The sequence below is a fragment of the Micromonospora sp. NBRC 110037 genome (assembly GCF_001652995.1).
Classification (GTDB): Bacteria; Actinomycetota; Actinomycetes; order Mycobacteriales; family Micromonosporaceae; genus Micromonospora; species Micromonospora chalcea.
This window is the reverse complement of sequence record NZ_BBVA01000016.1, coordinates 1-57,671: the sequence shown is the minus strand read 5'-3', so window position 1 is coordinate 57,671 and position 57,671 is coordinate 1. Positions and strand designations below refer to the sequence as shown.

43 protein-coding genes, 4 pseudogenes and 3 riboswitches (1 of these 50 running past the window's edge) are annotated in these 57,671 nt (G+C 71.3%); of the genes and pseudogenes, 23 read left to right on the top strand and 24 right to left on the bottom strand.

Annotated features, from left to right (window positions below):
• The 3 genes in view from A4R25_RS29400 to A4R25_RS29390 are tightly spaced (each overlapping or abutting the next) and all read left to right on the top strand, a layout consistent with a single transcriptional unit that may run on beyond the window.
• Window positions 1-244, top strand: the 3' portion of a protein-coding gene (locus A4R25_RS29400) for a sulfite reductase subunit beta (protein WP_043325467.1). It extends 635 nt beyond the left edge of the window; only the last 244 of its 879 coding nucleotides appear in the window; its start codon lies beyond the left edge, outside the window; it ends in the stop codon at window positions 242-244.
• Window positions 241-906, top strand: coding sequence for a precorrin-8X methylmutase (locus A4R25_RS29395; RefSeq protein WP_013476141.1), 666 nt, complete (start codon window positions 241-243; stop codon window positions 904-906). Before A4R25_RS29400 ends, A4R25_RS29395 begins: the two co-directional genes overlap by 4 nt.
• Complete coding sequence (locus tag A4R25_RS29390; RefSeq protein ID WP_013476140.1) at window positions 903-2,405, top strand: precorrin-2 C(20)-methyltransferase; 1,503 nt, start codon at window positions 903-905, stop codon at window positions 2,403-2,405. The genes A4R25_RS29395 and A4R25_RS29390 overlap by 4 nt, the downstream gene beginning before the upstream one ends.
• On the opposite strand, the gene A4R25_RS29385 is transcribed toward A4R25_RS29390, so the two are convergent.
• Window positions 2,406-3,161 (bottom strand): cobalt-precorrin-4/precorrin-4 C(11)-methyltransferase, encoded by a 756-nt coding sequence (locus tag A4R25_RS29385; protein WP_013476139.1) that lies wholly within the window; start codon window positions 3,159-3,161, stop codon window positions 2,406-2,408.
• Window positions 3,158-4,366, bottom strand: coding sequence for a bifunctional cobalt-precorrin-7 (C(5))-methyltransferase/cobalt-precorrin-6B (C(15))-methyltransferase (locus A4R25_RS29380; RefSeq protein WP_064448784.1), 1,209 nt, complete (start codon window positions 4,364-4,366; stop codon window positions 3,158-3,160). Before A4R25_RS29380 ends, A4R25_RS29385 begins: the two co-directional genes overlap by 4 nt.
• Before the next feature lie 54 nt (window positions 4,367-4,420).
• Window positions 4,421-4,565, top strand: a riboswitch (cobalamin riboswitch).
• A 46-nt stretch (window positions 4,566-4,611) separates the two neighbouring features.
• Here A4R25_RS29380 and A4R25_RS29375 point away from each other — a divergent pair.
• The 6 genes from A4R25_RS29375 (at window position 4,612) to A4R25_RS29350 (ending at window position 10,841) form a co-directional block, all read left to right on the top strand.
• Entirely contained in the window at window positions 4,612-6,594 is a 1,983-nt protein-coding gene (locus A4R25_RS29375; protein WP_013476137.1) for a magnesium chelatase subunit D family protein, read from the top strand.
• Window positions 6,594-7,208: a cob(I)yrinic acid a,c-diamide adenosyltransferase gene (gene cobO, locus A4R25_RS29370; RefSeq protein WP_013476136.1), complete on the top strand. Its 615-nt coding sequence runs from the start codon at window positions 6,594-6,596 to the stop codon at window positions 7,206-7,208. The genes A4R25_RS29375 and cobO overlap by 1 nt, the downstream gene beginning before the upstream one ends.
• A complete protein-coding gene (locus A4R25_RS29365) occupies window positions 7,202-8,563 on the top strand; it encodes a cobyrinate a,c-diamide synthase (protein WP_013476135.1) in 1,362 nt (453 codons plus the stop codon). Before cobO ends, A4R25_RS29365 begins: the two co-directional genes overlap by 7 nt.
• Before the next feature lie 13 nt (window positions 8,564-8,576).
• Window positions 8,577-9,599 (top strand): uroporphyrinogen-III C-methyltransferase, encoded by a 1,023-nt coding sequence (gene cobA, locus A4R25_RS29360; protein WP_013476134.1) that lies wholly within the window; start codon window positions 8,577-8,579, stop codon window positions 9,597-9,599.
• Window positions 9,599-9,739: riboswitch (adenosylcobalamin (AdoCbl) riboswitch) on the top strand. (Overlaps the previous gene by 1 nt.)
• The gene (locus A4R25_RS29355; protein ID WP_013476133.1) at window positions 9,738-9,947 is read left to right on the top strand and encodes a CbtB-domain containing protein; all 210 of its coding nucleotides are present in this window, start codon (window positions 9,738-9,740) and stop codon (window positions 9,945-9,947) included. (Overlaps the previous riboswitch by 2 nt.)
• Before the next feature lie 111 nt (window positions 9,948-10,058).
• Window positions 10,059-10,841 (top strand): CbtA family protein, encoded by a 783-nt coding sequence (locus A4R25_RS29350; RefSeq protein ID WP_030275084.1) that lies wholly within the window; start codon window positions 10,059-10,061, stop codon window positions 10,839-10,841.
• A 22-nt stretch (window positions 10,842-10,863) separates the two neighbouring features.
• On the opposite strand, the gene A4R25_RS29345 is transcribed toward A4R25_RS29350, so the two are convergent.
• The 5 genes and pseudogenes from A4R25_RS29345 to A4R25_RS29325 form a co-directional block, all read right to left on the bottom strand.
• Window positions 10,864-11,604, bottom strand: a complete 741-nt coding sequence (locus A4R25_RS29345; protein ID WP_064448783.1) for a cobalt-precorrin-6A reductase — start codon at window positions 11,602-11,604, stop codon at window positions 10,864-10,866.
• Between the two features lie 53 nt (window positions 11,605-11,657).
• Window positions 11,658-11,918, bottom strand: a pseudogene (locus A4R25_RS32060) (cobyric acid synthase CobQ); the annotation flags it as partial.
• Window positions 11,919-12,515: 597 nt separating this feature from the next.
• Window positions 12,516-13,274, bottom strand: coding sequence for an ABC transporter ATP-binding protein (locus A4R25_RS29335; RefSeq protein ID WP_064448782.1), 759 nt, complete (start codon window positions 13,272-13,274; stop codon window positions 12,516-12,518).
• The gene (locus A4R25_RS29330) at window positions 13,274-14,293 is read right to left on the bottom strand and encodes an iron ABC transporter permease (protein ID WP_030502030.1); all 1,020 of its coding nucleotides are present in this window, start codon (window positions 14,291-14,293) and stop codon (window positions 13,274-13,276) included. Before A4R25_RS29330 ends, A4R25_RS29335 begins: the two co-directional genes overlap by 1 nt.
• 44 nt (window positions 14,294-14,337) lie before the next feature.
• Window positions 14,338-15,321 (bottom strand): ABC transporter substrate-binding protein, encoded by a 984-nt coding sequence (locus tag A4R25_RS29325; protein ID WP_064448781.1) that lies wholly within the window; start codon window positions 15,319-15,321, stop codon window positions 14,338-14,340.
• Between the two features lie 41 nt (window positions 15,322-15,362).
• A riboswitch (cobalamin riboswitch) is annotated at window positions 15,363-15,547 on the bottom strand.
• A 588-nt stretch (window positions 15,548-16,135) separates the two neighbouring features.
• Between A4R25_RS29325 and A4R25_RS30935 the strand changes: the two are divergent.
• Window positions 16,136-16,374 (top strand): annotated as a pseudogene (locus tag A4R25_RS30935) (MFS transporter); the annotation flags it as partial.
• A 224-nt stretch (window positions 16,375-16,598) separates the two neighbouring features.
• Here the strand turns inward: A4R25_RS30935 and A4R25_RS29320 are convergent.
• The gene (locus A4R25_RS29320) at window positions 16,599-18,668 is read right to left on the bottom strand and encodes an N-acetylmuramoyl-L-alanine amidase (protein ID WP_064448780.1); all 2,070 of its coding nucleotides are present in this window, start codon (window positions 18,666-18,668) and stop codon (window positions 16,599-16,601) included.
• 20 nt (window positions 18,669-18,688) lie between these two features.
• Complete coding sequence (locus A4R25_RS29315; RefSeq protein WP_064448779.1) at window positions 18,689-20,137, bottom strand: VCBS repeat-containing protein; 1,449 nt, start codon at window positions 20,135-20,137, stop codon at window positions 18,689-18,691.
• 241 nt (window positions 20,138-20,378) lie between these two features.
• Here A4R25_RS29315 and A4R25_RS29310 point away from each other — a divergent pair, with 241 nt between their 5' ends.
• Complete coding sequence (locus A4R25_RS29310) at window positions 20,379-21,443, top strand: LacI family DNA-binding transcriptional regulator (RefSeq protein WP_064448778.1); 1,065 nt, start codon at window positions 20,379-20,381, stop codon at window positions 21,441-21,443.
• Here the strand turns inward: A4R25_RS29310 and A4R25_RS29305 are convergent.
• The 7 genes from A4R25_RS29305 to A4R25_RS31320 are packed head-to-tail and all read right to left on the bottom strand — an operon-like array spanning window position 21,433 to window position 33,758.
• Entirely contained in the window at window positions 21,433-23,067 is a 1,635-nt protein-coding gene (locus A4R25_RS29305) for a fucose isomerase (RefSeq protein ID WP_043325476.1), read from the bottom strand. The genes A4R25_RS29310 and A4R25_RS29305 overlap by 11 nt on opposite strands.
• On the bottom strand, window positions 23,064-24,617 hold the full coding sequence (locus A4R25_RS29300) for an FGGY-family carbohydrate kinase (protein ID WP_051611156.1): 1,554 nt from the start codon (window positions 24,615-24,617) through the stop codon (window positions 23,064-23,066). Before A4R25_RS29300 ends, A4R25_RS29305 begins: the two co-directional genes overlap by 4 nt.
• Before the next feature lie 14 nt (window positions 24,618-24,631).
• Window positions 24,632-25,624, bottom strand: coding sequence for a substrate-binding domain-containing protein (locus A4R25_RS29295; protein ID WP_064448777.1), 993 nt, complete (start codon window positions 25,622-25,624; stop codon window positions 24,632-24,634).
• A 25-nt stretch (window positions 25,625-25,649) separates the two neighbouring features.
• The gene (locus A4R25_RS29290; RefSeq protein ID WP_043325477.1) at window positions 25,650-26,744 is read right to left on the bottom strand and encodes an ABC transporter permease; all 1,095 of its coding nucleotides are present in this window, start codon (window positions 26,742-26,744) and stop codon (window positions 25,650-25,652) included.
• The gene (locus A4R25_RS29285) at window positions 26,741-28,345 is read right to left on the bottom strand and encodes a sugar ABC transporter ATP-binding protein (RefSeq protein WP_231915664.1); all 1,605 of its coding nucleotides are present in this window, start codon (window positions 28,343-28,345) and stop codon (window positions 26,741-26,743) included. The genes A4R25_RS29290 and A4R25_RS29285 overlap by 4 nt, the downstream gene beginning before the upstream one ends.
• Before the next feature lie 5 nt (window positions 28,346-28,350).
• A complete protein-coding gene (locus tag A4R25_RS29280) occupies window positions 28,351-30,474 on the bottom strand; it encodes a family 43 glycosylhydrolase (protein WP_043325478.1) in 2,124 nt (707 codons plus the stop codon).
• On the bottom strand, window positions 30,474-33,758 hold the full coding sequence (locus tag A4R25_RS31320; RefSeq protein WP_084789495.1) for a DUF2961 domain-containing protein: 3,285 nt from the start codon (window positions 33,756-33,758) through the stop codon (window positions 30,474-30,476). Before A4R25_RS31320 ends, A4R25_RS29280 begins: the two co-directional genes overlap by 1 nt.
• Window positions 33,759-34,153: 395 nt before the next feature.
• Between A4R25_RS31320 and A4R25_RS30925 the strand changes: the two genes are divergently transcribed.
• The 3 genes and pseudogenes from A4R25_RS30925 to A4R25_RS32185 all read left to right on the top strand — a co-directional run.
• Window positions 34,154-35,680: a VCBS repeat domain-containing M23 family metallopeptidase gene (locus tag A4R25_RS30925; RefSeq protein ID WP_197494995.1), complete on the top strand. Its 1,527-nt coding sequence runs from the start codon at window positions 34,154-34,156 to the stop codon at window positions 35,678-35,680.
• Between the two features lie 15 nt (window positions 35,681-35,695).
• Window positions 35,696-36,691: an alpha/beta hydrolase family protein gene (locus A4R25_RS29265; protein WP_043325481.1), complete on the top strand. Its 996-nt coding sequence runs from the start codon at window positions 35,696-35,698 to the stop codon at window positions 36,689-36,691.
• A 153-nt stretch (window positions 36,692-36,844) separates the two neighbouring features.
• Window positions 36,845-36,922: pseudogene (locus A4R25_RS32185) on the top strand (50S ribosomal protein L31); the annotation flags it as partial.
• A 155-nt stretch (window positions 36,923-37,077) separates the two neighbouring features.
• On the opposite strand, the gene A4R25_RS29260 reads toward A4R25_RS32185, so the two are convergent.
• Window positions 37,078-37,725, bottom strand: a complete 648-nt coding sequence (locus A4R25_RS29260; protein ID WP_064448774.1) for a response regulator — start codon at window positions 37,723-37,725, stop codon at window positions 37,078-37,080.
• A 9-nt stretch (window positions 37,726-37,734) separates the two neighbouring features.
• Complete coding sequence (locus A4R25_RS29255; protein ID WP_041784246.1) at window positions 37,735-39,006, bottom strand: sensor histidine kinase; 1,272 nt, start codon at window positions 39,004-39,006, stop codon at window positions 37,735-37,737.
• Window positions 39,007-39,147: 141 nt separating this feature from the next.
• Here A4R25_RS29255 and A4R25_RS29250 point away from each other — a divergent pair, with 141 nt between their 5' ends.
• The 6 genes from A4R25_RS29250 to A4R25_RS29225 all read left to right on the top strand — a co-directional run bounded on the left by A4R25_RS29250 (window position 39,148) and on the right by A4R25_RS29225 (window position 46,990).
• A complete protein-coding gene (locus A4R25_RS29250) occupies window positions 39,148-39,942 on the top strand; it encodes a hypothetical protein (protein ID WP_013476112.1) in 795 nt (264 codons plus the stop codon).
• Between the two features lie 733 nt (window positions 39,943-40,675).
• Window positions 40,676-42,100 carry a PepSY domain-containing protein gene (locus A4R25_RS29245; protein ID WP_082931186.1) on the top strand — a complete coding sequence of 475 codons (1,425 nt, stop codon included), beginning with the start codon at window positions 40,676-40,678 and terminating at the stop codon, window positions 42,098-42,100.
• A 648-nt stretch (window positions 42,101-42,748) separates the two neighbouring features.
• Complete coding sequence (locus A4R25_RS29240) at window positions 42,749-43,453, top strand: tryptophan 2,3-dioxygenase family protein (RefSeq protein ID WP_030274719.1); 705 nt, start codon at window positions 42,749-42,751, stop codon at window positions 43,451-43,453.
• 58 nt (window positions 43,454-43,511) lie between these two features.
• The gene (locus tag A4R25_RS29235; protein WP_049800115.1) at window positions 43,512-44,783 is read left to right on the top strand and encodes a tryptophan 2,3-dioxygenase family protein; all 1,272 of its coding nucleotides are present in this window, start codon (window positions 43,512-43,514) and stop codon (window positions 44,781-44,783) included.
• The gene (locus A4R25_RS29230) at window positions 44,784-45,962 is read left to right on the top strand and encodes an aminotransferase class V-fold PLP-dependent enzyme (protein ID WP_043325486.1); all 1,179 of its coding nucleotides are present in this window, start codon (window positions 44,784-44,786) and stop codon (window positions 45,960-45,962) included.
• Complete coding sequence (locus tag A4R25_RS29225) at window positions 45,959-46,990, top strand: methyltransferase (protein ID WP_030274725.1); 1,032 nt, start codon at window positions 45,959-45,961, stop codon at window positions 46,988-46,990. Before A4R25_RS29230 ends, A4R25_RS29225 begins: the two co-directional genes overlap by 4 nt.
• A gap of 214 nt (window positions 46,991-47,204) precedes the next feature.
• Here the strand turns inward: A4R25_RS29225 and A4R25_RS29220 are convergent, their stop codons facing one another.
• Window positions 47,205-47,735 carry a hypothetical protein gene (locus A4R25_RS29220; protein ID WP_047890634.1) on the bottom strand — a complete coding sequence of 177 codons (531 nt, stop codon included), beginning with the start codon at window positions 47,733-47,735 and terminating at the stop codon, window positions 47,205-47,207.
• Between the two features lie 108 nt (window positions 47,736-47,843).
• Between A4R25_RS29220 and A4R25_RS29215 the strand changes: the two genes are divergently transcribed.
• A complete protein-coding gene (locus tag A4R25_RS29215; protein ID WP_082931185.1) occupies window positions 47,844-48,359 on the top strand; it encodes a helix-turn-helix domain-containing protein in 516 nt (171 codons plus the stop codon).
• Window positions 48,360-48,862: 503 nt separating this feature from the next.
• A complete protein-coding gene (locus A4R25_RS31310) occupies window positions 48,863-49,957 on the top strand; it encodes a hypothetical protein (protein ID WP_157539195.1) in 1,095 nt (364 codons plus the stop codon).
• A 238-nt stretch (window positions 49,958-50,195) separates the two neighbouring features.
• Here the strand turns inward: A4R25_RS31310 and A4R25_RS29210 are convergent, their stop codons facing one another.
• Window positions 50,196-51,575 (bottom strand): helix-turn-helix domain-containing protein, encoded by a 1,380-nt coding sequence (locus A4R25_RS29210; protein WP_064448773.1) that lies wholly within the window; start codon window positions 51,573-51,575, stop codon window positions 50,196-50,198.
• Window positions 51,576-53,310: 1,735 nt separating this feature from the next.
• Window positions 53,311-53,880, bottom strand: coding sequence for a hypothetical protein (locus tag A4R25_RS29205; RefSeq protein WP_231915663.1), 570 nt, complete (start codon window positions 53,878-53,880; stop codon window positions 53,311-53,313).
• A gap of 425 nt (window positions 53,881-54,305) precedes the next feature.
• Between A4R25_RS29205 and A4R25_RS29200 the strand changes: the two genes are divergently transcribed.
• Window positions 54,306-54,674 (top strand): cyclic-phosphate processing receiver domain-containing protein, encoded by a 369-nt coding sequence (locus A4R25_RS29200; protein WP_064448787.1) that lies wholly within the window; start codon window positions 54,306-54,308, stop codon window positions 54,672-54,674.
• Window positions 54,675-54,753: 79 nt separating this feature from the next.
• On the opposite strand, the gene A4R25_RS31300 is transcribed toward A4R25_RS29200, so the two are convergent.
• From A4R25_RS31300 to A4R25_RS29190, 3 genes and pseudogenes are all read right to left on the bottom strand, one after another.
• On the bottom strand, window positions 54,754-54,957 hold the full coding sequence (locus tag A4R25_RS31300; protein WP_157539193.1) for a hypothetical protein: 204 nt from the start codon (window positions 54,955-54,957) through the stop codon (window positions 54,754-54,756).
• Between the two features lie 434 nt (window positions 54,958-55,391).
• A pseudogene (locus tag A4R25_RS29195) lies at window positions 55,392-56,632 on the bottom strand (IS701 family transposase).
• A gap of 316 nt (window positions 56,633-56,948) precedes the next feature.
• A partial coding sequence (locus tag A4R25_RS29190) for a transposase (RefSeq protein WP_197494994.1) occupies window positions 56,949-57,671 on the bottom strand: 723 nt, incomplete at its 5' end.

The window sequence follows — 57,671 nt, the reverse complement described above, 5'->3', positions numbered from 1 at the left end:
GCCCGGCGCCGGCGCCGCGCTGCTGGGCACCGTACTCGACCGTGCCGAGCGGACCCGGGTGAGCACACCTCCACCCGCGCTGGGCAGGATCGTTCAGGATGACGGCCGCGTCACCGCGCACCTCGCGGCTTCCGGCGGCCGAGTGGACGCTCCCCTGCTGGAGGAGATCCGCGCGCTCGGCGCCGGCGAGATCGTCGTCACCCCGTACCGCACCCTGCTCGTCCCCGATCTGGAGAACGCATGAGTCTCACCACACCGGCACGCCGCTACGACTACGTCACCGACGGCGCGGCGATCTACGACGCCTCGTTCGCCACCATCCGTGCCGAGGCCGATCTTTCGGGTGTGCCGGCCGACGCCGAGAAGGTCGCGGTGCGGATGATCCACGCATGCGGCCAGACCGACCTCACCCGCAACCTGGTGATCCACCCCGGCCTGGTGGCCGCCGCCCGCGGGGCGCTGGAGGCGGGGGCGCCGATCCTGACCGACGCGCACATGGTCGCCGCCGGCGTTACCCGCGCCCGCCTGCCCCGTGACAACGAGGTCCGCTGCTTTCTGCACGAACCCGAGGTCCCGGCGCTTGCCCACCGGTGGGCAACGACCCGGTCGGCGGCGGCGGTGTCGCTGTGGACCGACCACCTCGCCGGCGCGGTCGTCGCCTTCGGCAACGCCCCCACGGCCCTGTTCCACCTGCTGGAGATGCTGCGCGACGGCGCGCCACGACCAGCTGCGATCATCGGTACGCCGGTGGGATTCATCGGCGCCGCCGAGTCCAAGCAGGCGCTCATCGACCTCGCCACCGACGCCCCCGGCCTCGACGTGCCCTATCTCGTGGTGACCGGGCGCCGGGGCGGCTCGGCGATGGCCGCCTCCGCGCTCAACGCCCTCGCCCGGGAGGCGGAGTGACCGGGCGGCTGTCCGGCGTCGGGGTCGGCCCGGGTGATCCCGAACTGATCACGCTCAAAGCCGCCCGGCTGATCGGCGCGGCCCAGGTCATCGCCTACCACCAGGGTGTCGGCAAACAGTCCAACGCGCGCCGCATCGCTGCCGGGCTGTTCCCGGACGACGTGATCGAGGAGGCGCTGGTCTATCCGGTGACGACCCAGAGCACCGAGCACCCGGGCGGGTACGCCGGGGCGATGGCCGACTTCTACGCCGAAGCCGCCGAGCGGCTGCGGGCCCACCTTCGTGCGGGCCGCGACGTGGTCGTGCTGGCCGAGGGCGACCCGATGCTCTACGGCTCGTTCATGTACCTGCACGACCGGCTCGCCGGCGAGTTCGACACGCAGGTCGTCGCCGGTGTGCCCGCCTTCGCCGCCGCCACCGCCACCACCGCCCTGCCGCTGGTCCGGCAGACCGACGTGCTGACCGTGCTGCCGGGAACGTTGCCCGAGCCCGAGCTGGCCCGGCGTCTCGCCGACACCGACGGGGCGGTGATCATGAAGCTGGGCCGGACGTTCACCAAGGTCCGCTCGGCGCTCGAGCAGGCCGGGCGCGTCGAGGGCTCCTGGTACGTCGAACGGGCGTCGATGACCGCCGAGCGGGTACTGCCTGTCGCCGACGTGGACCCCGCCACGGTGCCGTACTTCTCGATCGTGCTGGTCCCCGGCGACACCCGGCCCGGAGTGGCCCGTTACGACCTCCCGGCCACCAGGGTCACCGAACCTTATCCCGGTGCCGAGGTCGTCGTCGTGGGCCTCGGCCCCGGTCCCGATCGGTGGCTCTCCCCCGAGGCGTCGCAGGTGCTCGCCGAGGCCGGCCACGTCGTCGGCTACGGCCCGTACGTCCAGCGCGTCGCGCAGCGCCCCGGACTCGTCCGCCACGCCTCCGGCAACACGGTCGAGCTCGAGCGGGCCCGGCAGGCGCTCGAACTGGCGCTCGCCGGTGAGCGCGTCGCGGTCGTCTCCGGCGGTGACGCGGGCGTCTTCGGCATGGCGTCGGCGGTGTTCGAGGCCGCGGAGGACCCCCGCTACGCCGGCGTCGCCATCCGTGTCGTACCCGGGATCTCCGCCGTCCAGGCGGTCGCGGCGCGCGCGGGCGCGCCGATCGGGGCCGATTTCGCGGTGATGAGCCTGTCGGACCGGCTCAAGCCGTGGGAGGTCGTGGTCAAGCGGCTGCGCGCTGTCGCCGAGGCGGATTTGGTGCTGGCCCTCTACAACCCGCGCTCACGCTCACGCACCGAACAGGTCGCGCAGGCCCGGGCCGTGCTGCTGGAGCACAAGTCCCCCCGGACGGTCGTGGTCGTGGGCCGCGACATCGGCCGGGCCGGGGAGAGTCTCACCGTCACCTCGCTCGGCGAACTGGACCCCGGCAGCATCGACATGAAATGCCTGTTGATCATCGGCGCCTCGGCGACGCGAGTCACCGCGGCCGGACGTGTCTGGAGCCCGCGCTTCGTGCCCTGATCAGCCGCGCACGCGGCGCTCGCGACCGGCCGAGTAGAGGAACGACTCGCCGCCACGGACGTCCCCGGCCAGCGCCGGGCCGACCAGGATGACCGCTGCCTGTCGCAGACCGGCCTGCTCGACCCGGCCGCCGATGTCGGCCAGCGTGCCGCGCAGGATGAGCTCCTGCGGCTGCGACACCCGGTGCACCACGACTATGGGGCAGTCGTGGCCGTAGTAGCCGGCCAGTTCGGCGGCCAGCTCGCGGGTACGCGTGACCGCCAGGTGCAGGGCGAGCGTCGCGCCGGTCGCGGCGAACGCGGCGAGCTTCTCTCCCGACGGCATGACCGTGGACCGGGCCTGCGCGCGGGTGAGCACGACCGACTGGGCCAGCTCCGGGACGGTCAGCTCGGCGCCGACGGCGGCGGCAGCAGCCGCATAGGCCGGCACGCCGGGCGTGACGTCCCACGGGACCCGGGCGGCGTCGAGCCGGCGTGCCTGCTCGTGCACCGCCGAGTACAGCGACGGGTCACCGGAGCACAGCCGTACGACCTCGGACCCGTCGGCGTGTGCCTGGACCAGGTGCGTGGTGATCTGGTCCAGGTCGAGGTGCTGGGTGTCGATCAGCCGGGCGTCGTCACGGCAGTGCTCCAGCACCTCGGCGTCGAGGTACGTGCCCGGGTACAGGCACACGTCGGCGGACTCGAGCAGGCGTACCGCGCGGAGGGTGAGCAGGTCGGCGGCGCCGGGCCCGGCCCCGACGAAATGGACGGTCATGAATCTCCCTTGACGATGGACCACTGGCTGACTGCCCGTGCGGGCGTCCAGCCGGTGAAGCCGCCGAGCGGTTCGGCGCGTTCGACGTGCAGGCGGACGAGTTCACCGCCGCGCCGGCTGTGCTGCTTCAGCAGCACCGCCTCGGTCTCGGCGGTGACACCGTGCACGACGAGCCGTCCACCGGCGCCGAGCGCATCCCAGCAGGTGTCCAGCACGCCGGGGACGGTGGCCCCGCCGCCGACGAACACCGCGTCGGGACGGTCCAGGCCGGACAGGGCCCCGGGCGCCGAACCCTCGACCAGACACAGACCCGGCACGCCGAGGGCAGCGGCGTTGCGGTGCACCAGCGCGGCCCGGTCGGAGCGGGGCTCCACCGCGATCGTCCGTGCCGTCGGCCAGGCCCGCATCCACTCCACACCGATCGAGCCGCTGCCGGCGCCGACGTCCCACAGCAGCTGACCGGGCGCGGGCGCGAGCCGGGCCAGGGCACTGGCCCGCAGGTCACGTTTGGTGATCTGCCCGCCGTGCTCGAACGCGTCGTCGGGCAACACGCCGCCCGAGGCCCAGCCCGGACCGGCACCGCGAGCTTCGACAGCGAGAACGTTCAACCGCGGCACGTCGTTCAGGTCCCACCCGGCCGCGGTGGTCGCGGTACACGACTCACCGGCGGCACCGAGGTCACCGAGCACGACCAGCCTGGACTGCCCCCAACCGAGCCCGGTCAGCACCGCGGCCACGGCCGCGGGTGTCGTCTCGTCGCTGGACAGCACGAGCAGCCGGCGCCCGGCCGAGAGCGCAGGCACGATCAGCCGTAGGTCCCGGCCGACCAGGCTGACCGTGGTGACGGACTCGGCCGGCCATCCGAGACGTGCTCGGGCGAGGGCTACCGAGGAGACCCCGGGCACGATCGTCACGCGCTCCGGGCCCAGGACGTCCAGCAGCGTCGTGCCGATACCCGACACGAGCGGGTCGCCGGAGGCCAGCACGACAACCGGCCCTCGCGCGGAGGCGAGCACACCTGGCAGATTGTCCCGCAGCGGCGACGGCCACGCCACGCGCTGCTGGCCGTCGACGGGCGGCACCGCCTCGAGGTGCCGCCGCCCGCCGAGCAGCGTCGCGGCCGCCCGCACCAGCGCCCGGGACGGCTCCGGCAGACCCACCCACCCGTCAGCCCCGATCCCCACCACGGTCACCCGCTCCTCCATGGAGATGCACCCTAGCCGCCCACCGGCCCTTGCCCCGGCCACCGGGGCGTCTATGGTGATGCACAGGTTCGAGGTGCCCCACGACCGTGGTCGCGGGGAGAATCTGGGAAGCCGGTGAGAATCCGGCACAGGGCCCGCTGCGGTGATCCAGGCATTGACCTGGGAAGTCCGAAGACCGGCCTCGATCCGATCCACGGCGCATGCCGCGTCGTGGACCGCCATGGCAGATCGAGCGGGAGCCCTACATGCCAGCGCAGTACCCCTTTTGTGCCGTCGTCGGCGCCGACGACATGACTCTCGCCCTCACCCTGGTCGCGATCGATCCGCTCATCGGCGGTGTCCTGATCCGCGGGGAGAAGGGCACTGCCAAGACCACTACCGTGCGCGGCCTCGCCGAGGTGCTCCCGGCGGTACGGGTCTATGCGGGCGACCGGTTCTCCATCGACCCGGACGATCCCTCGGCGGTCTGCCCCGACGGGCCGTTCGACGTGCCCACGCCCGTCGTCGAACGGCCGGTACGCCTCGTCGAACTACCCGTCGGAGCCGGCGACGACCGGGTGACCGGATCGCTGAAGCTCGATGCCGCGCTGCGAGACGGCGTCGTCGCGTTCGAGCCTGGCCTGCTGGCCCGGGCCCATCGTGGCCTGCTGTACGTCGACGAGGTCAACCTGCTGCCGGACCACCTGGTCGACCTGCTGCTCGACGCCGCGGCGACCGGCCGGGTCAGCGTCGAACGCGACGGTGTCTCGGTCGAGCATGCCTCCCGGTTCGTGTTGATCGGCACGATGAACCCGGAGGAGGGCGAACTGCGCCCGCAGCTGCTCGACCGGTTCGGCCTGACGGTCGAGGTCGCCGCCCCGCGTGACCCCGTCCTGCGGGTGCAGGCGGTCCGCCGCCGGCTCGCATTCGACGCCGACCCGGAGGGCTTCGCCACACGCTGGGCCGGCGAGCAGGAAGCCCTGCGCACCCGGCTGGCCGCCGCCCGGCGCTCGCTGGCCGGTGTCGTGCTCGACGACGAGACGCTGACCAGGATCGCCGAGCTGTGCGCCGCGTTCGACGTGGACGGCCTGCGTGCGGACCTCGTCACCGCTCGCGCCGCCGCGGCGCACGCGGCCTGGCGGGGACGTACGCGAGTGACACTCGAGGACATCCGCATCGCCGCCCGTCTCGCGCTGCCGCACCGCCGCCGCCGCAACCCCTTCGACGAGCCCGGCCTGGACCAGGACCGCCTGGACGACCTACTCGGCCACAACGACCCCGACCCCGGACCCGACGGTCCCGGCGGCGGTCTGCCCGACGACACCGGGCACGACGGATCGGCCGGGGACGTGCCCGGCTCTCCCGGCGAGAGCCCGCCCGTACCGGAGCCCGAACGGCAGGCCGCCACATCGATGGCATCCGCGGGCGAGCCCGCACGTGCCCGCTTGCTGGTCGTGAAAGGAACCGGCGACGGTCAGGCCGGCCGGCGGTCCCGGGCACGAACACCGCAGGGCCGTGTCGCCGGGCAGCGGCGGCGCACGTCCGGCGACGGCCGGCTGCACCTGCCGGGCACCATCACCGCGGCGGCGCCGCATCAGCATTCCCGGGGTGGCTTGACCGGCGGTCGCGGCCTCGCGCTCGTGCCCGGCGACCTGCGCCGGGCCGAGACCGTCGGGCGCGAGTCGAACCTCGTGCTGCTGTGCGTGGACGCGTCCGGTTCGATGGCGGCCCGCCGCCGCATGGAGCAGGTCAAGACCGCTGTGCTGTCGCTGCTGCTGGACGCCTACCGCCGCCGGGACAAGGTCGCACTGGTGACGTTCCGCCGGCACACCGCCGAGGTCGTCCTGCCACCGACCGGCTCGGTCGACGTCGCCTCCCGCCGCCTGGCCGACCTACCGGCCGGTGGCCGGACCCCGCTCGCGGAGGGCCTGGAACGCAGTGGGGAGGTGCTGCGCCGGGAGGCGCTGCGCGACCCGTCCCGCCGGCCCCTGCTCGTCGTGGTGACCGACGGCCGCGCCACCTCCGGCCCGGACCCGCTGGGTCGTGCCCACCGCGCCGCCGCCGCGCTCGCCACCAGCGGTGTCCAGGTCGTCGTCGTGGACTGCGAGACCGGACGATTCCGGCTCGGCCTCGCCGCCCGGCTTGCCACTCATCTGAGGGCCGAGCACGTGCCGCTCGGTGAAGTGACCGCCGACGGGCTCACCGGGGTCGTTCGCACGGCGACCGCTCCGCGGGCGGGGGTGGCCTGATGCCGCAGGGTAAGCCGCTCACCGTCCCGGACGACGGCAGCACCACCCGCCAGCGGCGCAACCGGCCGCTGCTGATGGTCCACACCGGAAACGGCAAGGGCAAGTCGACCGCCGCCTTCGGTATGGCGATGCGCGCTTGGAACCAGGGCTGGGACATCGGGGTGTTCCAGTTCGTGAAGTCGGCCAAGTGGCGCATCGGGGAGCAGACCGTCCTGGAGAGGCTCGGGCTGCTGCACGAGCAGACCGGCGAAGGCGGGCCAGTCGAGTGGCACAAAATGGGCTCCGGATGGTCCTGGAGCCGTAAGAGCGGCACCGAGGCGGACCACGCCGCGGACGCCGCCGAGGGCTGGGCGGAGGTGAAGCGCCGTATCCAGGCGGAACGGCACCAGCTCTACATCCTGGACGAGTTCACCTATCCGATGCAGTGGGGCTGGGTCGACGTCGGCGACGTCGTGGAGACACTGGTCCACCGTCCCGGCCGTCAGCACGTGATCGTCACCGGGCGCCGGGCCGACCACCGGCTGATCGAGGCAGCCGATCTGGTGACCGAGATGCAGCACGTCAAGCACCCGATGGACGTCGGCCAGAAGGGCCAACGAGGCATCGAATGGTGAGCCTTCCGCGGCTGATCGTCGCGGCGCCGGCCTCCGGCCACGGCAAGACCACGGTCGCGACCGGGCTCATGGCCGCGCTGGCCGCGCGCGGGCACACCGTGTCGGGGCACAAGGTGGGGCCCGACTACATCGACCCCGGCTACCACGCGCTGGCCACCGGACGCCCCGGCCGCAACCTCGACCCGCACCTGACCGACCCCTCACTCGTGATCCCGCTGCTGCTGCACGGCGCACGCGACGCGGACATCGCCATCGTCGAAGGGGTCATGGGCCTGTTCGACGGCCGCATCGGCGGCGACGGTTTCGCCTCTACCGCGCACCTCGCGGCCCTGACCGCCACCCCGATCCTGCTGGTCGTGGACGTCTCGCACACCTCGCGCAGCGTAGGGGCCGTCGTGCACGGAATGGGCACGTTCGAGGCCGGCGTCACCGTCGCGGGTGTCGTGCTCAACAAAGCCGGGTCCGCCCGCCACGCCGCCGAGGCGGCCCGGGCGGTGGAATCCACCGGCGTACCGGTGCTCGGGATCCTGCACCGCGACCAGGGTGTCAGCGCCCCGTCGCGCCACCTCGGGCTCGTGCCGGCAGCCGAACGTGAGGAGGCCGCCGCCGCCCTGGACGTGCTGGCCGAGCAGATCGCCCGCCACGTGGACCTCGATGCGGTGCTGCAGGTGGCACGCACCGCACCCGATCTGGACGCCCAGCCATGGGATCCCGCCGCGCACGTCCGGCGGCTGGGCGCCGGATCACCGGTGGTTGCGGTCGCGGCCGGGCGTGCCTTCACCTTCCGGTACGCCGAGACGACCGAGCTGCTGCAGGCGGCGGGCTGCACCGTCGTTCCGTTCGACCCGGCCCGCGACCAGCGGCTTCCCGCCGGGACACGCGGGTTGTACCTCGGTGGGGGGTTCCCCGAGGTACACGCGTCCACGCTGAGCGCCAACACGACGCTGCGCCACGAACTGCGCCAGGCCGTCCTCGACGGCGTCCCCACCGTCGCCGAGTGCGCCGGCCTGCTGTATCTGTGCCGCTCCGTCGACGGCCATCCCATGGTCGGGGCGCTCGACGCCGAAGCAGTCATGACGCCGCGCCTCACCCTCGCGTACCACCGTGCCGGACTCGGCTCGGACCAGCTGCTCGGCGAGCGGGGAACCGCTGCCACCGGCCACGAATTCCACCGCACCACCGTCACACCCGGTCACGGCGAGCACCCCGCCTGGCGCATCGAGGGCCGCAATGCCGGATTCGCCTCCCCCAGCCTCAGCGCGTCCTATCTGCACGTGCATTGGGCTGGGCACCCGCATCTGGCCCAGTCGTTCACCGAGGCCGTACACCGGACGGCTGTCTCCTCAGCACGTTAGGAATCACCGTCACATGCAGCTGAACCTTACCGGCCGTAGCGTGCTCGTCCTCGACGGGAGCGCACCCGCCGCCGTCACGGTCAGTGCGCTGCTGCACAAGCGGGCCCTGGTCACCGTCGCCGCGCCGGCCGTGTGCGCCGCGCTGGAGGACCTCGCCCTCCGCGGGCGCCTGACCTGGGTCACCACCCCGGTCGACGAGAGCCGGTTCGACGTCGTGCTGCGTACCGTCGCACCCTCGGAGGCCGGGTCGGCGGCAGCGGTCCGAACGGCCGGACACGTCACGCTGGTCGGCGCCGGCCCGGGCGATCCGGGGCTGGTCACCGTCGCCGGACGCGCGGCCGTCAAGCAGGCCGACGTGATCCTCACCGACCGGCTCGCCCCGTGGGAGGCCCTGAAGTGGGCGCGCCCGGACGCCGAGATCATCGACGTCACCAAGATCCCGTACGGGCGGAGCACGAGCCAGGAACAGATCAACGCGCTGCTCGTCGAGCACGCCCGCGCCGGACGGCACGTTGTGCGGTTCAAGGGCGGCGACTCGTACGTCTTCGGCCGCGGCTTCGAGGAAGTCACCGCGTGCGCCGAAGCCGGCGTCCCCACCACCGTGATACCCGGCGTGACCTCCAGCATCGCGGCCCCGGAGCTGGCCGGCATCCCGGTCACCCACCGCGGACTCGTGCAAGGCTTCACCGTCATCTCCGGCCACGTACCGCCCGGCCATCCCGACTCGTCGATCGACTACGCCGCCCTCGCCCGCACCGGCACCACCCTCGTGGTGCTGATGGGCATGCGCAACCTCGCGGCCATCGCCGACGCGCTCGTCGCCGCCGGTCTCGACCGGAACACACCCTGCGCCGTCGTCGCGGACGCCGCCTCGGCCGGCCAGCGGGTGCTGCGCAGTACCCTCGCCGACGTCGTCGCCGACACCGCCGAGGCCGGCATCGGCGCGCCCGCCGTAACGGTGATCGGCCACGTCGTCGCCCTCGGACCGGCCGCCGTGCAGGCAGTCGCGACAGCGTCGCGTTGCTCCGATACCTGATATGGTCGTGCCACCCTGCTGAAGGAAGCCGGTGTGAATCCGGCGCAGTCGCGCTACTGTGACGCCGCTCGCGGCGAAGCCAGACCCTCCAGCCAGGTCGACCACCCATCGACGGGACGCAGCATCCCAAGGAGTGTCATGCCTCAGGCGACCACGGCCATTCCGGCCGTTCTTCCCACCATCCCCGTTCGCGCGCTCGCCCCCTGGGCGCTGTTCTTCGCGCTGGTCACCGCCGTCGTCCTGTATTTCGTGGGCGCCGAGCAGGGAGCTTTCTCCGTCTTCGAGGGCACCTTCATCCACGAGCTGACGCACGACGCACGGCACGTGCTGGGCTTCCCCTGCCACTGACACCACGCCACGCGGCAGTTCGCCCGGCCCGGCCGGAGTTTTCGTCTTTCCTCGTCACCGGCGCTGCGGGCGTTTCGTGCTGCCCGCGGCCGGCTCTCGAACGGACCCTTGATGACCCCTCGCACTTTTCTCGTTCACGGGCTGCTGGCCGGGCTCATCGCCGGTTTCGCGGCCTTCCTCGTCTCCTACGTCGTCGCCGAACCCCAGGTCGATGCAGCCATCGCCCTGGAGGAAGCCGGTGCCGCCGAGCACCCGCACGACAATGCCACCGCCGAGCAGTCTCACAGCCACGATGAGGAGGAGGCCGAGGTCTCGCGTGGCACCCAGTCCACCGGGGGCCTGGCACTGGGCACCATCCTGGTGGGCATCGTCCTCGGTGGAGCGACCGCGCTCGCTGCCGCCTTCGCCGCCGGGCGTCTGGGCTCCCTGTCCGCACGGGCCAGCACCGCGGTGGTCGCCGCCGTCGGTTTCGTCGCCACCGCCCTCGTGCCGTTCCTCAAGTACCCCGCCACACCACCGGCGGTCGGCTCCGGTGACACGATCAACGAGCGGACCGCGCTGTACTTCGGGTTCTGGGCACTGAGCCTGGCCGCCGCGATCGGCGCCGTGGTCCTGGCCCGGCGTCTGCTGCCCCAGCTGGGCGCATACTCGGCGGTGCTGGCCGGTGCCGGCGCCTATCTCGTGGTCGTCGTGGTCGCCGGGGCTCTGCTGCCGACAGTCAACGAGGTCGGCGGTTTCCCGGCCGACACACTCTGGTACTTCCGCATCTCGTCGATCACGACCCTGGCCGCGACTTGGGCGGTCCTGGGTGCAGTGCTGACCGGTCTGGTCGGACGCGACGCGGACCGTGCCGCCGAGCGGCTGCGCCGCCAGGAGCTGGCGGCCACGCTCTGAACCTTCCCGGCTGAACCTCGCGTCAGGGTGCGGGCAACGCCCGCACCCACGCCAGGGCGGCGTCCACGTCACGGACCAGCGGCACTCCGGCCGGCGGCCCGGCGCGGCGCACGATCACGACCGGCATCGCCCGCTCGGCGGCGACCTCCAGCTTCGCGACCGTGTGGTCACCGCCGGAGTCCTTGGTAACTAGAACGTCCGTGCCCGCCATCACCTCCCGCTCGTGCGCGAGGGTGTAGGGACCGCGGCTGCGCAGCAGCTTCCACGACACCGGCAGAACGATGTCGGGCTCGTCCACCACGCGAGCCAGGCACGCGTGCCGGCGCAACGGTTCGACGAAGTGCGCCAGCGACTGCCGTCCGACGGTGAGGAACGGCCGGTCGCCCAGACCGGCCGCCACCCGGGCAGCTTCACTGTGGTCACCGGCCCAGTACCAGGCCGACGCCTCGGGGCGAGCGGCCCAGCCGGGCCGTTCCAAACGGAGCAGGGGCACCCCGGCGGCCGGGCACGCCGCCGCCGCGTTGGCGCTGATCTTCTCCGCGAACGGGTGCGTCGCGTCGACCACGGCACGCACCCGGGTCTCCGCCAGGTACGCGGCCAGTCCTGCGATCCCGCCGAAGCCACCGACGCGGACCTGCCCCACCGGCAGCCGGGGACGCGCGACCCGCCCCGCCAGTGAGGTCACGACCACGGCACCGTCGTCGACGAGCGAGGCCGCCAGCGCGCGGGCCTCGCCCGTCCCACCGAGCACGAGAATCCTCACGCGTAGGGTCCGATCACCGGCGCCGCGGGAGCGCCCCGCTCGGCTAGGTTCAGCAGCGCGTCGACCTCCAGGTGTTTCTCCGCCAGGTCGGCGAGCAGATCCAGCCGGGCCTGCCGGGCCGGCTCTGCGCCCGCCGCCAGCGCCTGCACCCACTGAGCATGGCCGATCTCCGCCCCACCCGCACACGCCATCGAATTGTTCGCCATGTTCCGTGCCTTGAACGGAGCGACCCGAACACCGCGCCGTGCGAACGCCCGGCACAACGCGGTCGTCACCCGGCTCTTGCCCGCGTCCGACGTCGTGCCCGCCACCATGAGCCGCCCGGTTCGGCGAGCCTGTCCTTCCACCGCCCCAGTATCGCCTGCTGTCCATCCGCCGGACCGCCGGGCTCGGCGTGGGCGAGGTCCAGCCCGGGCTGGTGTCCGACGCTGCCCACCACTTCGGCATCAGCAACGTGACCTCATGGACGAGTTCGTCCATGCTCTGCCCTGTCTGTGACTGGACCAGGGCCAAGGGCGAGTTCGGCGAGCAGCATGAAACCCGGGTGCGCACGGTCTCGTCGCCGATGGCGCCCAGCAGTTCCTCGGCGCCGGCGAAGGCACCGCGGTGTCTGGCCGCAATGACTCCCGCCGCCTGCTGCGCCGCGAGGAACGCCGGCCCAGCGCCGGCCTCGGTCATCGTGCCAGGATGATCGGGTTGCCGGCGCGGGGCGCGTCGAACCGCCGGGTCACGTCCGACCAGTGAACCGGTGGCCGCGTCGAGCGCCGCGTGCAGCAAACGGTTTCGCGCCGTCGAGGAAACACCTGTGCACGAATACGCCCAGACGCGCGGCCATCTGCTCGGCGAGCTGGTGGATCGTGTCGTGGCCAGCGTGGTGGGTGACCGACCGGGCACCGGCAGCACGTGCCGGGTCATGACGGCGGCCGGAACTCAATGACGGTCCGCCCGTCGTGAACCCGCACGTCTGCGTCGACGCCGTACACGTCGGCGAGCAGCGCCGGGGTGAGCACCCGTGCGGGTGGTCCCGCGGCGACGACCCGGCCGTGGTGCAGTACGACGACGGTGTCGCAGAACATGACGGCCAGGTTGAGGTCGTGCAGCGCGGCGAGGGCGGTGACCTGCGATCGGCGGACCAGGTGCAGCAGCTGAAGCTGGTGGCCGATGTCGAGGTGGTTGGTGGGTTCGTCGAGCAGCAGCAGTTCCGGCTCCTGGGCCAGCGCGCGGGCGAGCTGGACGCGCTGGCGTTCCCCACCGGACAGGGTCTGCCACTTACGGTCGGCGAACCCGGCCAGGTCGACCCGGCCCAGTGCCTCGACCGCGGCGGCATGGTCGCTGCCGGTGTCGGACCAGCGGGTCCGGCGGTGCGGGATGCGGCCGAGCAGGACCACGTCGCGGACGGTCAGGTCGAGGTCGGTCTCGGCGTGCTGGGCCAGCAACGCGATGCGCCGGGCCAGGGCAAGGCGCCGCAGCCGAGTCACGTCGTCGCCTGCGAGTGTGATGTTGCCGGTATCCGGGCGCACCAGGGCGGCGACGGCCCGCAGCAGGGTGGTCTTGCCGGAGCCGTTCGGGCCGAGCAGCCCGACCAGGCTGCCCGCCGGGACGGTGCCGGTGACGTGGTCGAGGATGCGGGCGGCGGGCACCGCCCACGAGACGTCGGAGATCCGAAGCATCAGCCGCGTACCTCCCGGCGGCGCAGGATCAGGAAGAACGCCGGCACCCCGACCAGTGCCGTCAGCACCCCGACCGGCAGCTCACGCGGTTCGAAGACGGTGCGGGCGGCGGTGTCGACCCAGGTCAGGAAGATGGCGCCGGCGAGCACGGCGACCGGTAGCAGCCGCCGGTGGTCCGGTCCGGTGATCAGGCGGGCGGCGTGCGGGAGGATCAGCCCGACGAACCCGATCGCGCCGCTGACCGCGACCAGCACGGCGGTCAGCAGGGCGGTGCCGACCAGCAGCAGCCACCGCAGCCGGTTCACCTCGACGCCGAGGCTCGCGGCGGCCTCCTCACCGAAGGCGAAGGCGTTGAGGGTACGGGCGTGCCAGCCGACCACCGCCAGCACCACGACCAGCACCGGTACCGCCCAGCCCAGGGCCGTCCAGTCGGCGCGGGCCATCGACCCGGACAGCCAGAACGTGATGCTCTGCGTGGCGTGCGGGTCGGCCACCCAGATGATCACGAAAGAGGTCAGTGCCGCGCACAGTTGTCCCACCGCGACCCCGGTCAGCACCACGCGCGTCGGCGACAATGCCCCGAACCTCCCGGCCAGGCCCACGACCAGCAGGAACGCGACAAGGGCGCCGAGGAAGGCGCCGCCGGTCAGCGCGGCTACGCCACTACCGATGCCGGCCACGACCACCAGGACCGCGCCCAGCGACGCCCCTGAGGAGACCCCGAGCAGGTACGGGTCCGCCAGGGGATTGCGGGTGACGGTCTGCATGACCGCACCGGCCGCGGCCAGGCCCGCCCCCACCGTGGCGGCGCCGAGAACCCGGGGCAAACGTAGGTCCCAGACGATGTGGTCGCGCAGCAGCGGCACGTCCGAGTTCGCGAGTCCCAGGTGGCCGGCGACGACCGTCCACACCGTCCCGACAGTCAGGTCGGCCGGGCCGATGGTGACCGCGACGGCCACCGACAGCACCAGACCGGCGACCAGAGCCAGCACGAGCGCGGCCAGGCCGACCGCCCGCACCGGGCGGTGGGTGCGCACCGGGGCGGGCCGGGTGGTGACGGCGGTCAGCTCGGGGCCCCGGACGGCAGCGCGGCGATGCCCTGGGCGAGGGCTTCGACGCCGAGGACGTTGCGGACACCGGCCGTGGTTGACGAGAACGGGATCACCACGTACCACTGCTGTTTGACCGCGGGCAGGTCCTTGAGGGTGCGGTGCCCGGCGAGGAAGGTCTTCTTCTGCGCGGCGGGATCCCAGCTCGCGTCGACGAGCACGATGACCTCGGGGTTGCGGTCGGTGACGGTCTCCCAGCTTGTGTCGCCCCAGCTGCCGGTGAGGTCGGCGAAGGCGTTGGTGACCCCGGCCGCCGACATGATCATGTTGGGGGCGCCGCAGCAGGCGCCGACGCTCGGGGCGTCGCTGCCGCCGTCCCACCACATGACCTTCACGTTGCGGGCGGTGCCTGCGGCCGTGGCGATGCGGCCCTCGTGGTCGGCGATCAGCTTCTCGCCGCGGTCGCTCACCCCGAAGATCGCCGCGAGCTCGCGGATCTCGGTGAACACGTCGCCGATGGCGAGCTTCGCCTGCCGGGTCTGCGCCGGGCACCCGGCAGGGGAGATGTAGGTGTCGACGCCGAGTTTCTGCCAGTCGGCGCGGTCACCGACCCCCTCGTCACCGAACGCGCTGTTGTACGACGCGTACACGAAATCGGGTTCAGCCTCGAGCAGCTTCTCCTTGGTCGGGTACTCCTTGGCCAGCACCGGGATCTTCGCGTAGGCGTCCGCGTAGGCGGGCAGGATCGCGTCGTCGAGGTAGGCCGTGCCGATCATCCGATCTTGCAGGCCCAGGGCCAGCATGATCTCCGTGGCGGCCTGGTTCATGGTGACGACCCGCATCGGTGGCGCCGCGATGGTCACCGGGGTGCCGCAGTTGGTCACCGCGACCGGTCCAGCGGACACCGCCGGTGGTGCGGCAGCAGGCTTGGCATCGGCGCCGCAGCCGGTGAGCAGCACAGTGGACAGCAACAACGGCGCGGCAACGCGCCAGGGCATGGGGAACCGCACAGCGGGACCGCCTTCCAACACCTCGTGGACGGGGACGAACGTGCCGTGGCCGGTCTCCTGGCTGACGGGACAAGCAACCGCCGGCCGGCCTTCCCAGGCATCTCTGCCCAGTGACCTCGCGAAACGACGAGGGCCGACGGTCTCCCGATCACAGTGGCGAGGGCCGCGCCGGCATCACACCGGCTTCCCGAACACCACGGCGTCCCCACCATAACGGCCCGCGCTCGCCGCGGATCCGGTCCGGGCACCCGCTGTGGGAAATCCGACGCGCCGGACCGGCCTCGGCGTGGCTGTCGGCCCGCAACCCATCCGGCTCCTTTCTCGTGCGCGGTGGCTGGGCGAGGGCACGTGATCGACAGTGAGCGCCGTGGCTGAGGCTGAGCAGCAATACGTGAGCGCAGGTGCGAGGCCACGTCCGCCGGCGACCGGCTCCTCGGTCGTGGGCATGAGGCCGGCGATGCAGACGTCGAAGAGCTCGACGAGCGAGCACGGTACTTCGCGATCTGGATCGCCATCCGACCTGCGTTGCCGACGGCGCCGAGGACAAGGACGCGCTGGCCCGCGGTGAAGTTGATGCGGCGCGTCAGCGCGATCCAGGATGACATCGCCCGGGTTCATGGCGGTGGCGATCCGCACCGGGTCCACGCCGTCGGGTAGAACCACGCTGCGCGAGGGTCGATCAGGGTGCGTTCGGCGAAGGTTCCAAGGGGCGTATCGTGCAGGACCACGCAGCGGACGTTGCCCTTCTCGTCGCGTACCACGCCGTCCACGCCGGGGACGAGCGGGAAGATGTTGTTGCTGGTCCCCGGCGATCGGCATCTGGGCGGCGACCAGTGCGCTGGGCTTCGCCGCCGGGCCGCCGATCGGCGGACTCGTCCTGGCTCACCTGCCCTGGGGTGCGATCTTCCTGGTGAACGTCCCGATCGTGGTGATCTGCCTGCTCGCCGGCCGGATACTGGTCCCGGAATCGCGGGACCCGGCCGGTGGACGCTCGACCTGGGCGGGGCGACGCTGTCCACCGCCGGCCTGACCGCGATCGTCTCCCCGGGTTCCGCCCACGTCCCCGCCGGTCAGGTGGCCAGGCGCAGGTGACGCCGCTGCCGCAGCCGCACCGCGACAGCCCGCCACGACCAGCAACGTGAGCGCGGCAGCGAAGGCCAGCCCGTCGGTCAGGCCTGCCTCCAGCTCGCGCAACGTGGTGGAGCGGTAGGTGGACGGCGAGCGACGCCGGTCCCGATCCGGGCCGGCGTCGCTCGCCGTCGGGCTCAGAGTGTGGTTTCGCTGGTGAGGCCGAAGTAGTCGTGCCATTTGGTGCTGGGGGCGAAGGTGGTGCCGGTGGAGAGGGCGACGTAGATGTCGTTTGTGGTGCCTTTGGTGAAGACGATGAGGTCGTCTTTGCCGTCGCCGTTGGTGTCGGCGAGGTAGGGGAATTCGCCGGTGAGGCAGAAGAAGTCGTGCCACTTGATCGTGGTGCCGGTGAAGGTGGTGCCGGTGGAGGTGGCGGCGTAGACGTCGGCGTCGGTGTTGCAGGTGAAGGTGACGATGTCATCCTTGCCGTCGCCGTTGATGTCTCCGACGCGGGGTTGTTCGGTGCCGACGGCGAACAGGTCGTGCCATTTCTGGGGTGGGCCGAAGGTGGTGCCGGTGGAGAGGGCGACGATGACGTCGGAGGCGGTGGCGGGGCCTTGGGTGAAGGTGATGATGTCGTCTTTGCCGTCGCCGTTGACGTCGCCGAGGGCGGGGAACTCCCCGGTGATGGAGAAGTAGTCGTGCCATTTCACGGCGGTGCCGGTGAAGGAGGTGCCGGTGGACAGGGCGACGTAGACGTCGGCGTTGGTGTCGTGGGTGAAGGTGATGATGTCGTCGCGGCCGTCGCCGTTGACGTCGCCGACGGCGGGGATTTCGGTGCCGGGGGCGAACCAGTCGTGCCATTTCTGGGATGTGGTGAAGGATGTGCCGGTGGACAGGGCGACGTGGACGTCGGCGGTGGTGCCGTGGGTGAACACGATGGCGTCGTCGCGTCCGTCGCCGTTGACGTCTCCGGTCAGGGGGGTCTCTCCGGGCAGGGCGAACCAGTCGTGCCACTTCACCGACGTGCCCGCGAACGACGAACCCGTCGACGTGGCCACATACGCGTCGGCCAGCGCACCGTGGGTGAACGCGACCACGTCATCCCGGCCGTCACCGGTGAAATCCGTCGGCGAACCACCGAAATAGCGGGCGGTCGGGCCCCCGCCACCCTGGTTCACCAGCGAGAGGTAGTAGTTCCAGTTCCAGTTCGGTCCCGGGTCGGTGTGGTCGTTACCCGGGATCTCGTTGTGCCCCTTGATGCCGGTGCGGTTCTTCGGGATGCCGTACTTGTCGCACAGGTAGCGGGTCAGCGCGGCCGAGGAACGGTACATCGCGTCGGTGAACCAGGCCGGGTTGTCGACGTACCCCTCGTGCTCGATGCCGACGCCGTACGCGTTGCCGGACCGGGCGTGGTACGCGGTGTCGCCCTCGCGGACCATCTGGGTGATCTCGCCGTTGCTGGACTTCACCACGTAGTGGGCGCTGACGCCGGACGACGGGTTCTGGAACCAGCTGACCGTCCCGGCGTACGAGCCCTGGGTGACGTGGAGGATCACAGTGGTGATCCGGCTGGACCGCCCGATGCCGTAGTTCGCGCCGTTCGCGGCGACCCACCGCGCCGCCGGATACTCCGGCACGGCTGCGAGCGTACGGGGCGCCGTGCCGGCGGGGGGAACCGCGGCGTAGCGGCCGCGCTCCGGCTCGACCCGGTACGCCCGGACCGGCACCGCGCCTGGGATGCCCTGCTGCACCAGCTCGTAGATCCCGTCCGCGTACAGGCGGGCGGTGGCGTCGTCGGCCGCGCCGCCGTACCGCGCCACCACCGGATACCAGGCGGTGACCCGGTCCCGGTCCCGCGCGGTCAGCCCCTCGGCGTCGGCCAGCTCGCGCAGCACTGCCGCGCCGCCGCGGATGTTCGCCGGCGTGACGGTCTTCAGACGCGCGACCGGCTCACCGGTCAACGCCGCCGCCCGTTCCAGGCTGTGCCGGACCGGGTTGCTCACCAGGTGCATCACCCCGTAGCCGTTGGCCTGGCTCGGCTCGCCGCCGTGCCCGTCCAGGCGGGACTCGCCGTAGCCGACCGCTACCAGGACGTCCCGGGGCACGTCGTACTCCTGCGCCGCCCGCACGAAGGCGGCGTCCAGCGCGGTACGGCCCGGCGGCGTCGCGGACACCGGCGCGGGCTGCACCGCGACCGCGCCGGCGAGCGCCGCCACCAGCAGGGCGACGCCGGCGCGCCGCCGTCTCCGTCGTGTTCCGGCCACGGGGGCCTCCCATCCTGGCGTCACAGCGTCACCTCACCGGTGAGGCCGAAGTAGTCGTGCCATTTGCTGCTGGCACCGAACGTGGTGCCGGTGGACAGGGCCACGTAGACGTCGTTCGTGGCGCCCTTGGTGAAGACGATGAGGTCGTCCCTGCCGTCGCCGTTGGCGTCGCCCAGGTAGGGAAACTCGCCCGGTAGGCAGAAGAAGTCGTGCCACTTGACTGTGGTGCCGGCGAAACCGGTGCCGGTGGAGGTGGCGGCGTACACGTCGGCGTCGGCGTTGCAGGTGAACGTGACGATGTCGTCGCGTCCGTCGCCGTTGACGTCGCCGACGCGGGGCTGCTCGGCGCCGACGGCGAACAGGTCGTGCCACTTCTGCGGCGCTCCGAAACCGCTACCCGTCGACAGGGCGACGATCACGTCGGAGGCTGACGCGGGGCCTTGGGTGAAGGTGATGATGTCGTCGCGTCCGTCGCCGTTGACGTCCCCGAGCGCGGGGAACTCCCCGGCGATCGAGAAGTGGTCATGCCACTTCACCGCCGTACCGGCGAACGACGAACCGGTCGACAACGCCACGTAGACGTCCGCCGTGGCGTTGTGCGTGAACGCGACGATGTCGTCCCTGCCGTCGCCGTTGAAGTCACCCACGGCAGCGATCTCCGCGCCGGGGGCGAACCAGTCGTGCCACCTGCCCGGCGACGTGAACGCCGACCCGTTCGACAGCGCCACGTACACGTCGCCGGTGTTGCCGTGCGCGAACGTGACGATGTCGTCGCGGCCGTCACCGTTGACGTCGCCCGTCGACGCGGTCTCCCCGCCGATGGAGAAGAAGTCGTTCCACTTCACCGACGTTCCGGCGAAGCCGGTTCCGGTCGACGTGCTCGCGTACACGTCGGCGGAGGCGTTCTGGGTGAAGGTGAGGATGTCGTCGCGGCCGTCACCGTTGACGTCCGTCGACGAGCCGCCGGCCATGCCGTGGGTACGCGCCGCCTGGTTGAGCAGCGTCCGCGCGGTTGCCGCCGCCTGGTCGTACCGGTCGGGGAAGCCCGACCGCTGGACGCACTGGGCGACCTGGCCCGCCGTGTAGCCGGGGTTGTTTCGGTCGCAGGTGATCGCGCGGGTGACGTACTGCGTGGTGGCGTAGACCGGGTCCATGATCTGCTCCGGCGTGCCCCAGCCGTAGTCCCAGCGCTGCTGGAACACGCCCAGGCTCGACTTGTCGCCGCAGGGCAGGTTGTTCATGTGGGACTCGACCCAGCCCGCCTCGAAGGTGGAGAGCATGACCTTGTCGTTGACGTTGTACGACCGGGCCACCCGGTAGACGATCACGGTGACGGCGGGGTCGTGGGTGGCCGGAACGGACGGGCAGGCGAGCGTGCCGATCGGTACGGCGGCAGCCGGCGCGCCGACCGCGCCGGCCGCCGTGACGGTGCAGAGCGCGACAAGCATCGCCAGCAGATTTCGTCTCACCGTGCTCCTCGGGGGTGGGGGTGACCAGCGGCACCGGGCGAGAAATCGATTGCTGACGAGTCTCGTAGTCACCCACATCGATGTCAATAGCGGCGGCGGGACGCGATCGACCCGGTCGGAAATCGATTGCTGGACGGGTATAGGATTCCGTGCGATCTCCCGCGGTGGCGGTCTCACTCCGGTACGTCACCATCCGACGGGGGCCGGGCCGGAGCGCCCGGGCGACGACGACGGGAGCGCGATGACGACCATCTACGACGTGGCGCGTCGCGCGGGAGTGTCGCCGGCGACCGTCTCCCGCGTCCTCAACGGGCGTGCCTCGGTCGACCCGGACATGGCCGCCCGGGTACGGCAGGCCGCGCAGGACCTGGACTACCGCCCGAACGCCGTCGCGCGCAGCCTGCGCCGCAGCCGCACCAGCCTCTGGGCGGTCATCATCTCCGACATCGGGAACCCGTTCTTCACCTCGATGGTGCGCGGCGTCGAGGACGTCGCCCAGGAGGCCGGCTTCTCAGTCGTGCTCTGCAACGGCGACGAGGACCCGGAGAAGGAGGCCCGCTACGTGGCGGCGGCCCTGGCCGAGCGGATGGCCGGGGTAATCATCTCCTCGTCCGGGAAGCCGGCCCTGATCAGCCGCCTGGTGCAGGCGCGCATCCCGGTCGTGGCGATCGACAGGCAACCGCGCGGCGTCGAGGTGGACACCGTGCTGGTGGACAACACCCACGGCGCCGAGCAGGCGACCGCCCACCTGGTGGACGGCGGTTACCGGCGGATCGCCTGCATCACCGGCCCGCGCCGGATCTCCACCGCCGTGCAGCGGCTGCGGGGTTACCAGCGGGCCCTGAAGGCGAGCGGAACCCAGGCCACCGAGGACCTGATCCGGTACGCCGACTTCCGCGAGGAGGGCGGCTACCGCGCGATGGCATCACTGCTGGAGACCGCCGAGCCGCCGGACGCGGTGTTCGCGGCAAACAACCTGATGACTGTGGGCGCCGTCGAGTGCCTCGTCGACAACGGCATCGGCGTACCCGACCCGTTCGGCATCGTCGGGTTCGACGACATCCCGTGGGCGCACCTGGTCCGGCCCTCGCTGAGCACCGTCGCGCAGCCCACCTACGACCTGGGGCGTACCGCGGCGACGCTGCTGGTCGAGCGGATCGCCGACCCGGCCAAGGCACCCTCGACAGTGGTGCTCCACACCGAGCTGCGGGTACGCGACAGCTCGGCACCGTCGGCCGGCCGGCAGGGCCACGCGGTGGGCCGTGCCCGGTCGCGCGGCACTGCCGCCGGCTCGCTCAGATCGTGACGTCCCCGCACAGGTGCACCCGTACGCCCAGCTCGGCGAAGAGGGCGGCCTTGACCCGTAGCGCGCGGTCGGCGGTGCCGGCGTCTGGCGCGTAGACCACGTTGACGTGGTTGGCCTTGTGCCGGGCCATCAACTGGTCGCGGCCCACGCCGTGCAACACGGCGTGCATGATCGGCCATTGCGGTGTGGTGGCGTCCAGCCGCCGCCGGGTCTCCGCCTCGGGCAGCGCCACCACCGTGCCGCGCCCGAGGTCGACGTGCAGGCCGCCGTCCATCACGAACACGCGCGACCAGACGATCTCCCCCGGCTTCGACACGCCGCTGAGCGTGCCGCCGCCGAGCGGGAAGTACATCGGCGGCTGACGCATGCTGTATGACCTGTCGTAGCCGCCGTTGTGCGACGCGGGCACCGCACCGGAGATCTCGAAGACCCAGACGAAGTGCTCGCCGTACTGCTGCCCCCAGCGGATGTCGTGCAGCGTCGTCGCCGGGTCCAGGCCCATCGCGGTCCAGATCCGGTTGGTGACCAGCGAGTCCACGGCGACGCCCTCGTCGACCTCGTTGAAGTGCGGCAGCGCGACGCCCGGGTACAGCTCCCGGGAGCCGTCCCGGCTGGTCACCGGGGGGCGTTCGACGTTGTTCAGCAGCCCCTCGGCCAGGTCGCTGGCCGGCACGGTGTCCTTGAGCCCCTGCTGGTACTGGATCCCGACGGCGTCCAGGCCGAAGTCGTCGGCGATGCGCAGCGCGGCGACGTACATGCGGCACTGGCTGAGCAGTTGGGCGTACGTCAGCTCGGTGGCCTCGTCGGTGCCGGTGTGGAACGTCATCCCGGCCGCCTCCAGCCAGGCCAGCACCGCCCGCGCCTCGGTGTCGCGCACCCGCGCCATCTCCGCCACCAGCGCGCTCTGCGACAGGCGTTCCTTGAAGACGCCGAGCGGGTTGAGCAGCTCGTCGTCGATGATGGCGTTGTACATGCCCATGCAGCCCTCGTCGAAGACGCCGATGACGGCCCGCTCGGAGACGAGCTGCCGGGCCAGCGCCACGCCGAGTTCGACCTCCTCGTCCGGCCGCAGCACAGGCAGCGGGCGTACGTGGCTCTCGTCGTGCGTCACCCGGCCAGTCTCCAGCCACTTCTTCAGGCCGTCGCGCGCCCACTCGTCGGTGAAGTCCTCGCTCCACAGCGTCGAGTACCGCACGCCCGCCTTGGTGAGGCTGCCGGCGAGGTTGAGCAGGCCCACCAGGCCGGGGTACTCGCCGCTCCAGTTCGCCACCAGCAGGATCGGCCCGCGGTGGGCGCGCAGCCCGGCCAGCACGTGGTGGCTGTACTGCCAGACCGCCTCCACCACGACGAGCGGCACGTCGGCCGGGATGCTCCGGAAGACCTCGATCCCGGCGCGCTGGCTGTCGATGAAGCCGTGTCTTTTGCCCGGGTCGACGTCGTGACCGCGCCGGACGTGCCAGCCGAGCGCGGTGACCGCGGCGGTGAGGTCGGCTTCGAGCTGCCGCTGGGTGGGCCAGCAGGTGACGTTCGCGCTCAGCCGCAGGTCACCGCTGGCGACTGTGTAGACGGTGCGGGGCGGGGCGGCCGGGCGCTCGACCGGCACGGGCAGTGTGTAACGGGTCACGGGGCAGCTCCCTCGGCGGGCGGACGGTGGGTGGAGCGGAACGCGCCCGGCAGGCGTTCCTGCCGGGCAGCAAGGGCGTGAACCACAGATCGGCTACCGGCGTACAGCTCGCGGTAGAGCCGGTACAGCTCGTCGTAGTCGGCGGCGGGTTCGGGTCGTGGCCGCCGCACCCCGGCGATCGGGTTCCACGTCTCGATCGAGACGTCCATCACGGTCCGGGCGGCCAGAAAGGCGCCGCCGTAGCTGGCGCCGATGGTCTGCGCCGGGATCTGCTGTTCCCGGCCGGTGATGTCGGAGACGATCTGGGTCCAGAGCCCGCCCCGGGTGCCGCCGCCGACCGCGACGATCCGGCGGATGTCGCCGCCGGCCGCCTCGATCGTCTCGATGTTGTGCCGTACCGCCAGCCCGGTCGCCTCCAGCGCCGCCCGGTAGATGTCGCCGGGGCCGTGCGAAAGGGTAAGACCGGCGATCAGGCCGCGGGCCCGGGGATCGAGGATCGGCGTGCGTTCCCCGGCGAAGAACGGCAGCATCAGCAACCCGCGGGCACCGGCGCCGGAGCGTTCGGCGAGGCGGAGCAGCTCGGTGTGGTCGGTGCCCGCCACCAGGTCGCGTAGCCAGCCGGTGATCGCGCCGGAGGTCGCCATCCCGCCGGCCAGGTTGCGGGTGCCCGGCAGCGCGCCGACGGTGCCCCACAGCGACGGGCTGGTCAGCCGGTGCGGCACGGTGTGCACGAGGAACATGGTGGTGCCGTACATGAGCATCAGGTCGCCCACGCCCTGCGCACCCACGCTCAACGCCTCCGACCAGGCGTCAATCGTGCCCGCCACCACCGGAACGCCCTCCGGCAGGCCGGTCTCGGCGGCGGCCCCGGCCGTCACCTCACCGGCCACGTCGCCGGGCCAGCACAGTGGCGGAAGCTCCAGTCCGGGTGCGAACGGGTCGATCCACGGCCGGTACCAGTCCTGGGCCTCGGTGTCGTAGAACGGCGTGCACTGGCTTGCCGAGTGGTGATCGAGCAGGTAGCGACCGGTGAGCCGGTAGGCCAGCCACGAACTGGGCATGAACAGCCGGCGGGCACGGGCGAACAGTTCCGGTTCGGTGTCGGCCACCCACGCGATCTTCGGGCCCGCCGCCTGGCTGGACAGCGCCGACCCGCACCGCTGGATGATCTCGTCGGCGCCGAACCGCTCGTTCATCCGCTCGATCTGCTCCCCGGCGCGGGTATCCACGCCGTAGAGGACGGCCGGGCGCAGTGGAGTGCCGCCGGCGTCGGTGAGCAGCACGCACGGACCCATGCCGCTCACCCCGACCGCGCACACCCGGACGTCACCCGGAGCCAGCAGATCCCGGCTGAGGGCGACGAACTCCCGCCACCAGATCCGGCCGTCCATCTCGACCCGGCCAGGGCCGGGCCGGTCGACCCGGTGCTCCAGGACCCGGGCCCGGACCAACCGCCCGTCGGGGTCGACGAGAACCCCCTTGCTGCTCGACGTGCCAATGTCCACGCCGAGCACCACCGGCGCCGCCCGCCGCACGCTCGCGCTGCGCATCCCGGCCCCCGCGCTCAGAGGCCACCGAGCTTCGCGTACGCCTCGGCGGCGTTCTCCCTGGTGATCCGCATGGTGCCCAGCGTGGTGGTACGCGGGACGTCCTCGGCGCAGTCGACGAGGATCTTCCGGGCCAGCTCGACCGCCTCCCGGCCGCCGGTGGCGTACTGGAACGTGGCGGCGAGCCGGCCCTGCTCGACGGCCTTGATGCCGCCGGAGGGCACCGGCAGCGCGTCGATGCCGGTGAACTTGATCCGCCGCTCGGCACCCGCCGACTTCGCGGCCAGGTAGGCGCCCTCGGCCATCGGGTCGTTGTGCGCGTAGATCGCGGACACGTCCGGGTGGGCCTTGATCAGCGCGTCCGCCACCGACTGTCCCTTCTCCCGCAGCCAGTCGCCGGGCTGGGAGGCGACGATCTGGATCTTCGGGTTGGCGGCGATGCCGTCGCGGAAGCCCTGCGCGCGCTCGGCGGCGGGGGTCGAGCCGGGCAGCCCGGCGATCTCGATCACCTTGCCGCCGTCGGGCAGCAGCGTCGTGGCGTAGAACTCGCCGGCCGCCTTGCCGATCGCTACGTTGTCGCCGCCGACGAACGCGGTGTACGCCTCCCCCTCGACCTTGCGGTCCAGCACGATCACCGGCACGCCCTGGTCGTACGCCTTCTTCACCACGGCGGTCAGCGGCTTGGCCTCGTTCGGCGAGATGATCAGCAGGTTGATCTTCTGGGTGAGGAAGTTCTCCACGTCGGCGACCTGCTTGCTGTTGTCCTGCGCGGCGTCGGAGACCACGACGCGGAAGCCGGGCACCGACTTCGCGGCCGTCCGCACGTCGTTGTTCATCACCTGCCGGTACGGCTCGGCGTTGTTGGCCTGGGACATGCCGATCAGGAAGTCCTTGCCGGCGCCACAGGCGCGGGCCTGCCCGGCGTCGTCGGACGGTTTCTCGACGCTGCACCCCGTCGCCGCCAGCGCGCCGGTGACCAGCAGCGCGAGCAGTGTGGTTCGCTTGTCCATCGGTGGCTCCTCGGAGTCGGTTCGGTCAGGCGATGCCACGGCGCAGCTTCTGCAACGCCGCCGCGAGCACGATCACCAGTCCTTTGATCAGCAGCTGGACGTTGGCGTCGATGTTGTTGAGCGCGAGGATGTTGTTGAGGATGCCGAGCAGCAGCGCGCCGGCCAGGGTGCCGCCCATCGAGCCGGAGCCGCCGGCCAGGCTGGTGCCGCCGATGACGACAGCGGCGATCGCGTCCAGCTCGTATCCGGCGCCGTCGTTCGGGCTGCCCTGGTTGAGCTGTCCCGCGTGCACCACTCCGGCCACCGCCGCCAGGAGGCCGGCGACGGCGAACACGGCGACCTTGACCCGCGTCACCGGCACACCGGAGAGCCGGGCCGCCTTCTCGTTGCCGCCGATCGCGTAGACGTGCCGGGCGAACGCCGTCGTCCGCAGCACCACCACAGCGGCCACCCCGATCAGGACGAACAGCACCGCCGGCACCGGGAACACGCCGTTTATCGAGCCGTTCAGCAGTTCGAAGGCGGGCGGCGCCTCCTGGGGTCCGTCGCCGTAGGCGATCGGGATACCGAGGCCGCCGGACCAGATCCGGGCGATGCCCCGGGCGACCTGGAGACCGGCGAGTGTCACGATGAACGACTGGATGCCGAGGCGGGCCACGGCGTACCCCTGGAGCGCGCCGAACAGCACGCCGATCGCGAGCACGGCGGCGACGGCGGGCAGGATGCCGAGTCCGGAGTCGACCATGAGCGTCGCGGTGCCGACGGCCGACAGGCCGAGGATCGCCCCGACCGACAGGTCGATGCCGCCCAGCAGGACGACGAACGTCATCCCGATCGCGATGATGCCGATCTCCGACACCGCGCGGACGATGTTCCCCAGGTTGCCGGCGGTGAGGAAGAGGATCTCGCCGTCGCGGCGCGGTGAGGCGAGGATCGCCACGACGAAGATCACGAGCAGCGCGAAGAGACTCTGCACCGCGAAGAGCCGGTCGGCGAGTTCCCGGCGGCTGCGCGGCCGACGCAGCCAGTGGGCCGTCGCGCCGCGCAGTCCGGCCGTACCGGCGGCGGGCAGCGCCCCGGTCACGGCCGGCTCGGGCGGCGGCACTCGGGTGTCGGTCATCGGTCGTCCCTTCCGGCGGCCGGGCCGCCCATCGCCGCCGCGAGGATGTCCTCGCCGGTGCAGCCGCCGGTGGCGAGGTCGGCCACGGCCCGGCCACGGCGCAGCACCACCACCCGGTCGCAGACGCCGAGCAGCTCGGGCAGTTCCGAGGAGGCGAGCAGGATGCCCATGCCGTCGCCGGCGAGCCGGCGCAGCAGCCGGTAGATCTCCGCCTTCGCCCCGATGTCGACGCCGCGGGTCGGCTCGTCCAGCAGGAGCAGCCGCGGCTCGGTGAGCAGGTGCCGGGCGAAGACGACCTTCTGCTGGTTGCCGCCGGAGAGCGCGCCGACCGGCGTGGCCGCCGACGCCGTCTTGATCGCCAGGTCGGTGACCGACCGCGCGACGGCCGCCCGCTCCCGGCCGCGGCTGACGAACCCGGCCGAGGTCAGCCTGGACAGGGCGGCCAGCACGATGCTCCGGCCGACCGGGTGTTCCAGGACGAGCGCGGAGCGGCGCCGGTCCTCGGGCACGAAGCCGACGCCGGCACGCAGCGCCGCGCGGGGCCGGCGCGGCGCGTACGGGCGGCCGGCCAGCAGGACCGTGCCGGTGCGGCGGCCCGCGGGCCCGGCGCCGAACAGGGTCTCCAGCAGTTCGGTACGTCCGGCGCCCATCAGCCCGGCCAGGCCGACGATCTCGCCGGCCCGCACGGTCAGGCTGACGCCGTCCGGCTCGCAGCGGCCGGGCCGGGGCGTCCGGGGCCGCACGGCCAGGTCGGTGACACGCAGCAGCGGGCCGCCGCCGGCGGATCCGGGCGGCGGGCCGGGAGCGCCGGCCGTGTCCGCCGGGGCGGGCTCGAACAGCGACGCGGCCCGGCCGCCGACCATCATCGCCACGATCCGCCGCCGGTCCATCCGGCCGGCCGGTACGACACCGGCGACGGAACCGTTGCGCAGCACCGTCGCGCGGTCCGCGACGACCTCGATCTCCTCCATCCGGTGGGAGATGTAGACGACGCCGACGCCCCGGCGGCGCAGGCCGCCGATTGTGGTGAACAGCCGCCGTACCTCCCCGTCGGCGAGCGCGGCCGTCGGCTCGTCCATGACGAGTACGCGGGCGTCCAGGGCGAGCGCCTTGGCGATCTCGACGAGTTGCTGCTCGCCGACGCGCAGCGAGCCCACCGGGCGGCGCGGGTCGATGTCTGCGCCGAGCCGGTCCAGGTGCTCGCGCGCGGTGCGGCCCGCGGCCCGCCGGTCGACTGTGCGCAGCCGGGTCCGGGGCTCCCGCCCGAGCACGAGGTTGTCGGCCACCGAGAGGGCGGGCACCAGGTCGAGTTCCTGGTGGATGGTCGCGATCCCGGCGGCCTGGGCGGCGGCCGGGCCGGTGAACCGTACCGGCGTCCCGTCGACTGCGACTTCTCCGTCGTAGTCGGTGATCACGCCGGAGAGGATGTTGATCAGGGTGGACTTGCCCGCGCCGTTCTCGCCCAGCAGCGCGTGCACCTCGCCCGCCCGTACGTCGAAGTCGACGCCGTCGAGGGCCGTCACGCCGCCGAACCGCTTGGCCACTCCGGATGCCGCGACCACCACCCGGCCGCTCGGGCCGGGCGCGTCGCGGGTGTCCACGCCGGTCACGGGATCGCGTTGATCGCGGTGTGCGCGGCGTCGGCGAACTGCACGTCCCGCCGGACCCCGCTCGCGGTCAGACGCCAGGTGCCGCCCGCGTACTGGCCCGGTGCCCAGGACAGGCCGCCGGAGCGCCACAGCGGCTGCCAGGCCGCCATCGCGTGGCCGGCGTCGTACCAGGTGTTGTCGCCGCGCCAGGCCGATCCCCACCGGTGCGCCGCGACCACCGAGAGCCCGTCGCCGGTGCTCATCGTCCAGCGGGGCATGCCGGTGACGTCACCTGTCGGCCGCGCCTCCACCGCCGGGTCGCCGACCAGCGGGGACGCGCCGTCGATGTTGAACGCCACCTCCCACACCGCTGCGGTCGGCCACCCGTTCACCGACCAGGTGACGTCGCTCTGCAACCCGGGGCCGGTCCACCGGGGCGTCACGGTGAGCAGCCAGTCGGCGGTGACCGGCTCGTCGCCGAACGGGATGCCGACCAGGTTGATCCGGGAGCCGTCGGCGGACACGTCGACCCGGGCCGGCGCTCCGGCCCGGTCGGTCACGTCGAACCGGCCGACGGCGAGGTACGGCCCGGTGCCCCGGTGCGACGAGTCGAGCGCGGGACGGTGATTGCCGGCCCCGGCCGGGTCGACGGCCAGCTCGGCGATCCGGGCGCTGGGCCAGGTGCGCACGTCGGCGCGCAGGAAACCGGTGGTCACCGTCCAGCCGCGCGCCACCACGCCGGTCGACCAGGTCAGCGGCGCCAGCCAGAGCCCGCCCTGACCCCAGCCGGCGTGGGTCAGGTACCAGTTCGAGCCGTCCACCACGACCTCGGCGGCGTGCGCGTCCAGCACCGTCACCTTCTCCGCGCCGTTGAAGCGCAGCGGGTCGCGGCTGCGGTAGACGGCCGTGCGCCGGTACGCGGCGCCGTAGTCGGTGCCGTCGCAGCAGACGAACAGGTACCACCACTCCCCCCGGCGCACCACGAACGGCGACTCCGTCTGCCCGCCCGCCCGGCCGGTGTGCGGCGAGGTGTACGCGATCGCGCGGCCGCTCCACGAGCGCAGGTCGGTGCTGGTCCGGTACGCCACGACATGGTTGCCGCCGGACGGGCTCGACGTGGCCGTGTAGTACATGACCCAGCGGTCGCCGACCCGGGTCACCATCGGGTCGCGGCCCTCCCACCCGTCGGTGAACAGCGGGTTGGCGGAGCTTCGGGTCCAGGTGAACAGGTCGGTCGAGGTGGCCAGGTGCATGCGGTACCGGGCGTAGTCCGGGTTACCGGCCGCGTAGAACATGTGGTAGACGCCGTTGTGGTGGACGACGTGCGGGGCCCAGATCCACTGCTCCCCGGCCCCGGGGTCGGCGGCCAGCGCCACCGGCCGTTTCGTCCACGGGCCGGTCGGGGTGGGCGCGGTGGCGTGCCCGAAGACCTTCTCGTCCTGCGGCGCACCGGGTTCGGCGTGGGTGATGCCGAACAGGTGCCACACGCCGGTCTGCTCGTGCCGCACCAGCGTGTGGTCGTTGTAGTACCAGGTCGTCGACTCCCCGGCGCTCGGGTCGTAGACGCGTGTGGACGCGCCCCGCGCCGGTGTCTCACCGAGCGTCTCGTACGGCGTGGTGGTGACCGCCGCGAGCGGGCCGACGCGACGCAGCGTCACCGTGTCCAGCCCGGCGAAGAAGCCGGTGGAGGACGCGGACCGGCCGGTCACCGTGACGGTGAGGCGGTGGGTGCCGGCCGTCAGCGACGCCGAGCCCAGCGGCACCGCGCCGGTGCGCTGCACCGCGCCCGCGTACCCGTCGAAGAGCTGGCCGACCGCCACCCCGTCGACGGCGAAGCGCAGCGTGCCGTAGTCGCCGGCCCGGGTGAGGACCGCGCCGAGGTCGTACTGCCCGGCCGGCACCGACGGCAGCGCGAGCGTCACCGCGTCACCGGCGCGGGCGCCCCGGAACCACAGTTGCCGTCCGCCGGACCAGCTCACCCCGCAGCAGTCGGCCTGCGCGCCGACCGGCGCGGTGGCGGAGACGACGGCGAGCGACTCGGCCTCGAACCGGACCGGGTCGTCGGCCGCTGCCGGTCCGGCCGGGACCGCCACCAGGGCCACCCCGAGCAGGAGCGCCGCGAGGGCACGCCGGGCGCGCATCACGACACGCTCGGGCGGGGCAGGTCGGTGCCGGGGGCGAACCGGTCGTGCCAGCGGTTGCCCGGTGGCCCGAATCCACCGCCGGTGGAGAGCGAGACGAACACGTCGGCGGTCAGGCCCCTGGTGAACGCGACCACGTCGGCCCGGCCGTCGCCGTTGAAGTCCCCCACCCCGGGCAGCTCGTCGCCGAAGGCGAAGTGGTCGTGCCACTTCCAGGAGTTCTGCACGAAGCGGCCCCCGTCGGAGAGCGACACGAACACGTCGCCGGTCGTACCCCTGGTGAACGTCACGATGTCGTCCCGCCCGTCCCCGTCCACGTCGCCCACCGCCGGCAGCTCGTCGCCGGTGGCGAAGCTGTCGTGCCACTTCCAGCCGTCCTCCACGAAGCGGGTGCCGTCGGAGAGCGACACGAACACGTCGCCGGTCGTACCCCTGGTGAACGTCACGATGTCGTCCCGCCCGTCCCCGTCCACGTCGCCCACCGCCGGGAACTCGTCGCCGAGCGCGAAGTGGTCGTGCCACTTGACGCCGGGTCCGAAGCCGGAGCCGGTGGAGAGCGCCACGTAGACGTCGGCGGCGGCGCCGCGGGTGAAGGTGATGATGTCGGCGCGGCCGTCGCCGTTGACGTCGCCGACCGCCGGGATCTCGGCGCCGACGGCGAAGAAGTCGTGCCACTTGACGCCCGCGGAGTAGCCGGAGCCGGTGGAGAGCCCGACGTAGACGTCGGCGCTGTCGCCACGGGTGAACGTGATGACGTCCGCGCGGCCGTCGCCGTTGACGTCGCCGGTGAGCGGCACCTCCGCGCCGATCGCGAAGAAGTCGTTCCAGGGCCGGCTGTCCGGCACGAACCGGGTGCCGTCGGAGAGCGACGTGAACACGTCGGCGCCGGCGCCGCGGGTGAAGTCGACGGCGTCGTCGCGGCGGTCGCCGTTGGCGTCGCTGGTGTTGCGGGTACGGGTGGTGGCCGACACCTCGGCCGAGGGCGCGGCGGCGTTGCCCGACCCGTCGACAGCAACGACCCGGTAGTAGCGGGTCTGCGCGGCCGGCAGCGGACCGTGCCGGAACGTGGTGGCACGTGTGGTGCCGACCAGGTTGGCGGCGGTGATCGCCACCCCCGGGTTCCGGGACGCGTAGACGCGGTAGGAGACCACGCCGACGTCGTCGGCGGAGGGGGACCAGGTCAGGCCCAGCGCGTGCACGCGCCCGCCGGCCAGGGCGAGACCGGCGACCGGGGCCGGGGCGACGGTGTCGGTGAACGGCGCGATCATGCTGTCGGCCAGGTATCGGGCGGCGGTCCAGGCCGGCGCGCCGCTCGCCGGGGTGAGCTGGACGGTCACCGCCGAGCGGCCCGCCGTCAGCGCCGCGGGCAGCACGAACTCGTCGGCCAGCCAGCGCTGCCTGTCGTTGCCCAGCGGCTGGAGCCACACCCCGGCCGGTGTGCCGTCCACCGACACGGCCGCCTGCTGGTAGCCACCGGCCTGGTCACCGTGGCGGCGCAGCCGTACCCCCTGGTTGGCCGGGTCGATCGCCAGCCGGAAGCGGACCGGGGCGGTGGTGGCGCGGACCTGGCCGGTCTGCGGGACGTTGTCGTCGTCGCCCTCGAAGGCGGCGGTGAGCGCGGTCTGGGTCGCCGCGGAGTCGGTGTACGCGTGCGCGGCGCGGCTGGCGGCGTCGCCGGTGACGACGGCGTCGGTCCGGCGCGTGGTGACGGTGCGCTGGGTGTAGAGGAACGCGGTCGAGGCGTACTCGGCGGGCATGTCGTTGGCCGGTCCGTGCTCGATGCCGAAGCGCAGCGCGGTGCCGTACGCCACCGCGTCGCCGATCATCAGCCGGTAGGCGGCGTCGCACTCGTCGGCGCATCCGCCGCCGCGGACCAGGTGCGCGGTGTTGCCGGTGAAGACGCCGCTGTACTCGCCGCGGTTGAAGTACCAGCCCGACTCGTAGAAGTCCTCGGTGCCGGTGCCGTAGATCTGCGGCGTGGGCGAGCCGTCCACGTGCACCCGCTCGTCGCCCTCCAGGTAGTTGCGGGTGTTGCCGCCGATGATGTGGCCCCGCATGGTCTGCGAGACGCCGACGAACCGGCCCCGGCCGGACTGGTCGGCGATGATCCAGTCGGTGCCGCCGACCGTCTCGGCGCGGCGTGACTGGGTGGTGAAGGAGCCGGCGTTGCCGTCGGCGGCGAGCCGGGACGTCCACTCGGCGCCGGGCGCCGACGTCACCTCGACCTCGACGCCGCCGACTGTGGCGCCTGTCGTGTTGACGAGCGTCAGTGCGGCGGCGGTGCGGAACGGCATCGGCCACCATGCGCTGTACCAGCCGCCGGGCGCGGAGTCCATGGCGAACATCAGCGACCGTACGGTGCGCTCGCCCAGCCCGGCGCCGAAGAACTCCCCGATCGGGCTGTCCACTGTCGTACGTCCGTCGAACGTCATCCGCAGCCGCAGCCCGGCGAGCGTCGGCGCCCCGGCCGCGGCGTCCGGTACGCGCAGCCGCAGCGCGGTGATCGCGCGTGGCCCGGTCAGGGCGGCCAGTGACACCTGCCCCTGCGCCGGGGCGGTGACGGTGACGCGCGTGGTGGAGGCGCCGGCCTGGGCGGGCTTCGGGTCGCGGGTGCCGGCGGCGCGCAGCAGCGTGACCACGTCGGTGGCCGGGTCGGCCGGATCGAACCGGGGCACCCCTGCCGCGTCGGTGAAGGTCCGGTAGGTGACGTGGTGGAACAGCGGGTTGTTCTGGGTGGTGATCCGCATGGACTCCCGGTAGGGCATGGGCACCTTGACGGTGACGCCGCCGGACGTCTGGTCGGCGTTGCTCACGAGCGGCGCGACGAACGGGCTGCCGAGCCGCCCGTCCACCAGATCCTGGAGGTCGGCCTGGACGACCACGACGCCGTCGAGTTCGACGCGGATCCAGCCGGTGGCGCGGACGTTTCCGTCGTCGCGGGTGAACCAGATCGACTGCACCTCGCCCGGACCGCGTGCCTCGGCGATCACACATCCCCCACTCCGACGCAGACACGACCAGGTGCCGACGAAGCCGTCGTCGTTGGAGCCGTCGCGGCCGAAGCTGGAGAACTGGTGGGTACGGGTGCCGGCGGCCAGCTCCGGCAGGCGGTCGAGCCGGCGGTAGGCGTCCCAGCCGATCGGTCCCTTGTCGTCGGCGACGGCGGGAGCGGGAGCGGACGCCGACGTGGCGGCCGGCGCGGCGGCGGACGAGGTCGCGGGCACGGCAACGGCCAGCAGCGCGGCTGCTGCGGCGCCGGCCCAACGGCCGATGCGAAGCCTCATCGGTGTCCCTTCCGAGCAGCCGTAGGAGTCTGAGAAATCGATTGCTGGCGAGTTAACTTCGAGGCTTCCACGGTTGTCAATACTTGCGCCCGGCTTTCCCTCCGGGGCAGGAATCTTCGCGGCGGGTCGGCCTGCACGCCGCGCAGCCAGGCCGGGCGGAAGCGACGCTGAAGGAAGTTTTCCGCCGGCACTCACCACCCCGTCGGGTATTGACAGGCTCCGAAGTCTGCGGTTTCACTTCTCCTCAGCGCCACCGTCCCGCCGATCGGGACGCCAGCCGCCCCTCTCTCCGACGCGAACTGTCAGGGCCCGCCCATCGGCGACACCGGCCCCTGGCTCGACACGCCCACGCGCCGCTCCGACAGTGCATCCCTCTTCCGACGAGGAGTCACCGCATGCCCAGATTCCCGACGAGTCCCGCCCGGCGGGCCCTCGTCGCGCTGCTCACCCTGGCCGCGGCCACCCTCACCGCGGTGACGGTCGCCCCGTCACCGGCACTCGCCGCGCCCACCTTCAAGGCACCGTTCCCCTGCGGGCAGCGGTGGACGTACAGCCACCACAGCGCCGAGGTGCGGCAGGCGCTGGACTTCGTCCGCGCCGACGGCGGTGTCACAGGCGGTACGCCCCAGGTGGCGTCCGCCGCCGGAGTGGCCCGGCGCTACTCGCAGCCCAGCGGCGCCGGCAACTACATCGTCATCGACCACGGCGGCGGGTGGACCACCTACTACTTCCACCTCAGCGCCTACTCGGTGCCCGACGGCGCCTACGTGCAGCAGGGGCAGCAGATCGGGATCACCGGCAGCACCGGCAACTCCTCCGGCGCGCACGTGCACTACGAGCAGCTCTACAACGGCGTCGGCCAGGTCATCTCGATCAACGGCGTCTCGCTCGCGCCGTATCCCGGCCAGTACAACCAGCGGTTCCTGGTCAGCGACAACTGCGGCACGCCACCGCCGCCGCCCGCGCCCCGCTATTTCGGTGGTTCGCCGACGGATTTCACCGGTGACGGCCGGGATGACGTGGTCGCGTTCACCCACGGTGCGCTGGCCGACGCGTATGTGGCCACGTCGACGGGTTCGTCGTTCGCGGGCACGTCGGTGAAGTGGCACGACTGGTTCGCCCTGTCCGGAGAGACCCCCCTGACCGGAGACGTCAACGGCGACGGACGCGACGACGCCATCGTGTTCACCCACGGCACCACCGCCGACGTCCACGTCGCCCTGTCCACCGGCACATCCTTCGCCGCATCCGCGAAATGGCACGACTGGTTCGCCCCCGGCACCGAAGTCCCCGCCGTCGGCGACGTCAACGGCGACGGCCGCGACGACATCATCACCTTCACCCACGACACCGACGCCGACGTCTACGTCGCCCTGTCCACCGGCACCTCCTTCACCGGCACCGCCGTGAAATGGCACGACTACTTCTCCATCGCCGGGGAGTTCCCCGCCCTCGGCGACGTCAACGGCGACGGCCGCGACGACCTCATCACCTTCACCCAAGGCCCCGCCACCGCCGCCGACGTCATCGTCGCCCTGTCCACCGGCAACGGCTTCGGGGCACCGCAGAAATGGCACGACCTGTTCGCCGTCGGCGCCGAGCAGCCCCGGGTGGGCGACATCAACGGCGACGGCCGCGACGACATCGTCACCTTCACCTGCAACACCGACGCCGACGTCTACGCCGCCACCTCCACCGGCACCACCTTCGCCGGAACCACGATCAAGTGGCACGACTTCTTCTGCCTAACCGGCGAGTTCCCCTACCTCGCCGACGCCAACGGCGACGGCAAAGACGACCTCATCGTCTTCACCAAAGGCACCACCAACGACATCTACGTCGCACTCTCCACCGGCACCACATTCGCCCCCAGCACCAAATGGCACGACTACTTCGGCCTCACCAGCGAAACCACACTCTGAGCCCCAGGAGGAACCATGCCGCACGACCGGAACATCTCCCCCACCGTGAGCCGCCGGCGGCTGCTCACCGGCGCCGCCGCGGTCGCGGCGACCGGCGCCCTCGCCGGCGCCTTCACCGCGCCGTCCGCGGCCAGTGCAGCCGTCAACGGGTACGGCCTGCGCATCGTCGACCGCAACGAGAACGGCGGCCGGTTGCAGTACTACCGTTTCGCCACCGACGCGATCGAGTGGGATCCGGCGGTGAACGTGCTGCTGCCCGACGGCTACCACACCAGCCGCAAGCGTTACCCGGTGTTGTATCTGCTGCACGGCGGCAACGCGGACTTCCGCACGTTCCACCTCCAGGACAACATCATCAACCTCACCGCGGGCCGCGAGATCATCGTCGTCATGCCGGACGCCTCCACTGGCTGGTACAGCAACCCGGTCAGCACCAATGTCGGGCCGCGCAACTGGGAGACGTTCCACATCGCCCAGTTGCTCCCCTGGATCGAGGCCAACTTCCGCACATTCCCCGAGTACAACGGCCGCGCCGTGGCCGGCTTCTCGATGGGCGGCTTCGGGGCCCTCAAGTACACGGCGAAGTACTACGGCCACTTCTGCTCGGTCAGCTCCCACTCCGGGCCAGCCAGCCTGCGCCGCGACTTCGGCCTGGTCGTGCACTGGGCGAACATCACCTCGGCCGCGCTCGACCTCGGCGGCGGCACAGTGTACGGCGCGCCCCTGTGGGACGAGGCACGGGTCAGCGCGGACAACCCGATGGAGCGCATCGAGAGCTACCGCAACAAGCGGATCTTCCTGGCGGCCGGCACGTCACCCGACCCGGTCAACTGGTTCGACTCGGTCAACGAGGGCCAGGTACTGGCGGGCCAGCGCGAGTTCCGGCGAGCGCTCAGCCGGGCTGGCATCCCGCACGAGTGGCGCGAGGTGCCGGGCGGCCACTACTTCCGCCACGAACTGTTCGTCCAGGACCTCGCCGGCATGCTCGGCCGGCTGCGCCGCGCCGGCTGACCCACCGGACCTGCGGCGCGTGGCAGGCCGCCACCAATCCGGCGACGGCCTGCCACGCCCGGTCGGCGGACCGCACGCCGCGCGTCCAAGGGGGCTCAGCCCGATCATGAAGTCATCCTCCGCCACCGCGCCGAGGCTACCGACCGCTCAACACGCCTTCTCGACACGGCGGGCCGGGTCGAGAAGTTCCGCGCCAAGTACGCCCGTCGCGAGCCCCGGGAGCCGCGCTGACCGAGGCGCGCATGCTGCTGCGCGCCGGGTACGCGATGCGCGGCGTCCGTCCGTCCACGACGAGGTTGCTGGTCGAGATCGTGGAGAGGTATCCCCGCCCCTGGTACGTGGTCGCGGCTGACGCGACGCCGGCTGGATACTGCCCAGGTGCGGGCTCAGCGGCCGGGACCACCCAGGTCGAGCCGGTCCTCGCGCACCCGGTCGGCCAACTCCAACTTCGTCCGGGTCGGGCGGCCCACCTCGGCATACTTGCGTTTGACCCGTTCCAGATACTCGCGCGCGGTCCCGTAGGCCACGCCCGCGCGGCGCGCGGCGGCCGCCAGGGTGGCCCCGGAGGCGTACGCGGTGAGCACCGCGCGCTCCTGCGGGGACAGCCGCGGCCGGTCGGCGCGGGCGTCGCGGCTGAGTACGAACGCGAGTTCCGGACTGATCGCCGACCCGCCGGACGCCACCTCGCGGACCGCCTCCACCAGCACGTCCAGGGGATGGCTCTTGGTGAGGTAGCCGGCCGCCCCGGCACCGATCGTGGCCAGCACGCCGTCGGCGTCGGGGACCGCCGAGACGACCAGCACCCGCCCGCCGCCGGCCCGGACACGCGCCACGTTGTCCGCCGGGTCGGATCCGTCGCGCAGGTTGAGATCGAGCAGGACCACCCGGGGCGCGTCCGCACCGCCGAGTCGGTCGAGATAGCCGTCGACCGTGGCGGCGACCTGCACCAGGCGGACGTCCTCGACCGGTGCCAGCCAGGTACGCAGCCCGTCGAGCAGCATCCGGTCGTCGTCGATCGCGGCGACAGTGATCATCCGGCCCTCTCACCCAGCCGCCGACGTCCACGCGCCGGGCGGCCAGCTCATCTCGACGGTGGTGCCCTGACCTGCTCCGCTGTCCACCAGCACCTCGCCGCCGGCCTCACCGATCCGCGCGCGCACCGACCGGGACAACCCGAGCCCTGGCCGGATCCGGTCCGGGTCGAAGCCGCGCCCGCGGTCCGCCACCGTGACCCGCAGCCTCGCCGGGTCCGGATCGTCCGTCCCCGCCGCCGGGCCGGCCACCGTCACCAAGGCGGTCGAGGTGCCGCTGTGCCGGATCACGTTGTTGAGCGCCTCCCGGACCGCGCCGGTGAGCGCTCGCACCACGGCCGGCGGCACGTCCGGCGGGACGTCGGTGACCCGCAGGTGCACCCGCAGGCCGGTCGGCGCCAACTCCCGGATGACCGTGGTGAGCTCGCCGACCAGCCGCATTCCGACCGCGGAACCGGCGGACGCGATCAGGCCACGCAGATGGTCGGCGTCAGCGGCGAGTCGACGCCGCACCACCGGATCACCGGTGTCGACCGCGCCACGGGCGACCGCGTCCAGCGTGGACAGCACGGTGTCGTGCAACATGCGGTGCTGCTGTGCCACCTCCGAGGCGTAGGCGGCGTGCGCCGCGATCCGCTGCCCCGCCTCGGCCAACGCCGCCTCCGCCTTCACCGCCCGTACGGTCGCCCGGTCGGCGCGCAGTGCGGCCTGCCGCAGGGCACCGACCACCAGGCCGGCGGCCGCCGGCACACCCACCAGTGCCAGCAGGTTCCCCGCCGCCCCGGACAGCGCCGCCGGACCCAGGGAGACCGTGGCGTGCACCCCGAGCAGGTAGCCGACCGCCAGCGCGGCGTACCAGGCGAGGGCCTGACGACGCGACAGTGCCAGCGCGACGGTCAGGCCCGCGCCGATCGCGGCCGGCAGGGCCGGATGGCTGAACCCGGTGCCGTGGCCCGGCCGGGTGAGCAGGCCGCCGGCCACGAGGGCGACCAGCGCCACCGTCGCGTCCAGCCCGGCGACCCCCCGGCCCACCGCGCCCTGTCCGTGGACCCACACCAGCACGCCGACCACCGCGAGAGTCTGGACCGCGTACACCGTCACCGCCGCCGGCACCGACCGCAGTCCGGCCGTGCCGCCGGTGAGGACCGCGACCGGCCAGGCGGCGACCTGGCAGATCCGCACCACGACGAACAGCCCGATCAGGCCGGTGGTCAGCGGAATCGCCGGGGAAGGGCCGGGACCGGAGCGGGAAGCGGGCGGAGCGACGGCGGCCGTGGCAGTCATGGCACTCAGCATGCCGGACCGGGCCGGACCGCTGTCGGCAGGACTGCCGACAGCAGTTCGTCCGTCGTGCGGGGGTGCGACCGCACCAGGCATGATCGGGACGGCTCCACCGAATCCTGGTACGACCGGAAGGACAGGCAGATGAGATGTCTCCAGCGGAAGCTACCCGCGCTGGCCGGGATCGCGCTGCTGATCGCGGCGCCCGGTTGCGGCAACCCGGCCGTGCCGGTGAGCGGACCGGACAGCGCCACCCCCACGAGCACGGCTGCCCCGGCGAGCCTGCCGGGCAGCGACCAGGGCGACCGGGTCGAGGTGGACGGCCGGACTGTCGCCGGGGTGGCACCGGGGCTCGGGTTCCCCGCCGGCAGCAAGGTCGACACCGCGTTCGGCGACCCTGGCTCGGCCACGGTGATCCTCACCGCTCCTCCGCCCGAGCAGGTGCTCGCCCACTACCGCCAGGCGGGCCCGCCGGCCGGATACCCGGTGGGCACCGACACCGGTCAGACTCTGCACCTCGACGGACGCGGGTGGACCGTCGAGGTCATCGCCACCTCGCGCGACACCACAGTCACGTTCGCCCGCAACCGGCCGGCCGAGCAGTCGACCGCGCCGCCACAGGCGGAGGAGCCGGCGCTGACCGGCCGGGATCTGGGCGTGACGAACCTGCCGTTCAACTTCCGGTTCCCGCCGGGCAGCCAGGTGCGCGACCTCTCCGACACCGCCGCCGGCGCCCGGCTCACCCTGGTCGAGCCCGACCCTCAGCGGGTACTCGCGTTCTACCGCACCGCCCTGCCCCAGGGATTCTTCGACGTCACGGGCGACCGCACGACCGGCGGGACCACCATCATCACGTTCGAGAAGGACGACGGTGAGTGGACCGGCACCATCGAGGCTACGGACGACCGGGTCACCGTCAGCACGGTCCATCGTCGATAGGACGACCCTTCCGGCGGCCGGCACGTTCCCGTCCGACGGGCTTCGACGACGAACCGGGGCGGTGAAGGGCAACCGTCGGTGGCGTCAGCTGCGGGGGCCCGGACCGGCCACCTGCGTACCCTGGTCGCGCCGTACCCATCTGGCATCCTTCCGGGACACCCTGCGATCGACGAGCGCCAGCACCGTTGCGGGCCGGGCGAGGGCGAGGGCGGTTGGTCGAGCCGATGCTCATGCTCTGGCCTGCGAACGATGGCGTCGCCAGACGGCAACAACCCCCCGATGTGAGCCCGATCATCGATGCACGAGCACCCTATCCGACTGGGGAGTCGAGGAGAACTGGAGCGCTCCGGGTACGCGCTGCCCTCGAACCGGCGGCGTTCGCCACCGGTCTGGGTGTCGTGACCGCACCGCACGGCCGGCGCGTCCCGGCCGGACGGGGCAGGTCCGGCCGGGGGTCACCACGGGTTCGCCGGCGCCACCAGCAGCAGGCCGGTCGCGGGCAGCCCGGTGGTACCGCCCGTGGTACGGCCCGCCGTTGTCGCGCCGGCCTGCCGGGGCCGGTTGGCCTCACCCGGCTCGACGGCGTGCCCACGCTCGTCGTCTTCTGATCGTCCGCGGCCGTGGGCCGCTCTGCCTGCTCGGCTCCCCGCTCGCGCCTGTCCAACGTGTGTCATGCCGACTCGACTGTGAGGATGATCGGGTGCTGCCCGGTGCTCGGGTCTGACTCCTCCTCCTGGTCGCCGCCCTGACCGGCCTGGCGTACACCATCACCCCACAGCTGGACCAGGCCCTCTACGGCGACCAGCTGGCCGTGGCCGCCGTCGGCGACCAGCCGACGACCCTCGCCCAACAGGTCACCGCCGCACGGGCCGCGCACCCCGACGGCACCATCGCCACCGTGGCGCCCGGCGCAGGCGACCGGACCACCCAGGTGGTGTTCTCGCTCGAGAAACTCGGCGACAAGCAGCACACCGTCTACGTCGACCCGTACACCGGCGAGGTCACCGGGCAGCTCACCACCTGGTTCGGCTCCACCCCGGCCACCACCTGGCTCGACGACCTGCACCGCAACCTGCACCTCGGCGAGGTCGGCCGGCACTACTCCGAGATCGCCGCCAGCTGGTTGTGGGTCCTCGTGCTCGGCGGCGTCATCCTGTGGTGGCGCCGCCGCAGCGCCACCCGCGCCCGGACGACACACCTGCTCATACCGGACCTGAGCGCCCGCAAGGGAGTCCGGCGTACGCGGGGCTGGCACGCCACCACCGGTGTCTGGCTCGCGGTCGGCCTGCTGTTCCTCTCCGCCACCGGCCTGACCTGGTCCCGGTACGCCGGCGCGAATTTCGGCGCCGGCCTGGACGTCCTGCGCGCCGGCACTCCGGAACTGTCCACCACCCTCGACGGCGTGCCCCCGCCCGCTAGTGGTGGTGGGCACCAGCACGGTGGGGCGGTGACCGGCACGGCGGACAATCCGGCGTCCTTCGACATCGTCCTGACCTCCGCGCGCGGCGCCGGACTCTCGGGGCCGGTGGAGATCAGCCCTGCCGCGGAGTCCGGCCAGGCATGGACCGTCGCCCAGGTCGACAACACCTGGCCGGTCGCGAAGGACCGGATCTCTGTGGACCCCACCACCGGCGGGGTCACCGACCGCAGCGACTTCGCCGACTGGCCGCTCCTCGCGCGGCTCAGCAGCCTCGGCATTCAAGCCCACATGGGAATCCTGTTCGGCCCGGTCAATCAGATCCTGCTCGCCGCGCTCGCTCTCGGCCTGCTCTGCGTCATCGTCTGGGGCTACCGCATGTGGTGGCAGCGCCGCCCCACCCGCGCCGGTCGCCGCGCACCGCTCGGCGCGCCGCCCGCCCGAGGTGGGGTCCGAGGGCTTCCGTGGTGGGCGCTGCCGCTCGGTGGACCGGTCACCGTGGCACTCGGTTGGGTACTGCCCTGGCTTGGCGTCACTCTGCTCGGCTTCCTCTTCATCGACATCGCCCTCGGCATGCTCACCCGTCGGCGCGGTCGGCCGATACCCCGTCTCACCCGCCCCCGGCCGGTAGCTGACCCCGCACCGCTGTCCGGCCGCCACCGCTGCGGGGCGGCCGGACAGCGGTGGTCGCGTGTCGGTCAGCGGGGCCGGGAGCCGGTCACCGGCGGAATGGCCCGGTGATCTCCGAACCGCTCTGTCCGGTGGTCCGCACGAAGACCGAGATCTTGTCGTCGGGCGTGATCATGCAGATCTCCATGTTCCGGCAGTAACAGCAGGGGTCGGCGCGGCACGGACTGCCCGATCCCTCCGGGCGTGCAGGACCCCTTCGGCGGCTCGGCGCGGGCGACAGCGCCGGACGTGACGGTCCACGCCGTCGTGGTCGTGCCGTTCTCGGCCGTCGGCCGGTAGCGCCCAGACTCGACGGGGAGTTCATAGGTGGCACCGCGAATCCGGCTCCTGCCGCGCCGGCCCTAACCTCGACGAGCACCAGCGCCCGAAGGCCCGGTGAGCACCTGGCCCAGCCAGAGCAGGTCCACCTCGCGGCTGATCAGCAGGGGCGCCGCCACCCCGCCCGCGCCCGGGCCGGCCACATCGCAGCTTTTCCCCGGCTGCATCGGTGGACGGCCTGCCGACCCACCGCACACGTACGGCCAAATCTCGCCCTGCCCAGCCTGACCGTTTTCAAGGGCGGAAAGGAGGTTTTACGCTCTCAGATCGATCGGGTTGAGATATAGCACATTGTCGTTTGCCGTTGCATAATGTCCGCTGCACGCATGGTCGCACCATCGGTTTCCGATGCAGCGACGTCGACCGAAGGGAACCGATTCCGTGAAGCAGGACCACTCACCTGTGCTGCCCGGCGACGGCGCCACGGACTATGCGCGCTACATGCGACTGAACACGCTGCTCGCCCTGCAACGACGGCCGGACGAGATGATGCACCGCGACGAGTTGCTCTTCCAGGTGGTGCACCAGTCCACCGAGTTGTGGCTGAAGCTCATCGCCGCCGAGTTGGCCGAGGCGGTCACGCGGCTGCGCGTCGGCGAGCTGGCGGTGACCGAGTCGCTGCTAACCCGGGCGACGTTGGGGATCCGACTGGTCACCGACCAGCTGGAGATGTTCCGGCACCTGTCCCCGGCCGACTTCCAGGCCATGCAACCGGCGCTGGGTAAGGGATCCGGGGCCGAGTCACCCGGATGGCGGCAGGTCCACGCTATGAGCCGGCAGCTCGGCCGGGCGTTCGCCGAGCACCTCGAAGTCCGAGGAATTGAACCGGCCGCACTGGGTCGGCCGGATCCCGCCGACCCCGTCCAGCGGCTCGCCGAGGCGCTCATCGAGTGGGACGAGCGGGTGTCGCTGTGGCGTATGCGGCACTACCGGGTCGCTCTGCGCGTCGGGGGCCACGATCCCGGCGGCGCCGAGGCGACGATGCTCGCCAAGCTCGTCGGGCACCGGTTCTTCCCTGCACTGTGGCGGGCCCGCCTGAAGCCCTCCGACGGATCCGCTAACGAATCACAGGCCGACCAACGTTGACAATCCTCGTTCACCAGTAATTGTCAATTTTTCCTCACCCACCTGCGTAGCGACCGAAATGTCGAGGTGCGGTTTCGTGCGCGAACTGACGAGTTGGCTGTCCGGCGGCGGTCAGACCTGCCGTTTTCCGTACTCCGCCGTGCTGGCGGAGTTTCACCGGGTCGGTAAACACTTCGTCGAAAAGGAAGTGCTGGCTCTGCTCGACCAGGCCCGTACGCAGCTGACGGTGCCGGCGACCGCGCGGGAGCCGCAGGCCCGGCTGCTGGGTGACTTCCTCGACGTCGCGCTCGATAAGTGGGACGGCCGGTACGACTACCGCAGCTATCTTGCGCTGCGGCTGCTCCGGCTGCCCGGCGGGGGCGACGTCGCCGGCCCGTTCGGTGCGCGACGGGACCGGGACCGGCTCCTCGTTCGCCTGGTCGCCGACGTGCTGGCCTTCGAGTTGACCGCCGCCTCCGGTGCCACCGACCTGCTGCCCGAGCGGCGCCCGAGCCGGGACGTGGTGTCCAAGCGCTACCGGCTCGGCGTGCGGGCCGTGTCACCCGCTCTCGCCCGACTGGGCATCGCCGGGATGGTCCCCGGCCGGGAAGCTGTGGCGACCCCGGACGAGCTGCGGGCCGTCGCCGCCGACGCCGATCCCGCCGGCGAGTTGGTCCTGCGGCTGACCATGCTGCCGGTCCATGTGTCGCACGACGAGTACCTGTTCATCCGGGTGCTCCAGTCGTACGAATGCCTCTTCGCGGGGGTCGCCGAGGAGTTGCGCGCCACCATCGCCGCCCTGACCGCCGGCCAGGCGGGGCGGGCGACCGAACGGCTGGCGTACGCCCGACAGCAGCTCACCGCCGCCGGGCCGCTGTTCGCGCTGCTGGCGACGATGCAGCCGGAGGCGTTCCGGACGTTCCGGGAGTACACCGCGGGGGCCAGCGCCATCCAGTCCCGCTCCTACAAGCTCATGGAGTCGCTGTGCCGCACACCCGAGGGGTCGCGATTGGACTCGGCCGCGTACCACCAGGTCCCGGAGGTACGCGAGCTGGTGCACGCCGGCCAGCCGTCGATCGACGACGCGTTCCGGGCGGCGGTGCGTGACGGCCTGCTCGCCGCGCCCGAAGGCGGGCGGGTCGAGGAGGAGATGCGGTCGTTCGCCGCCGCGGTATTCCAGTGGCGGCGCACGCACCACCGGCTCGCGACCCGGATGCTCGGCCCGCGGGCCGGCACCGGCTACACGGAGGGCACGCCCTATCTGGCCGCCGCCCGATCCATCCCGGTCTTCACCTCCGTCGCCTGCGAGCCCCGACCCGTCCCCCATCGAGCCGACCAGAGGCAGCCCTGAGTGAGCCCACCGCACCGGAACTCCGACCTCGATACGCCCGAGTGCCTCGACGCCAGCGCGCACGCCGCACTGCGCGCCGAGTTCCCCCTGCTGAGCACCGGCGTCTACCTGAACAACAACTCGACGGGCGCGGTGCCGCGAGGCGCGGAACAGGTGCTCACCGGCTACTGGCGGACGCTGCGGAACTGGCGGGACGAGGTCTGGCAGGACTGGCACGCCGGCCTCGACCGGTACGCCGACTCCGTCGCCGCGTTCATCGGCGCACCGCCGGGCAGCGTGGTCACCGACGCGAACCTGAGCACGCTGCTCGCCCGGGTAGCGTCCTGTTTCGACTATCGTCCGCCGCGGAACCGGATCGTCACCACCGATCTGGAGTATCCGACGGTGCCGTTCATCTGGAACGCGTTCCGTCGGTACGGCGCCCGGCTCGACGTGGTCGGCTCGGGCAGCCCGCGGTTCGACGAGGACGCCGTCGAGGCACGGATCGACGAACGCACGCTGCTGGTGTGCATCCCGCACGCCAGCTTCTCCTCGGGGGCCACCGTCGACCTGCCCCGGCTGGTGCGGCGCGCCCACGACGTCGGCGCGCTGGTGGTCGTTGATGCCTTCCAGAGCGTAGGGGTCATGCCCATGGACGTGACGGCGCTCGGCGTCGACGTGGTTCTCGGCGGCGCGCACAAGTGGCTCTGCGGAGTCGGCACTGCCTTCCTCTACGTGCGCCCGGGTCTGGTGCCGCAGCTGGAGCCAGCGGCGACCGGCTGGCAGGCCGGTGACCGGGCCTTCACATTCCAGCCGTCGACAGGCTGGGCCGGTGGGGCCCGACGGTTCGCCGGCGGGACGCCGTTCCCCCTGACCTCGTTGATCTCCCAGGTCGGCCTGGATCTGCTGGCCGGGGTAGGTGCCGGCCCGATTCGACGGCACTCGCTCGCCTGCACCCAACGGATCCTGGAGCGGGCCGCGGTGGCTGGCATCGACGTGGTCAGCCCGACCGAGCCGCACCGGCGCGGTGGCGTCGTGTGCCTGGACGTCGCCGACGGCGAGGCGGTCAAGCGGCGGTTGGTCGCTCGCGACATGGTCTGCAGCTGGCGGGGCTACCTGCGGGTCGGCCCGCACGTCTACAACACCCTCGACGAGATCGACACGTTCATGGACGCCCTGGAAGAGGAGCTGAAACGGTGAAGGTCACGCTGTCCCCACGCGCGCTGATGAGTCTGCTCGCCAACGGGCCGAAGGCCATGGACGTGCTGGAGACCGCGCTCGGCACGGGTCTGCTCGACGCCTTGGAGCCCGGGCCGGCGAGCCTCGGTGAGCTGGCCGCCCGCTTCGACGTGCGGCCCCTGCGGCTCTACAAGTTCCTCGACTGCTTGGAAAGCCTCGGTGTCGTTGAGCGCAGCGAGCCAGGTGACGACATCGCGATGGCAACGTACCGTGCGGTACCCGGCCTCCGGGATGCCGTCATGGCGGTCGTCGGCCCCGGTGCTGTCGAACGTGACCGGGACCGTTACCCCTGGCGGTTGCTGCACGGCCGGCTGGCCGAGAGCCTGCGCGGCGAGGTGAGCATGAGCGACGACGACTTCGCCTGGCCCCCGAAGACCGACGAACAGACCGCCGACTTCGAGCGCAGCATGGCCGTCGGTCTCGGTCCGGTGATCGAGACGATGCATCGCAACGCCAGCCGGCTGTGGTCGGACCGGCGCCGTCTGCTGGACATCGGCGGGGGTGACGGCACGCTCGCCGCGCACATCCTCGACGACGCGCCTGGGCTACGGGTCGACGTGTACAACCTGCCGGCCGTGGCTCCGCTGGTGGAGGCGACCCGGACCCGCACCGGGCATGTCGACAGGCTGGGTTTCGTCGGCGGCGACTTCTTCGCCGAGCCGCTGCCCTCGGGCTACGACGCCATGGCATTCGTCCGGGTGCTGCACGACTGGCCGAACGACGTCGCCCGCCGGCTGGTCGAGAAGGCGTACGCGGCCCTCGAACCGGGCGGGCTGCTGGTGATCTGCGAGGAGTTCCGCACCCCAGACCGCCTGGCGATGCAGTTCTTCTGGAGCTACTTCCTCATCGGGGTCGACAGTTGCGTCAGTCGGCTGCGGGAGGTGGAGTTCTACACCAGTCTGCTCAAGGAGGTCGGCTTCGACCGGGTGGCCGTGCTGCCCGGCGGCTGGGAGCTGGCCTGCGGGCACAAGCCGGTGGCCGAAGCGTGACCCGCCCAGCCGGCGTGACGATGCGGGCGTGGCCGCACCCGCCGCAAGTCGTCCCGGGCTCACCGTTGCCGGCCGGCGCGCCCGTCCCTGCGGCCGTGACGGCCGATCCGTCCGGCGCATCGGTGCGGAGCTCGGCGTCGCGCACCGCCCACCGTGTCGCCGTCGGTCAGACACGTCCCAGCGCTGTGCGGCACCAGCGACTCCGGCAATACACCTAGGTGAGCGCGTGCACCAGTGCGGTCGCCGCTCCGGCCAGGAGGGCCACACCCGTGCCGGCACCGACGACGGCGCTGGGGGTGAAGTCGCACCGTCGGGCGACAGGGACGCTGACGAGCGCGACCAGGGTGACGAGCGCGGCCCAGATCGCGAGGGCCGGATACCCCAGAAGCGGCGCTAGGGGGAAGAAGTGCAGGCCGACTATCAGGGCGATCCAAACCGGAACCAGGGAGGTGCGGCCGGCGCGCCGGAGCCAGATCGCGCCGACGGCACAGAGGACCACCTCGATCAGGACGATCACCCCGAAGACCGGCCCCGTCCTCTCGTCCACGGAACTGCCCTTGTCCCAGGTGCGTGCGGTGACGATGCCGCCGATGATCGCTGCGACCAGAGACAACACCGAACCGATGCCGAGCCACGGACGCCACGCCTTGGGCGGTGCCTCCTGCGCCCAGCCGAACCAGACGATCCCGAAGACCCCGAAAATCGCGGCGGTGGCCGCGGCGTTGGCCGCGAATTCAGCATCCATCGGCGCAGTCTAGTGCCCCGTCTTTGAACGTTGATCGTGCAATCCATCGGTTCTGAGGACGGATCGGGCAGGCTGTCTCCCAGCACTCGTCAGGGGAGGTGGTGGCCGGTGGGTAGACGGCCGGAGGTGTTCGTCCGGCAGGTGTCGATGGCCGAGGGTCAACGGTTGCAGCGGATCACCCGCACGGCGAAGGACCCGGTGAAGCTGCGTAGGGCGATCGTGGTGCTGATGTCCGCCCAGGGCCAGCCGGCCCCGGACATCGCCCACCTGCTCAAGGCCACCGAGGACTACGTGCGGGACGTGATCCACGCGTTCAACGAGCGGGGGTTCGACGCGCTGGACCCAAAATGGAACGGGGGCGCACCGAGACGGATCGATGAGCAGACCCGTGACTGGATCTGCGTCATCGCCCGGTGCGACCCCCGGTTCCTCGGCCGACCGTTCTCGTGCTGGTCCCTGGCCAAGCTGCGCGACTACCTGATCGACGCCGGCTACGTGGCGACGATCAGCGCCGAGACCATTCGGCGGATCCTGCACGAGCGTGGCGTGTCGTGGCAGGCAACCAAGACGTGGAAGGCCAGCAACGACCCCGACTTCACGTACAGGACGCTGCACCGACTCTGACCTGCGGAAACGAGAAGATGCAGGCAGGGATGGGTGCAGTTGCATGCGGTCGGGTGCCGTTCGGTGCGGTTGACGGCCGTTCAGTGCACCCTGTTGCTCCCAACCTGCTCCCCCGATCCCGGGCCCGTGACCGGGCTGCCGCAGCCAGGGCGAGACGGGCCGTCCTACAGGTCGTTCGTCAGATACCGTGGCCGCTTACCCGAGCGGCCCTGGCTGGCGTCGGCGCCTGGCCAGCCACCGTGGGCTCAGTCGCTCCCGACCCCCTCTCACAGCCCGCTCATCAACCGCACATGCTCAGGAATGCCACCCCCTATCAGCGGCAGACCCGAATGCCAGCGCCTGCCACCGACGATGCCGCTGATGATGGGGGTCGTACAGAAAGTCAGGGACCTTGTCGGAACCCTAGCTCAGGTCAAGACATCCGCAGGGTGTACCGGCATACTTGCCTGATGTCGAGGACCGCGGCCCACCGACGGGCAACTGCGGCACTAGTCGCTCTATCCGTGCTGGTTGCCGCAGCGCTGGCGATTGTCACGAACTATGCCACCGAGTTGCAGCCTTCCTGGCTCAAGGATCGCCCAGCGGCAACCTGGAGTGTTCTGCTGGTTCTTGTCGTCCTGAGCGCGTGGCTGACAATGAGCTTAGCAAATACCGACGGATCCGCAGGCGGGGCACCGAAGCGCCAGTGGCTAATATTTCACCACCGCAACGCGCGATTGGTGCGCTGTCTCGCTTGCGGCAAGGACCGCATCGGGACCCTCCAGGCGGGTGAGAGTGGTTCCTGGAAATGCGAGAAATGCGGACGAACGTCGATCGTCAGCGTGGATTCGTCAGCACGGCTGACGATCGAGACTTCTGCCTACGGCAAGGTCCGAATCACGCAGCGGGCCTCGTTCCGCGGCCTGCTGACCAAGGTCTATCAGACCGAAGTGCTGGAGCAGCCGGATTCGATAGCTAACGCCCATCGCGACGCCGCCGACAGACCAGGCGCAACATCCATCAGCCTCGCTATCGATGGGATGTACAAACGCGAGTTCCGGACGGCCTTCGTTAGAGGGCTGCTGCGCGACCGCAGGAGGAGCGTTGTCCTCTGGAGCGTCGCCCTTGCCTTCCTAGTACCGTGGGGACGGCCGCATAGCCTGCTGGAGTTCTCCTGGCACGTGGCGCTGGGCTTCGGGGTCTGTGTCGTCCTTGGTTTCGGCCGCCTCTGGCTTGCTGGCCGGCACACCTTCAACCGATGGACGCGTTCCAGGGAAGCCCTGTACTGCTGGCTTCAGCGCCCCGAGGGCCTCGCCTTGGCCGTGGTGATGGGACCATCTCCCTGGCACTTCGAGGCGCTTCGTGTTCTTGGCGGCCGGGAGGCTCGGATGCTGAGCGTCGAGCTCATGATTGACGTATGCCGTTACGCTGACCGTAACGAACTGACGCTATCAATTCACGCCAGTGACCCGGATTGGCTGATCGAAGAAATGCGATTCAAGCGAGTACCCGAACAGTTAAAGCCTGGCTTCACCACCTTGGCAAGGGAGCCATCCAGCAAAGTGCCGGGATCGAGGGACGGCCGCTCGAAGAAAAAACGAGCGAAAGGATCAAGGTAGGAAGCCAACGGCCACGTCCGGCAGGGTGACCATCTGCCGCAACGGTGCGATATTCGACTGAAAACATGCCATCTTGATTCATTGACACAGTCATGCGGATCTCGGCGAAACCGATCCGCCCGTCTTCCGACACCCGGCCGGTCGTGAACGCGTCGGTCACGGCCACGACGTGCTCTACCCTCCGCCAGTCGCGCAAGCGTCGCCTCGACGCTGCGCCCGGGGCTTCGTGGGGTGGCGATCAGATGCCTTCCTCGGTCACCTCGATGCCGTACGCCTCGGCCCACTGGACGATCTCGGACTGGCGGCTGGAATTCCAGTAACTTCGGCGGATCCGACCGTCCCGCGTCAGCTGGCCCATCTCCGGTACGCCGAACGCCTGGCCCAGCTCGTCCAGCAGCAGTGCCGCAGCTTCGATGAGAGCTGGGCCGGGCTGCGCCAGGTCGTCGACGGCGGCAGCGGCTTCGGCCGGGTCGACCCTGACCTGGTACTGCTCGCCAGTGCGGGTCTCCCCCATGCCGTAGAAGCGGGTGTGGCCGATCGTGGTTGGCCGCGATTCTCCAACCGGATGCAGCTGGGCCCGGATCAGGGCGGTGCCGCCGGCTGCGGCCCGGTCGCGAGCGTGCCGACCGAGCTGGAGAAGTCCGGAAACGATACCTGCGGCGATCCCCTCGTCGGTGACCACTTGGCGCCCAGAGTCGTCAGGCTCGCCCCCGCGCTGCGCCGTAGCTCTCCGCGACCCTAGGTTGGAGACCCCCAACGCGAAGGCCCCGGAGCCGTCCGTGTGCAGCTCCAGCGAGACGAACCGGGACTCGGCTGCGTAGTTGCTCGTCCCGTCAGCCAGGAGTCGCCGGCGTCCGACACGCGTCCGGTTGATCCCGACGCCCTCGTTGGTGATAGTCGGCCTGCGCCTGATCTCCATCTCCCAGGCCTTGAACGCGTCCTGGACGATCATGTCGCCGGGCAGGTCGGGCACCAGCGACACAATCACCCAGGCGTAGTTGTCGTCGATGGCGAGCCTGCTGATCGCCTCCCGCTCGACCTCGACGATCCGCTGGCCCTGCCGCTGCGCGCTGGCGAACCGGTTGCGATAGGCGGTGGCGACCTCGGGCTCGGACAGGTAGCGAGTCGTGGCACCGTTGCGTACGGGGAAGCGTAGGCCGTCGTTGATCAGCACGGCGTGCGGTGCGCCAGGGCTGCGGGGTACTGCCACGACGATAAAGCCCTGCTGGGTGTCGTCGTCGCCGGCGCCGGTTGCCGGCTCGGGCACGGTGAGGATATCTACTACCGGCATCGGCGCGACGAGCGACGCGATCGACTGGCGCATCCGGGCCACCTCGGCATCGGAGATGGCGACACCCGGCGCCTTCGTGGCACGGGCTTGGTCGTCCTCCTCGACTCCCAGGATAATTACCCCTCCCCCGGTGTTTGCCAGGGCGGCGACATCTCCTGCGAGCGCCCGCTTCTCCTGGTCCTTCCCGCCGTACAGCGTCTGCTTGAAGTCCAGGTCGAAGGCTTCCTGCACGCCGGCGGTCACCAGCGCGTGGATGTGGTGCGAGGCGAGGGTGTCCAGCGCCGTGCCGAAGATGGACTCTAGGCGCCGAGATCGAAGGGCAACCATGTGTACTTCCTGCCGGGGAGGAGGTTAGAGGACTGCGAGCTATTCTGCCTGGCGCGACCACCTCCGACCCGCACCTTGCCGCGCTGGCCGGCGAGTAAGGGCCGTTCAGTCGGTGCGGCCCGGAAGCACATCGAGCTCCGCCAGATTCCTCCGCTGGCCGCCTAATCTCACCGGGCCGTCGCCGATCGGCTGGAACGGCGCGACGTGTAGGAGACAGGGGCGTGAATAGGGGGAACGTGTCGAGGCTCGAGCGGTCGCCGCGCCGGTGGCGGGGACTGGCAGCGGCTGTCGCTGTCGCCGGCGGGGCGGGACTGGTTGCCGCTCACAGCCCGGCCTGGGCGGTGGGAATCGGAATGGCTGCCGCCGTACTCGCCGCAGCCGCCGAGGTTTTGCGCCGGTAGGCCGCCGCAATGCACCTCGGAAGCGCCAACTGGGTGGAACGGTCAGCTCAGCGGGCGAGCCTGGCGACTTTCCGCATTCCGCACGTGGCGTGCGGTACGGCTCCCAGTGAGGCAGGTCCTCATCGGCGGCACCCGGCCGGCAAGCCGCCTCGTGATCGACGCTGCCCTCCCTTCGCCCGGGTGCCATACTCGGCGACGTGAGCTCGCCGGTGGAAACCTTCGCCGGACTGCTCGATCGCTCCATCCGAGATCGCCGCCCTGGCCATCGACGCTCGGGCCGCCAGTGCTGACGCCTTCGGAAACGCCGAAGTGGTCTCCGTTGAGGAAGCCATGTTCACAGCGTTGCTCGCGGGATCCGGTCTCGGCGGGCGGGAATCCAGACCGACGCCACCAGGATGCAAAGCCAGAGCCGCAGATCGATGCCGCCCGGTCTCGTGATTGGCGTCTCGACGGGCCTCAGGTCGATAGCGGGCACCAGCCAGGCAGGGAGCAGGGAACCCTGACCACTTCGGTCTTCTCTGGGAGGTCACGCTAGGCGCTTGCCCACATCGCCGCAGGTGAAGCCATCCGCTCTTCCCGGCATGGGTGAGCACTTCGGGTGCGGTGACCACTTCGACAACCTGCACCCAATCTGCACCCACCTGTAAGGTGCGAGCCGCCATAAGCCCTTTACCGGCCTGACCTGCGGACACTCCCCCACCAGGCGATATTGAGTGCCGTTGACTGCTGTTCGCTGCCGTTGAGTGCAGTTGTGTGAAGCAGGACGCCGCACCGACTCTGACCTGCGAAAATGAGAACCGGCAGGTCAGCGTGGGTGCAGTTGAGCGCCGTTCAGTGCGGTTGGCGGCTGTTCAATGCCGTTCACTGCATCCGTCTGCTCCCAGCCTGCTCCCCCAATCTCCGGGCTCGAGGCCGGCGCATCTTGTCGGCGGTCGCGGTCCATATCGCGCAGGCCGGTGCCCGGGTTGATACTGGACGCGCGGTGCCGAGTCCTCAGCTGTGACGGTTGCCGCCTCGCTTGCACCGGGTCCCTCAGCTCCCAGACCGCTCCCTCCGGGCGCGCCAGCCAGGCGCACCCGCGTAAACGGCACCCCAGCTCGCGCATGTCGAATCGCACGCCGAGTGTTGTTGCTGTGCCGAGTCCCTCGTCGACCGTTTGCGCTAGAGCTGTCGCCTGCAAGTTCTGAGCACGTCGGCCAGCGGGGCCGTCCGCGACCTTGGGCTACTGTTGTCAACGCCGAGCCTGGCGACCCGCCTCGTCTGGACCGATTGCTGCAGCCGTCTACGTCGGTAGCCGTCACTGTCGAGAGCCGGCCAGGGCAACCAACGGGCGCTCAACGACGTACGCCCGCCTTCCAGCTCGCGAGGTCCGCAAGCAGCTCCTCGTAGCGTTCTGATGCGAGAACCGTACCGCCGTCGCGAAGGCGGTTTACGCCAGCGCGGCGCCTCCGGACCGGCGTCCGAACCTTGGTTCCGTCGCACAGCTGCAACCACAGCCGCTCCCGCACCAGCCAATCGGGACCACTGTGGAACCCTCGAACCTGCTCCCACACGATCGTGCGCGTCCGCCACAGCCAGCGCACCCGAACCCCCGATCGACTGACCACGAGCGCAGTACGGTGAAACCGCCATGCGAAGGTGAGCCATACCGCCGCGAATCCAGCGAATGCCAACACCGCAGCCAACCGAACCTGCTGCCAGTGAGCGGCCACCTGAAAAGCAACAAACGCGAAGAGCAACGTACCGAGCACCGCCAATGTGCCGGTGAAGAGCCGCATCGGATCTTCATACGGCCGGGTCCAGGACAACACGTCGCCATCATGACAGCCCAATCCAGCCGCCCGACGCCTGACCGATACCGGCGCTCGCGCCGCCAGCAGGCCAAGGTCGACCGGAATCACCATGCCATCGGGGCTTGAACCTAGCAACGTCGGTTTGAAGCCGAGGTGGACTTACCACCAAGATTCACCTCGCCTGCGACGGCCTCGGCCGGACCCTGGCGTTTGTGCTCTCTGGGGCAACGTCGACGACTGAGGTGGTTGCCGTTGACGACCCCGCCCCTGGGGGCGGGGCGCTGTCCGGCCCGCCACGTCACCGGACCTCGATACTGTCGCCGGCCTCGCCCGCGGGTCCGCCGGGCTGGTCCGCCACCAGGGCACCGAGCAGCACCTCGACACCTGGATCAACCGCGCCCGCCACGCCGGATGCCCCGAATCCGCGGCTTCGCCACCGGCCTGGATCACCGCAACACCCCCCAACAGCTCTCGGCGCCGGCACCGCCAGCGAAACCGGATGGCAACGTGTGGCGGTGCCCGCGCATCATGACCGGGTGGACGCCCGACGAGCGATCGCTCTGATCGATGACCTTCGGTCATTCGTCGATAGCCGCCGCGCGGAGGTGGCCCGTACGAGCGCTGCCGGCGTCGAGCTTCTTACCCGCTACCGGGATCGTCGGCTGGACGAGCTGTGGCTGGACCACGACCTGGGCGGCGACGACACCATCTGGCCGGTGGTAGAGGTCCTGGAACAGGCCGCCTTCGACGACCGCCCCTTCAACATCGGTGTGGTCGTCGTCCATTCCGCCAACCCGGGCGGTGCCGCGAGAATCGCGCTTGTCCTGAGGCGCTGGGGTTACCGGGTCCGCGTCGCGTCGGGTTGCTCAGACGTCGGCTACGACAAAGGTCCCCCGGCGAGCTGATCGATCCGGCCACGCCGTCGCGTACAGTCGTTCTTCATCTGTGGCGGATCCGGAACACTTATCGAGCCCTGGATCTCAGCTACCGACACATCCAACCTGCGTGCCGGGTTACGCGAGCATGCCGGGATACGCGGGCAGCACCGCGGTCGACGCACAGTTCGCTGGTCTCGTGATCGATCCAGTAGCTCTGCCCGGCGCCGATGAAAGTGGGCTGCCGCAGGTAGAACCAGCAACCCACCACGTTGACGAGGATCAGCCGGCCGGCAGTCACGCGCTCAACCATCCCGCATCTCCCTCAAGCGCCATCGCACCGCACCTACTTGATCAGCGTACGCCGACCTACAGCCCCCGAGGTGAACGCTTCTCGGCGTGAGTAGACGTCCCCGTTCGTGGCGCTCTTCTTCGGCGTACTCACGTAAGGTATTGCGCAGCTGGTGTTGCTGGGCAGTTGCTTCGCGCTGTCCGGACGGCTTGGCCGTGGGTCATCGTCTGGCCTCGTGGCTGGCTGGATATTGGGACTGGCCACGAGCCTGTACTACCTGTGCGGCGGGTTCGGCACCTAACGAATGCCCGGCCAGCTGCACGCCATCACAGCACCACTTGACAGCTATAGAAGCATCTCACTGCACCGGTGACGCTGGGGCATAGTCTGGGGCGTTGTCCGCTCACGTCCTGGATTGTCCCACCAGCACCTAATACTACAGCCGGGGATTGTGATCACGGTTCGGTGAGGGCTTGCCGGGCGTAGTGGCTGGTCATGGCTCGTGCTTGGTGACGGCGTCGGCGTACCGACCAGAGCAGTGGGTCGCAGCGGCGGCGGGTGGGTCGATGATCAGGATGTTGAACAGGTGACGTAGTTCGTTGACGGTCAGCGCGATCAGCCCGGCCGGGTCGGGACGGCTGCGGTGTGTGGTCGCGGCGGCGAGGAAGGTGTGGGCGAGGATCGCCAGGGTGCTCCAGCGGTGCCAGGGCGTCCAGCGGCGGTGTTGGTGCTGGTCCAGGCCGAGTCCGGTCTTCGCGGCTTGGAACGACTCTTCGATCTTCCAGCGGCGGCCGGCGACCAGGACGAGGCTGCGTAGCGGGACGACCTCGGGTGCTCAGCAGCGGTAGAAGGCCAGCTCACCATTCCTACGGTTGCGGCGGATCAGCAGCCAGTGGTGCCCGCCGTGGGCGTCGGCGGCGTGGGGCAGGGCGGTGAAGGACCAGCCGTAGTAGCGATAGCCTTTCGCGCCCCTGCCGGCGGACACCCGCTGCCAGGCGGTGGCGGGAAGGCAGGCGGCGAGGGCGTCAACGCGGTAGCCGCCAAGGCCGGTGATCACCTGATGAGAGCAGGCCACGGCCAAGACGTAGCCCCGTCGCATCTGACGGAGTTGGGCTGCCAGGCGCGGATCGTTGCCGTAGGCCTCGTCGCCGGCCACCCATCGACACGGCAGCCCGGCGGTGACCGCTGTGGCGATCATCCGAGACGCCAGCTGCGGCTTGGTCGCGAACCGCACCTGCTGCGGGACACCGGCTTCGGCGCGGCGTTCGGCGTCGTCGCACCAGGGATTTGGCGAGGTAGAGCGCCGTGTCGAGCATCGCATGACCAGCATCGGTGGCGTAGACGAGGTGCACGGCGACCTGACAGTTCTCGATCTTGCCGGCTGTGCCCGAATACTGCCGCTGCACGCCGACGGTGTGCCGCCCTTCTTCAGATCACCCGTCTCGTCGATGACCAAGACGGCCTCGGCATCACCGAGGTGGTCGCCGACGAACTCACGGACATCGGCGCGGACATCGGCATCGTCCCACTTCACCCGGGTCAGCAGGTCCTGCATCCCGTCCGGACCCGTGTCACCGGCATGCTCCGCGATCGTCCAGCAGTTCTTCCGCGGCAACGGCGCCAGCAAGCCCCGGACGAAGTCACGCACCCGACGACGCGGCTCCGGCCTGCGGAAACGTTGCCCGACCGTCAGCATCAGGTCGTCGAACAACACCCGCCACCGCTGGGCGTCTACCCTGTATCCGGCAGCCACCGCTGCATCATGGTCAGTCCACACAACCGCCCATGATCGACGGTGGCTGCCCTCATTCCCTCACCGCATCGAACCGCAGCTCAGCCAAGGTCAACAACCCCGGCTGGAGTACTAACCTCGGTCTTTCGCTAATTGTTGATCAAGGCTTGTCGGCGTCCTGTTGATCTTCTCGGGATGGCCCGTGGTGGTGTGGGCATGGTGGTGGCCCGGCGCGTGGCCGGGTTCCTCCGAGGGTGCTCGGCGGGTCGGGGTGTCGGGTTCAGGTGATCGGTCGGGGTAGCGCGGCGAGGCGGTTGAACGCTGTGACGAGGTCGTCGGCCCAGGGCCAGTGCTGGGCGATGCGTAGCCGGGTCTGGCGGGCCGAGCGGGTGAGTCGGGCGGCGACGTGGAGTAGCCGGTAGCGCAGCTTCTTGGGTTCGGCTGCGGCAAGTTCGCCGTCCAGAAGTAGCAGTTGGGTCCAGGCGAGCAGGTCGATGCCGGTGAGGGCGACTTCCAGCCAGGCGGCGTTGATGGCGAACACGCGGGAGGGGAATCGGCCGAAGCCGGTGTCCTTGCCGCAGCGGATGCGGTCCTCGACGCGGGCGTGACCGCGGTGGCGGGCCTCCAGGTACTGGATGGCGCCGTGGCCGGGTGGGGTGTCGGTGGCCAGGACCTGGTGTCGCATGCCTTCGATGCTGTCGAACAGGCTCAGTTGCGCGCCGGGATGCGGCCGTTCGCGGCGCACGATGAACCGGGTTCCGGCCGGGAAGCCGTCGGCGGGGACCAGGCCGGTCAGTTCGGCCACGTGGGCGCCGTCGCGGGGTTCGCCGTCGGTGTCGAGGGCGGGCACCCACGTGCCGTGCTGTTTGGCGTGCAGGATCGCCTGCCGGATCGGTTCGGTGATGGCGACTCCGACGGAGAACGTGGTGTCCACTGCCTGCTTGCGCAGGTCGCGGATGTGCGCGAGGAGCCCTTGGGTGCAGCCGGCCGAGTCGGTGCGGAT

What these genes read in the sequence shown, in the direction of transcription:
- A4R25_RS29395 (WP_013476141.1), top strand. Translation starts at nt 241, where the DNA reads ATGAGTCTCACCACACCGGCACGCCGCTACGACTACGTCACCGACGGC.
- A4R25_RS29385 (WP_013476139.1), bottom strand. Translation starts at nt 3,161, where the DNA reads ATGACCGTCCATTTCGTCGGGGCCGGGCCCGGCGCCGCCGACCTGCTC.
- A4R25_RS29380 (WP_064448784.1), bottom strand. Translation starts at nt 4,366, where the DNA reads ATGGAGGAGCGGGTGACCGTGGTGGGGATCGGGGCTGACGGGTGGGTG.
- A4R25_RS29375 (WP_013476137.1), top strand. Translation starts at nt 4,612, where the DNA reads ATGCCAGCGCAGTACCCCTTTTGTGCCGTCGTCGGCGCCGACGACATG.
- cobO (WP_013476136.1), top strand. Translation starts at nt 6,594, where the DNA reads ATGCCGCAGGGTAAGCCGCTCACCGTCCCGGACGACGGCAGCACCACC.
- A4R25_RS29365 (WP_013476135.1), top strand. Translation starts at nt 7,202, where the DNA reads ATGGTGAGCCTTCCGCGGCTGATCGTCGCGGCGCCGGCCTCCGGCCAC.
- cobA (WP_013476134.1), top strand. Translation starts at nt 8,577, where the DNA reads ATGCAGCTGAACCTTACCGGCCGTAGCGTGCTCGTCCTCGACGGGAGC.
- A4R25_RS29355 (WP_013476133.1), top strand. Translation starts at nt 9,738, where the DNA reads ATGCCTCAGGCGACCACGGCCATTCCGGCCGTTCTTCCCACCATCCCC.
- A4R25_RS29350 (WP_030275084.1), top strand. Translation starts at nt 10,059, where the DNA reads ATGACCCCTCGCACTTTTCTCGTTCACGGGCTGCTGGCCGGGCTCATC.
- A4R25_RS29335 (WP_064448782.1), bottom strand. Translation starts at nt 13,274, where the DNA reads ATGCTTCGGATCTCCGACGTCTCGTGGGCGGTGCCCGCCGCCCGCATC.
- A4R25_RS29325 (WP_064448781.1), bottom strand. Translation starts at nt 15,321, where the DNA reads ATGCCCTGGCGCGTTGCCGCGCCGTTGTTGCTGTCCACTGTGCTGCTC.
- A4R25_RS29310 (WP_064448778.1), top strand. Translation starts at nt 20,379, where the DNA reads ATGACGACCATCTACGACGTGGCGCGTCGCGCGGGAGTGTCGCCGGCG.
- A4R25_RS29300 (WP_051611156.1), bottom strand. Translation starts at nt 24,617, where the DNA reads ATGCGCAGCGCGAGCGTGCGGCGGGCGGCGCCGGTGGTGCTCGGCGTG.
- A4R25_RS29295 (WP_064448777.1), bottom strand. Translation starts at nt 25,624, where the DNA reads ATGGACAAGCGAACCACACTGCTCGCGCTGCTGGTCACCGGCGCGCTG.
- A4R25_RS29290 (WP_043325477.1), bottom strand. Translation starts at nt 26,744, where the DNA reads ATGACCGACACCCGAGTGCCGCCGCCCGAGCCGGCCGTGACCGGGGCG.
- A4R25_RS29280 (WP_043325478.1), bottom strand. Translation starts at nt 30,474, where the DNA reads ATGCGCGCCCGGCGTGCCCTCGCGGCGCTCCTGCTCGGGGTGGCCCTG.
- A4R25_RS31320 (WP_084789495.1), bottom strand. Translation starts at nt 33,758, where the DNA reads ATGAGGCTTCGCATCGGCCGTTGGGCCGGCGCCGCAGCAGCCGCGCTG.
- A4R25_RS30925 (WP_197494995.1), top strand. Translation starts at nt 34,154, where the DNA reads ATGCCCAGATTCCCGACGAGTCCCGCCCGGCGGGCCCTCGTCGCGCTG.
- A4R25_RS29265 (WP_043325481.1), top strand. Translation starts at nt 35,696, where the DNA reads ATGCCGCACGACCGGAACATCTCCCCCACCGTGAGCCGCCGGCGGCTG.
- A4R25_RS29260 (WP_064448774.1), bottom strand. Translation starts at nt 37,725, where the DNA reads ATGATCACTGTCGCCGCGATCGACGACGACCGGATGCTGCTCGACGGG.
- A4R25_RS29255 (WP_041784246.1), bottom strand. Translation starts at nt 39,006, where the DNA reads ATGACTGCCACGGCCGCCGTCGCTCCGCCCGCTTCCCGCTCCGGTCCC.
- A4R25_RS29250 (WP_013476112.1), top strand. Translation starts at nt 39,148, where the DNA reads ATGAGATGTCTCCAGCGGAAGCTACCCGCGCTGGCCGGGATCGCGCTG.
- A4R25_RS29235 (WP_049800115.1), top strand. Translation starts at nt 43,512, where the DNA reads ATGTCGAGGTGCGGTTTCGTGCGCGAACTGACGAGTTGGCTGTCCGGC.
- A4R25_RS29220 (WP_047890634.1), bottom strand. Translation starts at nt 47,735, where the DNA reads ATGGATGCTGAATTCGCGGCCAACGCCGCGGCCACCGCCGCGATTTTC.
- A4R25_RS29210 (WP_064448773.1), bottom strand. Translation starts at nt 51,575, where the DNA reads ATGGTTGCCCTTCGATCTCGGCGCCTAGAGTCCATCTTCGGCACGGCG.
- A4R25_RS29205 (WP_231915663.1), bottom strand. Translation starts at nt 53,880, where the DNA reads ATGGTGATTCCGGTCGACCTTGGCCTGCTGGCGGCGCGAGCGCCGGTA.
- A4R25_RS31300 (WP_157539193.1), bottom strand. Translation starts at nt 54,957, where the DNA reads ATGGTTGAGCGCGTGACTGCCGGCCGGCTGATCCTCGTCAACGTGGTG.